Genomic DNA, 56,342 nt, shown 5'->3' on the forward strand with positions numbered 1-56,342 from the left:
TGCAGTAAGCCGGGGTGACAACCGGTGGTAATAAAGCGAAAAAATTCGGTGGAGCGGTAGTTCAGTCGGTTAGAATACCTGCCTGTCACGCAGGGGGTCGCGGGTTCGAGTCCCGTCCGTTCCGCCACTTAATAAGAGCCCTGAGCATCTGCTCAGGGCTTTTTTGTTTGATCTGTTTCCGATTATTGCTAAATCAGCAAAAATCCTCTGCATTAATCGCTCTTTTTCCCCTCCATACCATCAGCCATAATTTCACTCGTTAACCGAAATGAACAAATAACGAGGAAAAACATGGCAATCCCTGCATTTGGTCTTGGCACCTTCCGTCTGAAAGATGATGTTGTTATCGCATCCGTAAAAACCGCGCTGGAGCTGGGCTATCGTACTATCGACACCGCGCAAATCTACGACAACGAAGCCGCGGTGGGTCAGGCTCTCGCTGAGAGCGGCGTGCCGCGTGATGAGCTGTTCATCACAACCAAAATCTGGATCGAAAACCTGAGCAAAGACAAGCTGATCGCCAGCCTGCAAGAGAGCCTGCAGAAGCTACGCACTGACTATGTTGATCTGACGCTGATCCACTGGCCGTCACCGAACGATGCGGTGGCTGTTGAAGAGTTTATGGCTGCTCTGATGGAAGCGAAGGCGCTCGGCCTGACCCGTCAGATCGGTATCTCCAACTTCACTATTCCACTGATGGAGCGTGCGATTGCCGCCGTTGGCGCTGAAAACATTGCTACCAATCAGATTGAGCTTTCGCCGTATCTGCAAAACCGTAAAGTCGTCGATTGGGCGCGTGAGCACGGTATCCATATCACCTCCTACATGACCCTGGCCTACGGTAAGGCGCTGAAAGATGAGGTGATTGCCCGTATCGCGGCGAAACATAATGCGACTCCGGCGCAGGTTATCCTGGCATGGGCGATGGGCGAGGGGTACGCGGTGATCCCATCCTCGACGAAGCGTGAGAACCTGGCCAGCAACCTGAAAGCGCTGGATCTGAAGCTGGATGATGATGATCGCCAGGCGATCGCCGCACTGGATTGCAACGATCGGCTGGTGAGCCCGGAAGGTCTGGCGCCGCAGTGGGATTAATCTCCTGCTTCCGGTATGCCCATCAGAGGGTACTACGACAGCTCCTTCGGGAGCTGTTTTACGTATTCGCTCAGAAAATCAATAAACGCCCTGATACGTGTGCTGACGGCTCTATCGCTGTAGTACACCGCGCTGAAGGGCATCTCCACCGGCAAACGTTTGTCGGCCAGTAGTTCAACAAACTCCCCACTGGCTATCTCTTTATCCACCATATAATCCGACAGGCAGGCAATACCGTTCCCGGTCAGACACAGTTGCTTGAGCGTTTCCCCACTGTTCGATGATACCGCCGCCTCAATCTCTAACAACTGACCATCGCAACAGGATACCGGCCAGGTGTTCAGAGAGACGGGTTCAGTGAAGCCCAGACATTGATGTTGTTTCAGATCTGACGGATGCTGCGGCACGCCGTAGCGCGAAACATACTCTGGCGAGGCGACGATCTTCCGATAGCTGGTGAACAGCGGTCGGGCGCGCAGGCTGGAATCGGTTAAGGTTCCGGCCCGAATAGCCACATCCACTTTTCGTTCAATCAGATTAATAAATGTTTCTGACGACACGAGCGACAGCGTCATTTCCGGGTAACGCTCGCGAAATGGCTTCACCAGCGGCATGAGAAAATGCAGCATCACCGGCGTCGCGGCATCCACCCGCAGCAGGCCTCGCGGCGTCGTGCGCGTTTCCAGCAGGTCGTTTTCTGCCGCCGCCATCTCCTGCAATACCACCTGCATCCGGCGAAAATAGCGCTCGCCTTCCTCTGTCAGACTGAGCTGACGGGTGGTCCGATTGAGCAGGCTAACACCAAGCTTGGACTCGAGCTTTTTGACTGCCCGGCTGACGGCAGAGTTGGCCTGACCCAGCTGTTCGGCCGCCCGGCTGAAACTCCCGCTTTCCACTACCGCCACAAAGATGGCGATCTCCTCGGATGTAGCTCTCATTATTGCACCTGTAGCAAAATTCTATTGATACTTTGATGGTTTTTGTTATTTATACAACCCTTCATACTACGTGTCATCTTAATCCTGATGCTACGGAGTAAATTATGCCACTGGCGCTATTTGCCTTAACCATCGGTGCCTTCGCAATTGGCACCACTGAATTCGTGATTGTCGGCCTGGTCCCGACGATTGCCCAACAACTCTCTATTTCGCTGCCGTCGGCAGGCCTGCTGGTTTCTATCTACGCGCTGGGCGTGGCGATCGGCGCCCCGGTGCTGACGGCGTTAACGGGGCGTATGCCGCGTAAACAGCTGCTGCTGGCGTTGATGGTCCTGTTTACGGCGGGTAATGTGCTGGCCTGGCAGGCCCCGGGATATGAAACGCTGATCCTGGCGCGCCTGCTGACCGGTCTGGCACACGGCGTGTTCTTCTCTATTGGCTCGACAATCGCCACCAGCCTGGTGGCAAAAGAGAAAGCAGCCTCGGCTATCGCCATCATGTTCGGCGGCCTGACGGTCGCGCTGGTAACCGGGGTGCCATTCGGGACTTTCATCGGTCAGCATTTTGGCTGGCGGGAAACGTTCCTCGCGGTATCGATTCTGGGGGTGATTGCGCTTATCAGCAGTCTGATTCTGGTGCCGAATAATATCCCGGGCCGCGCCAGCGCCAGCCTGCGCGATCAGCTGAAAGTCTTAACCCATCCGCGCCTGCTGATGATCTATGCCATTACCGCGCTGGGCTATGGCGGCGTTTTTACCGCCTTTACCTTCCTTGCGCCGATGATGCAGGAGCTGGCCGGCTTCAGCCCGTCAGCCGTGAGCTGGATCCTGCTGGGCTATGGCGTCTCGGTGGCTATTGGCAACGTATGGGGCGGCAAACTGGCCGATAGGCATGGCGCCGTCTCCGCGCTGAAGTTTATCTTCGCCGCGCTGGTTGTGCTGCTGCTGGTGTTCCAGCTGACCGCCAGCATTCACTATGCCGCGCTGGCAACGGTGCTGGTGATGGGCGTTTTCGCCTTCGGCAACGTGCCGGGCCTGCAGGTGTACGTGGTGCAAAAAGCAGAGCAGTACACCCCCGGGGCTGTCGACATCGCATCCGGCCTGAATATTGCCGCCTTCAACGTCGGCATCGCGCTGGGGTCGATCGTCGGTGGACAGACGGTCGAGCGGTACGGTCTGGCGCAGACGCCGTGGATTGGCGCGGTGATTGTGCTGGTCGCTTTGCTGTTGGTGGTCCTGAGCGGACGTTTAGATAAATTGCCACGCCGTTCGGCAGCGCTTTCTCTCGAAGGCTAAGGGTTTCTCGCAATTTGCATTGAAAGTGTATGGGAAAATCCCTATAACAGAATAACCAGTCGTCGTCGGGCTGGTTTCTGTTATCGAGGATTAATGCCCAAATTGCGAAAGAACACCTACGCCATGCGCTATGTCGCCGGACAACCTGCGGAGAGAATATTGCCTCCGGGGGCGTTTGCGGGCGTGAGTCCGGTTTATCCCGCCGGCACGCCGTTAAGCAGCGATGAGAAAATCCGCGTGCTGGTGTGGAATATCTTCAAGCAGCAGCGCGCAGAGTGGCAGTCGGTCCTTAAGAATTTTGGCAAAGACGCGCACTTAGTCCTGTTGCAGGAGGCGCAGACGACGCCGGAGCTGGTCAGGTTCGCGACCACCAACTATCTGGCCGCCGATCAGGTGCCTGCGCTGGTGCTGCCGCAGCATCCTTCCGGCGTGATGACGCTGGCTTCCGCCCATCCTATCTATTGCTGCCCATTGCGCGAACGTGAACCTATTTTGCGTCTGCCTAAATCAGCATTAGTGACTGTCTATCCGCTGCCCGATGCGCGGCTGTTAATGGTGGTCAATATCCATGCCGTTAACTTCAGCCTTGGCGTCGACGTCTACAGCAAACAGCTGCTGCCGATTGGCGATCAGATCGCCCATCACAGCGGGCCGGTGATCATGGCTGGCGACTTCAATGCCTGGAGCCGCCCGCGGATGAACGCCCTGTACCGCTTTGCACGCGAGATGTCGCTGCGTGAAGTTCGTTTCCCGGACGATCAGCGCCGCCGCGCGTTTGGTCGCCCGCTCGATTTTGTTTTCTACCGTGGGTTAAGCGTGCACGATGCTTCCGTGCTGGTAACCCGCGCCTCCGACCACAACCCGCTACTAGTCGAATTCAGTCCCGGCAAGCCTGATTAATTTAAGGTTGGTCAGGCCTGCCATGGGGCAGGCCTGCGCATGCATGGTGCTGCCTTTTATTACTCAAAAAACCGTAAGGACAAGACAACATGACAACACGCTCTCACCATGACAACGTCGAAAAGCAGTTCGGCTCCCAGGCCAGCGCCTATCTGACCAGCGCCGTGCACGCCTCTGGTCGCGATCTGCAGCGGCTGGCGGAACGACTGGCTGATTTTCCTCAGGCGAAAGTGCTGGATATGGGCTGCGGGGCAGGGCACGCCAGCTTTACCGCGGCGGGACAGGTTGCCGAGGTGACCGCCTATGATTTATCGAGCCAGATGCTGGAGGTCGTTGCCGCCGCGGCAAAGGAGAAAGGTTTTAGCAATATCGTGACCCAGCAGGGGTATGCCGAAACGCTGCCGTTCGCTGATGCCAGCTTTGATATCGTTATCAGCCGCTATTCTGCTCATCACTGGCATGACGTTGGCCAGGCGCTGCGCGAGGTGAAACGTGTCCTCAAGCCGGGTGGGGTGATGATCGTGATGGACGTGATGTCGCCGGGCCATGTGGTGCGTGATGTCTGGCTGCAGACGGTGGAAGCCCTGCGCGATACCTCGCACGTGCGTAATTATTCCAGCGGCGAGTGGCTGGCGCTGGCGACGGAGGCGGGGCTGGTGATTAATCAGCTGTTGACCGATCGCCTGCCGCTGGAGTTCAGTTCGTGGGTGGCGCGGATGCGTACCCCTGAGCCGCTGGTGGAGGCGATTCGTTTATACCAGCAGAGCGCCTCGGCGGAGGTGAAAGCCTACTTTGAGTTACAGCAGGATGGTTCCTTTACCAGCGATACCATCATGTTTGAAGCGCATAAAGCGGTTTAATACGGACAACAAAAAAGGCACCGGGGGAAGTCGGTGCCTTTTTATCGAACCCTGACGTATCAGGACTCTGGTCGATCGCTGTTTTTCACAAACAGCGTTAGCTGATCGCCAGGCCGAAGATTGTCGGTATCGCTGTTCCAGCGCATGACGTCGCGAATATTAACGCCATGACGTTTGGCGATGCTCGACAGCGAATCACCTTTGCGAACGCGATAGGTGATGCTATCGCTGTTATTCGCCAGACGCTGCGCGCTGCTGCCGGCGCCGATAACCAGGTTCTGTCCAACCTTCAATCCAGAGCCGCGCAGGTTATTCCACTGCTGCAGATCGCGGGTCGTGACGCCGAGACGGGAAGCAATCCCGGAAATGGTATCGCCGGAACGCACCTTATAGCTTCGGCTGGTCAGCAGCGTATTATCCGCGAGCTGCGTCGGCTGTACGGCGGCAATGTCGCCAGAGGCCAGCGATTCACGCAGCTGGGCTGCGTGTTTCTGCGGCACCATGACGTACTTTGGCCCGCTAGCGCCCAGCGTTGACCCCTTTACGCCGGCGTTGAAGGTCTTCAGCTTGCTGACCGGCATACCGGCCATATCCGCGAGCTGAGAAATATCAACCGGACTGTCGAGGCGAACGCGCGCCAGCGCACGGCTTTCATCAGCCGTAGGCAACTTTACGCCGTAACGTTTGCTGTTTTTGAGGATGTCGCTCAATGCCAGCATTTTCGGTACGTAGACTTTCGTTTCATGCGGCAGAGACAGCGACCAGAAATCGGTGGGTTTGCCACGCGAACGGTTCGCTTTCACTGCCTTCATGACCCGACCTTCGCCGCTGTTATATGCCGCGACCGTTAACAACCAGTCGCCGTCGAACATTTTGTTCAGACGTTGCATCATATCCAGCGCCGCGGTAGTCGATGCGACAACGTCACGACGCGCATCGTAACTGCGGGTCTGTTTTAAACCATAATTGCGCCCTGTGCTCGGAATGATCTGCCAGATGCCTGCGGCATTGGCGCCAGACGTCGCGTGTGGGTCAAAAGCGCTCTCCACTATGGGTAGTAATACCAGTTCCATTGGCATGTTACGTTTCTTAACCTGCCCGGCTATCCAGTACATATACGGCTCTGCCCGTAAAGTTACATCGTGGAGATAGCTCTTATTTCTTAAGTACTTCTGTTTTTGCTCGCGAATCCGGGGGTTATCCGGTATTCCCATCTTTAGCTCGTCGCCTATGGAAGTCCACAGATCCTGGTCTTGCGCGTAGAAGGTTCCATCATCTAACCAGCGCGCTTGACTTGTGAACTTGCCTGCTTCCCCTTGACCAGCCGCAGAAAGGCTCTGTGCTCGCTGTTCGACGGTGCCATCGTGCTTAGACGCCTGGCACCCCACCAGCAGGACAGAGGCGAATAATATCGCTCGTGCCTTCATGTGTGTGTCAATAGTTGCTTAAAAGACGACCAAGGATAACGGCGAAGTTAGCCGATGACAAGAATTAAATATCAGAATTCGTCTTTCTTTGACCTTAACCACGCAAATCGCGCCACAGAGTGTTGCAATTTTGTTTCTTTGTTAATTTTGTCAATTAAATCAACATCATTTACCCGTAAAAATAAATTTATACGCCGCTCGTTTTTCAGAATTACTGGTAGTGTCTTTTGTTTTTTTGCACGTAACTCATTAACTTTATGATAGTAATCGTTTATGTCCCTATCATCAGGCAGGATACTCAACGCAAACTTCATATTCGCTAACGTATATTCATGTGCGCAACATATAAGGGTTTCTTCAGGAAGGGCGTTAATCTTCATAAATGATTGATACATCTGCTCTGCAGTGCCTTCGAACAGCCTTCCGCAGCCGCCGGAGAACATCGTGTCGCCGCAAAACAGATAAGGTTCGCTGTAGTAACAGATATGTCCTAATGTGTGACCTGGCGTGGAGAAAATGGAAAAATCGACCCCGAGAATTGACAGCCGATCGCCATCGTCTACTACCTGAGTAACCCCCTTATCCTGGGTTTCTGCCGGCCCGTAAACCACCAGAGAGGGGAATTTTTCACGTAATTGTTTTACGCCGCCGACGTGATCCTGATGGTGATGGGTCAGTAAAATGGCCTCGGGCTGCCACTGGTTTTCTTCGATTGCCGCCAGAACCGGCGCGGCCTCGCCCGGGTCAACGATGATGCAGCGGCCGTGATTCTCAGTGAGAACCCAGATGTAGTTGTCCTGAAACGCGGGAATACTGATAAGATTCATAAATTACCTCTAAAGCGTAGCGGAAGGTGGCAATGAAGCCGGCAAGGATACCTCATACAGTGACAGCGCCTGAGCATTGGTCCAGTATGCCGTGGGGCGAATACTATCGCGAAACGCTGGAGCAGCAGATGAAGCCGTGGCTGGCTAAATTATATGGCTTTCATCTGCTTAAGATTGGCAATCTGAGCGCGGAAATCAATACCGAAGCTTGCGCCATCTCGCACCAGGTGAATGTCTCGCTGGCGGGAAACCCAATGCAGGTCCGGGCCGACCCGCTGCATTTGCCCTTTGCCGAAAAGTCCGTCGACGCCTGCCTGCTGGCGCATACCCTGCCGTGGTGCAGCGATCCGCATCGCCTGCTACGGGAGGCCGATCGCGTCCTGATCGATGATGGCTGGATGATCCTGACCGGGTTTAATCCGGTGAGCCTGATGGGATTGCGTAAACTGGTGCCGGTGCTGCGCAAAGGCACGCCGTACAACAGCCGTATGTTTACGTTGATGCGCCAGCTGGACTGGCTGTCGCTGCTCAACTTTGAAGTGCTGCATTATGGGCGTTATCAGGTTTTACCCTGGTCGCGGCATGGCGGCAAACTGCTGAGCACCCATCTGCCAGCGCTGGGCTGTTTGCAATTGATTGTCGCCCGCAAACGGACTATTCCGCTCACCCTTAATCCGATGAAGTCAGGGAAAGCGAAAACCCAGCTACGGCCGGCAGTCGGCGCCACCCGGCAGTGGCGCAAGGGGCAGAATTAGCTCTCCGGCTGGTAGCCGATGTCGTCCTGAGTGGGATGGGAGGCCGCCGCGCGGGCCAGCTCGTCGCAGCGTTCGTTTTCTGGATGGCCGGCGTGGCCCTTCACCCACTCCCATTTGATCTTATGCTGGCCAAGCGCGGCGTCCAGCCTCTGCCAGAGGTCGACATTCTTTACCGGTTTTTTCTCTGCCGTTTTCCAGCCGCGCTTTTTCCAGTTGTGGATCCACTGGGTGATCCCCTGGCGGACATACTGGCTGTCGGTGCTGAGCACCACCTCGCAATGCTCTTTTAACGCTTCGAGGGCGACGATCGCCGCCATCAGTTCCATGCGGTTATTGGTGGTCAGACGGTAGCCGGCGCTAAAGGTTTTTTCGTGCTGGCGGTAGCGCATGATGGCGCCGTAACCGCCGGGTCCTGGATTTCCCAGGCAAGAGCCGTCGGTGAAAATTTCTACCTGTTTGAGCATCTCTGGTAGACTTCCTGTAATTGAAATCGATTTGTAAACGATAAGTCTGACATAAATGACCGCGATGAGCACTGCAATTACGCGCCAGATTGTTCTCGATACCGAAACCACCGGTATGAACCAGATCGGGGCGCACTACGAAGGACACAAGATCATTGAGATCGGCGCCGTGGAGGTGATTAACCGTCGCCTGACCGGTAACAATTTCCACGTCTATCTCAAGCCCGATCGGCTGGTGGATCCGGAGGCGTTCGGCGTGCACGGGATCGCCGACGAATTCCTGCTGGATAAACCCACCTTTGCCGACGTTGCCGATGAATTTATGGATTACATCCGCGGCGCGGAGCTGGTGATCCATAACGCCTCGTTCGATATCGGTTTTATGGATTATGAGTTCGGTAAGCTGAACCGCGGGATCGGGAAAACCGAGACCTTCTGTAAAATCACCGACAGTCTGGCGCTGGCGCGGAAAATGTTTCCCGGCAAGCGCAACAGTCTGGATGCGCTATGTTCGCGCTACGAAATAGACAACAGCAAGCGTACGCTGCACGGGGCACTGCTCGATGCCCAGATCCTTGCCGATGTCTATCTGATGATGACCGGCGGCCAGACGTCGATGGCGTTCTCTATGGAAGGCGAAAGCCAGCAGCAGGCAGGCGAGATGGGGATTCAGCGCGTCGTTCGCGCCGCCAGTCAGTTACGGGTGGTTTATGCCTCTGATGAAGAGCTGGTGAACCATGAATCCCGCCTCGATCTGGTACAAAAGAAAGGCGGAAGCTGCCTGTGGCGTGCCTGATAACCACTAAAATGGATTAAAAGTAGGCGGTTGGGCGATTTTTGCAGCAAACGATTCAAAACGGTAGAAAAAGCGTTGACGGGGTAGAGGGGAATCCGTAATATTCGCCTCGTTCCCAACGGAACAACAACGCGGAGCGGTAGTTCAGTCGGTTAGAATACCTGCCTGTCACGCAGGGGGTCGCGGGTTCGAGTCCCGTCCGTTCCGCCACTATTCAGAAAGCCTGAATCAGCAATGATTCAGGCTTTCGTCGTTTTCGTCGCCGAATTTCAGCGCGCCTCTTGTTCCTCCTGCATACACTGCATGAATACCCGCATCGCCGGACTGATTGCTTTCCCGGTGTGATGGGCGCAGAGCGCATGGATCGTCAGCGGCGTCTCGCTGAACGGCAGCTCGACCAGCGTCCCGCGTTTGAGTTCCTCCTCTACCGCAAAGCGCGGCAGAAAACTCACCCCCAGATTGCCCGCCACGCACTGCTTGATGCTTTCAATACTCCACAGTTCGATGGTGTTCTCCATGGTAATGCCGCGCTGGCGCAGGGTACTTTCAAAAATCTGCCGGAACACGCACTGGGGTTCGTTGATGATAAAGCTCAATGGGATATGCTGCCGCGGGCGCAGGAAGTCGACCGGCGCCTGATCGACTGACGCGACCAGCGCCAGCGGCTGCGGGCCAAGTTCCATCATGGTGAGCGCATCATCGTTGCCAACCCGGTAAAACACCCCCAGGTCGACTTCGTCAGCGAGCAGCGCATCACGGATGCTGTAGCAATTGAGCGACTGCAGTGACAGGCGGACCTTCGGGGCGCGTTGCTTAAAACGCTGCAGCACCGGCGGCATTTTGTACGCCAGCAGGGTTTCACCAGTGGCGACGCGAAGTTCGCCGCCGGGTTCATCGTCCTGGCGCGCCGCCTGGCGAATCGACGCCATCACTTTGGTCAGATCGTAGACGTGCGGCAGGACATTTTTACCCGCGGCGGTGAGACACATTCGTCGGCCAATTTTCTCAAACAGCGGGATGGCAAGCTCCTGCTCAAGCTGCTGGATATGAAAGGTTACGGTGGACTGGGTGCAGCACAGTTTCTGCGAGGCGCGCAGAAAGGATCCTTCTTCGACAACCGTTTTGAAGGTGATAAAGCGTCGCAGATCCATATTTCCTCTTTATATCGATATTCTCGAATTCAGAATGAAAAAACATTCATTTTTTTAAATTATCAGCTTCGGGTACTGTCTGCCAGTCAAGAGGAGAAAACACGTGACACCTACCCTGATTAGCGCCTTTTTAACTTACACCCTGATCACCGCTCTGACGCCCGGGCCGAATAATATTCTGGCGCTGAGCAGCGTCACCGCGCACGGCTTTCGACGGAGCATGCGGGTTCTGGCCGGCATGAGCCTGGGGTTTGTGATCATCATGCTGATTTGTGCCGGGCTGACGTTCACTCTCGTTACCCTGGATGAGGGGATAACCTCCCTGCTACGCTGGGTCGGCGCGGGGTATATCCTGTGGCTGGCCTGGCATATTGCCCGCAGCGACCCGGCCAGCGGTGGGCAGGAGGAGCGGCCTGTCAGCTTCTGGGCCAGCCTGGGGCTGCAGTTTGTGAATGTAAAAATTATCCTGTACGGCATCACGGCCCTGTCGACCTTTGTTCTGCCGGTGACTCGCGAGCCATTCTGGCTGGTGATGATAAGCCTGTTGCTATCAGTAATAGGCGTTGCCGGCAATCTTTGCTGGGCGCTGGCCGGTCAGCTGTTTCAGCCGGTGTTCGAACGCCATGGAAGAGGGTTAAATCTGCTGCTGGCGCTGCTGTTGGTCTGGTGCGCGGTACGAATGTTTATGGAATGAATTAAGGGAGCGTAACGCTCCCTTGAGGTTATTTATCCTGCGCCAGGGCGGGTTGCCCTTCATTTACCCAGGTCATGAAGATCCGATAACCGATGGCCAGCAGGGTGGCGCCGAGAAACATACCGAGAATGCCGTTAGAGGCCATTCCGCCGAGGGCGCCCAGCAGCACTACCGGCATTGGCGCATCGACTCCGCGCCCCAGCAGCAGTGGTTTGAGGACGTTATCGGCCATACCGGCGACGATCAGCAGGACAGTGTAGAAGATATCCATTCCGGTACTGTGGGTGCCGAGACTCCACATCAGCGCGATGGCCGGGGCCGTCACCAGGATCACCGGCACCTGTGCAATGCCGAGGATCAGGGCAAGTATAAAGAAGATCCCGACGGCGGGGATGCTGGCCATCAGCATGATCACCCCGACCAGCAGCGCCTGGATCAGTGCCACCCCGATGACGCCCTGGGCGACCGCGCGGATGGTGCTGGTGCACAGGCGGGTGAGGGTCACGCCTTTATTTTCATCGGTAATACGGATGGCAATACGCTGGGCGCTGATGGCGCCCGCTGCGCCCCAGGCCATCATAATTCCCGAGACGATAAACGAAATAATAAAGCCAATCAGCCCGCCGCCCATGCTGGCCAAAATACTGAGAAACTGTTTGGCAATGTCGCCGATTTGCGAGCGGTAATTACTGAGCAATCCTGGCAGATCGACGGAAGCTCTCATCCACAGGGCGCTAAGCCGTTCGCCAATGATCGGTAACGCGGCAATGCGCGAGGAGGGCGGGGGAATGGTAAAGCTCTGGCTGCCCATCTTGTCTATCATGGCGCTGGCGCTTTCCGCCAGCGAGGTGATCATCAGCACCGTGGGGATGACGATCAGTAAAATACCTAACAGCACCAGCACCACCGACGCCAGCCCCTGTTTACCGGCGAAAAGCCCGGCAAAATATTGATGTAAAGGATAGAGCGCCACGGCCAGAATCAACGCCCAGAGCATCATATTGACGAAGGGAGAAAAGACGGTAAAACAGAATGAGGCCAGCGCCAGAATAAGACTGAACCGAATAAACATATCGAGAAAGCGGGTGACCAGCCGTTTTTCTATTAACTGAAGATTATTATTATCCATTTACCATTACGCTCATAAAATATGTATACGCCAACGCTCAGCCGGGTTCACCAAAACAAGCTGGCAACAGAAAGGTCATGATTTACAACGCAGAAGTTAATTGAAAATAATCTCCGCCCGTTTGGTTGTGGGCCTTTTAATGAGTGTAGAACAGAAATGAAGGGCGCCCTGTAAATATTCTGTTGGGCGCGGCAAGAGGAAATTCCGCTTTCTTTTCCTGCAGAAGGGGGAAGAAAGCGGAGGGGGATTAATCCAGAGTAAAAGGATCGGCATCGCGCCAGGCGGGGAATTTTTCACGATATTCCTGGAGGGCGCTCAGCGACAGTTCGGCGTCAAGACGAGTGGCCTGATGCGGATCGGCGGTGGCGACAATCTCCCCCTGGGGACTGATAATCCGGCTATCACCGCGGTAATGATGACCGTTGCCGTCGGTGCCGACCCGGTTACAGCCGGCGACGTAGGCCTGGTTCTCAATCGCGCGGGCGACCAGCAGCGACTGCCAGTGCAGCGAGCGCGGCGCCGGCCAGTTCGCCACATACAGCGCCAAATCATAGTCGTTAAGGTTACGCGACCATACCGGAAAGCGCAGGTCGTAACAGACCAGCGGCAGGATCCGCCATCCTTGCCATTCAAAGACCACGCGCTTGTCTCCGGCCTCATAGTGATGGTGTTCATCCGCCATACGAAACAGGTGACGTTTATCATAATGATGGACCGTGCCGTCAGGCTCGACCAGCAGGAAGCGGTTAACGGCCCCGCGCTCAGTTTGCAGCGCCGCGCTGCCAGCGATCAGCGCCTGGGTTTGCGCCGCCCTGGCATGCATCCACGCCACCACCTCGGCCTCGGGTAAAGACTGTTTTGCCGCTTCCATCGCAAAGCCGGTGGTAAACATCTCAGGTAAAACAATGATATCGCGCCCGACAATCCCTTCCAGTTGGCGATCAAAATGGCGCAGGTTAGCAGGGCCGTCCATCCAGACCAGCGGTTGTTGCAACAGCGTAATTTTCAGGCCAGGCACAATGGTCAACTCCATTCTCATGAGGGGGTTAGGTTAACTGTAACACCTTATCAGCCTCGCGGCGGTCCGCGGAATATTTTGTTAAAAAAATGCTACTAACAGGAACGGCGGGGGAAGGAGAGACGAAAAAAAGGCGGGGAAAATTCCCCGCCCGGCGTGTGATGTGGTTGTTGTTTTATTATGCGGCTTCAACGTTGCGAACTTTTTCCGGCAGCTTTACCGGCTGGGTTGCCAGCTCCTCTGGCGCAAAGTCGTCAACGTTAATGCTGCGCAAGCGACTGTGCTCTGCTCGGGTCAAAATGGCGGCTTCATCCTGACTGATTAAGCCTTTCGCCAGGGCATGGGCGGCCAGTTCGTCGAGACGGGTGAACGGCAGATTTTTACCCAACTCTTTGCAGATACGCTGGTGGATAGGATCGGCCGCCATCACTTCCAGCAGCGCCTCTTCCAGCAGGCCGACCGGGTTATGCTCGCTCGGCGTCAGGTACTGACCGCGACCGATGCGGGAGCGGGTGGCGCTGGGCACCTGCAGAATTTTAGCGACTTTATGGTCCAGCTTATCCGACGGCGCATGATGATGACGACCGGTCGGGAAGATGACCAGGCGCATTGCGCCAGCCACCAGACGGTTGGGGAAGTTTTTCAGCAGATCGTCGATGGCCTGCTCGGCCTGATGCAGCGCATCCTGCACCCCCCAGTGAACCAGCGGCAGATCGGCTTCATTGCGTCCTTCATCGTCATAGCGTTTCAGCACCGCCGAGGCCAGGTACAGCTGGCTTAACACATCCCCCAGACGCGCGGAGATACGTTCGCGACGCTTAAGACTGCCCCCCAGCACCGCCATCGAGACGTCTGACAGCAGCGCCAGGTTAGCGCTCAGACGGTTCATTTGCTGATAGTAGCGGCGGGTGACGTCGCGGGTCGGCGCGCTGCTGGTGCGTCCGCCGGTCAGGCCCAACCAGAAACTCCGTACTTTGTTACTGCCGACATGGCCGATATGTTTGAACAGCAGCTTGTCATAGGCGTTCAGGTCGTTGTTCTGCGCGGCAGCCATCTCCTCCAGCACGTACGGATGACAGCGAATCGCACCCTGACCGAAGATCATCATGCTACGGGTCAGAATGTTCGCACCTTCCACGGTGATGGCGATAGGCGCGCCCTGATATGCCCGGGCGAGGAAGTTGCCTTCGCCCAGCATAATGCCTTTCCCGCCGGTAATATCCATTGCGTCGATAATGGAGCGCTGGCCGCGGTGGGTGCAGTGATATTTCACGATCGCGGAGAGCACCGCCGGTTTCTCGCCGAGCATAATGCCGTAGGTAATCAGCGAGGCCGCAGCATCCATCACATAAGCATTACCGGCAATGCGCGCCAGCGCCTCTTCAATGCCTTCCATTTTACCGATCGAGATTTTGAACTGGCGGCGAATATGGGCGTAAGCCCCGGTCGCCATAGCCACCGATTTCAGGCCGCCGGTGGAGTTGGACGGCAGTGTAATACCGCGGCCCACCGACAGACATTCAACCAGCATGCGCCAGCCCTGACCGGCCATCCCCGGCCCACCGATGATGTAATCGATCGGCACGAAGATATCTTTGCCGCGGGTTGGGCCGTTCTGGAACGGGACGTTAAGCGGGAAGTGGCGACGGCCAATTTCCACGCCCGGGGTGGAGGTCGGGATCAGCGCGCAGGTGATGCCCAGCTCTTCTTCCCCGCCCAGCAGACGATCCGGGTCAGAAAGTTTAAAGGCCAGTCCCAGCACGGTGGCGATAGGCGCCAGCGTAATGTAGCGTTTGTTCCATGTCAGGCGCATACCCAGCACCTGCTGGCCCTGCCAGTCGCCCATGCAGACCACGCCGGTATCCGGGATGGCGCCGGCGTCGGAGCCCGCTTCCGGACTGGTGAGTGCGAAGCAGGGGATCTCCAGCCCGCGCGCCAGACGCGGCAGGTAATGGTTTTTCTGCTCTTCAGTACCGTAATGCTGCAGCAGCTCGCCCGGCCCCAGTGAGTTCGGGACGCCGACGGTGATCGCCAGAATGCCGGAAACGCCAGAGAGCTTCTGCAGCACCCGCGACTGGGCATAAGCGGAGAATTCAAGCCCGCCATACTCTTTCTTGATGATCATCGCGAAGAAGCGATGTTCTTTCAGATACGCCCACAGCTCCGGCGGCAGATCGGCCATTTCGTGGGTGATGGCGAAGTCGTTAGCCATCCGGCAGGCTTCTTCCACCGGGCCGTCGAGGAAGGCTTGCTCTTCGGCGGTCAGGCGCGGCTGCGGATAGTTATGCAGCTTATGCCAGTCAGGATTACCGCGAAACAGATCCCCCTCCCACCAGGTGGTCCCGGCGTCGATGGCTTCCTTTTCAGTACGCGACATCGGCGGCATGACCTTGCGGAAGGCGCGAAACGCCGGTGCGGAAATCATGGATTTACGCATAGGCGCAAAGTTAAACGGCAACAGAATGATCGCCAGCGGCAGCAGCAGCCAGATATTCCACAGACCGGCCGCGCCAAGCGCTGCGGTCCAGGCGAGCAAGATCACGCTGCTGAGCAGCAGGCTGACCCGGTGATAGAAGAGCGCACCGAGTAAAACAACGGTTGCAACAATACTCAAAATCATCATAGAGAAATGCTCCCTGTGCTTGTAGGAGGTCTGACCACTTGTGATGTATTGGTTGTAGTGCATGCCTTTTTATTTAGCAATGTGTTTACAAAATAATTACAACCTTGCTCACATTGTTGTATGCAAAAGCGGCACATAAAATCAAAAGGGCGGGGGATAACGCAGCCTGCTGCTTCTCGCTTCGGCGGCTATCCGGTACACTGCCAGGGTTATTCCACTCATACTGAAGGATTATCCTCATGTACCAGGATCTTATTCGTAACGAACTGAACGAAGCCGCGGAAACGCTGGCTAACTTTCTGCAGGACGAAGCCAATATCCATGCTATCCAGCGTGCCGCTGTCCTGCTGGCGGATAGCTTTAAGGCGGGTGGTAAAGTGCTGTCCTGCGGCAACGGCGGTTCCCATTGCGATGCGATGCATTTTGCGGAAGAACTGACCGGACGTTATCGCGAAAACCGCCCGGGATATCCGGCCATTGCGATCTCCGACGTCAGCCATCTCTCCTGCGTGAGCAATGATTTTGGCTATGAGTATGTCTTCTCCCGCTACGTTGAATCCGTCGGCCGCGCGGGCGACGTGCTGCTCGGCATCTCCACCTCCGGCAACTCTGGCAACGTAATCAAGGCCATTGAGGCCGCGCGGGCGCAGGGGATGAAAGTGATCACCCTGACCGGTAAGGACGGCGGTAAAATGGCCGGTAGCGCCGATGTGGAAATTCGCGTGCCGCACTTTGGCTACGCCGACCGCGTTCAGGAGATCCACATCAAAGTGATCCATATCCTGATTATGCTGATCGAAAAAGAGATGGCGAAAGGCTAACAGGCAGGTGAGTGTGTACTGTTGACGGCGGCCTCGCTTCGGCGCCGTCGTGATTTGTGATGGTGAGGTGATCTATGTGCGAACTGCTCGGGATGAGCGCCAATGTGCCAACAGATATCTGTTTTAGCTTTACCGGGCTGGTACAGCGCGGAGGCGGGACGGGGCCGCATAAAGACGGCTGGGGCATCACCTTCTATGAAGGCAAAGGCTGTCGCACATTCAAAGATCCGCAGCCGAGCTTTCAGTCGCCGATCGCGAAACTGGTCCAGGATTACCCCATTAAGTCCTGTTCCGTCGTCGCGCATATCCGCCAGGCCAATCGCGGGATGGTGGCCCTGGAGAATACGCATCCGTTCACCCGCGAGCTGTGGGGGCGTAACTGGACCTACGCGCACAACGGGCAGCTCAAAGGCTATAAATCGCTGAAAACCGGCAATTTCCACCCGGTCGGTGAAACCGACAGTGAAAAGGCCTTCTGCTGGCTGCTGCACCGCTTAACCGAGCGCTACCCGCGTACGCCGGGCAATATGCTGGGAGTATTTAAGTATATCGCCACCCTTGCGGGGGAACTGCGTGAGAAAGGGGTGTTCAACATGCTGCTGTCGGACGGACGCTATGTGATGGCGTTCTGCTCGACCAACCTGCACTGGATCACCCGGCGGGCGCCGTTCGGCGTGGCAAAACTGCTGGACCAGGATGTGGAGATCGACTTTCAACGCGAGACCACACCCAACGATGTGGTCACGGTTATCGCCACGCAGCCGCTGACGGCCAATGAGACCTGGCATAAGATTATGCCAGGCGAGTGGGCGTTATTTTGTCTCGGGGAGCGTATAGTTTGAGGCCAGCTGCGGCTGGACAACCTCGTGGCTGAGCGGCTTGCTCACCACATAGCGGCCGTCGGTCACTGATACGACCGGCGGTTTGTGGGTTTGCTGGAAATAATCATAGCCAGGCTTCAGCTGTTTCCAGAAATCCGCATAGTAGGAGTATTTGTGGCGTTCCATATTGGCGTTGGTCATGCGGAACGGATAGATACTCACCTGCACGCTTGGCTGACCGAAGACTAAGGCGCCGGTCACGAACTGGAAGATCTCATCGATCCCGCTGTCGGTCATGGCGTAGCAGCCGACAGAGACGCAGTCGCCGTGGATCATCAGGTATTTCCCTTCATAACCATGGGCGCGATCGTAGGCGTTCGGGAAGCCGATATTGATCGCTTTATAGAAGCGGCTGTCGGGTTTGAGCTGGCTGCGGGTGACGTTATAGAACCCTTCCGGACTCTTGAAATCGCCCTGGCGCTGTTTCGGGCCCAGGCCTCCGGAGTAGTTGCAGATCCGATAGCTGTCGAGGAGCTGGTAGGTCTCACCCATTTTGACGTAAAGGTCGAGCATGCGCTCTTCTTTAAAGATCTCAATGTAAACCGGTGAACCCATTAATTGCTGCTTATATTCTTTGCTAACCGGCGTCGTCGGGCTGTTGCTGCTGAGCAGCCCGGCAAATGACATGCACGGCAGCAGAAGCATCGCAATAAATAATGCGATTTTGCGCATACTGCTTGTTCCTTGATAAAACAAAATAGCCACATTGCCAGGACGGCAAGAGAGACCCGAAATCAGAGTTTTCTGGATTTAGAGCGCTCACATTAGCATCACGGCATTTTTTCGCAAGGGCGACGTGGCGGCGTTTACAATTCCGCCTCACTTTATACCCCGCCAGCGACGAAAACACAGTGAGAACTTTGCGCAATAGCTCGCATTTTAGAAGCACTTATTGCCTCTCGCGCTACAGCCGACGCTCACGAAATGTTACACTTGCGCCGGTTCATCACCAGAGTAAGAAAGGATGCTTCTCTTCCGTCCTGAGCGCATCTGGCGCCGTTTTGCCCTTTCTTCTCTGCCATTCTGTCAATAAGCTGGCCCCGGCCTGCGTCGGGGTTGAGGTTACGGATACCTGCTAACGATATGATTAAAATCACAAAAGGGCTGGATTTGCCCATAGCTGGCATGCCATTACAGCAGATTTCTCCCGCGCCAGCGGTGAAGCGCGTCGCGCTACTCGGCGAAGAGTACGTCGGCATGCGTCCCGCCATGGCGGTCAAAGAAGGCGATCGGGTCAAAAAAGGTCAGATCCTGTTCGAAGATAAAAAGAATCCCGGCGTCTGCTTTACCGCCCCGGCGAGCGGGGTCGTCAGCGCGATCCACCGCGGTGAACGGCGCGTGTTGCAGTCGGTGGTGATTGATATCGAGGGCAATGACGCGGTGGCGTTTACGCGTTACGCCGCGGACGCGCTGGCTGAACTGCCGCGCGACACCGTGCAGCAGCAGCTGCTGGCGTCGGGCCAGTGGACCGCGCTGCGCACACGGCCATTCAGTAAAACGCCGCTCCCGGGCAGCGTGCCGGCCGCCATCTTTGTCAACGCCATGGATACCAATCCGCTGGCGGCGGAGCCGCAGCCGATTATTCTGGCCGAACGGGCCGCTTTCGACGCTGGCCTTACCGTGCTTACGCGTCTGACCGACGGGAAAGTCCACGTCTGCCAGCCCAGCGGCGGCAAGCTCGGCGGTCATCCTGTCGGCCAGGTCAGTTTTAACCAGTTCAGCGGGCCGCACCCGGCGGGGCTGCCGGGAACGCATATTCATTTCCTCGAGCCGGTGAGCCTGAATAAGCAGGTCTGGCACCTCAATTATCAGGACGCGATCGCCATTGGTAAGCTTTTCCTCGACGGGGAGCTCTACTGCGAACGGGTGATCGCGCTCGGCGGCCCGCAGATGATATCGCCGCGACTGGTCAAGACGACGCTGGGCGCCAGCCTGGACGATCTGCTGGCAGGCGAGTTGCAGGAGGGGGAAAACCGGGTCATTTCCGGCTCGGTGCTCAGCGGCACCCGCGCCCATGGCCCTCACGCCTTCCTCGGGCGCTTCCATCTGCAGGTGAGCGTGGTTAAAGAAGGGCGGGAAAAAGAGCTCTTCGGCTGGGTGATGCCGGGCAAAGAGAAGTTCTCGATTACCCGCACCACGCTGGGCCATTTCTTCAGGCGCAAGCGCTTTCATTTCTCTACCGATACCCACGGCGGCGAGCGGGCGATGGTGCCGATCGGCAACTACGAGCGGGTGATGCCGCTGGATATCCTGCCGACCATACTGCTGCGCGATCTGCTGGCCGGGGATACCGACAGCGCTCAGGCGCTGGGCTGTCTGGAGCTGGATGAAGAAGATCTGGCGCTGTGCACCTACGTCTGCCCCGGTAAGTATGAATATGGCCCTGCGCTGCGCAGCGTATTAACCCGGATTGAGCAGGAAGGATAAGAGATGGGCTTAAAGCATCTGATTGAAAAAATTGAGCCGCATTTCACGCACGGCGGCAAGCTGGAAAAATATTACCCGCTGTATGAAGCGGCGGCGACCATCTTCTACACACCAGGCCAGGTCACCCGCGGCGCAGCGCACGTGCGCGACGCCATCGACCTCAAGCGGTTGATGATCCTCGTGTGGTTTGCCGTCTTTCCGGCGATGTTCTGGGGGATGTATAACGTCGGGCTGCAGACCATACCGGCGCTGCATAAGCTTTACGGCGCCGAACAATTGCAGCAGGCGATCGCCAACAACTGGCACTATAGCGTCGCCCAGTGGTTAGGGGTGAGCTTCAGCGCCGACGCCGGCTGGCTGAGCATGATGACCCTGGGGGCGGTCTTTTTCCTGCCGATCTATATCACCGTCTTTATCGTCGGCGGCTTCTGGGAAGTGCTGTTCGCTATCGTGCGCAAGCATGAAATCAACGAAGGCTTCTTTGTCACCTCGATTCTGTTCGCGCTGATCGTCCCGCCCACGCTGCCGCTGTGGCAGGCGGCGCTGGGGATCTCCTTCGGGGTGGTGATCGCTAAAGAGATTTTCGGCGGTACCGGGCGCAACTTCCTCAACCCGGCGCTGGCGGGGCGCGCGTTCCTGTTCTTTGCCTATCCGGCGCAAATCTCCGGCGACCTGGTGTGGACGGCGGCGGACGGTTTTTCCGGCGCTACGCCGCTCTCCCAGTGGGCCAGCGGTGGCGGTGAAGCGCTGGTTAACGTCGCTACCGGCATCCCGGTGAGCTGGATGGACGCCTTCCTCGGCAATATTCCGGGCTCGATTGGCGAAGTCTCCACGCTAATGATCCTGATCGGCGGCGCGATCATCCTCTTTGGCCGCGTCGCGTCCTGGCGCATCGTCGCCGGGGTGATGATCGGCATGGTCGCCACCGCGACCCTGTTTAACGTTATCGGCTCCGACACCAACCCGATGTTCGCTATGCCATGGTACTGGCATCTGGTACTCGGCGGCTTCGCCTTCGGCATGATGTTTATGGCGACGGACCCGGTATCCGCCTCGTTTACCGATAAAGGAAAATGGAGTTACGGCGTGCTGATCGGCGTGATGTGCGTGCTGATCCGCGTGGTGAACCCGGCTTATCCGGAAGGGATGATGCTGGCGATCCTCTTCGCCAACCTCTTCGCACCGCTGTTCGATTACCTGGTGGTGCAGGCCAATATTAAGCGGAGGAAGTCGCGTGGCTGAGAAGAAAAGTAACGATAGCATCGGCAAAACGCTGCTGGTGGTGCTGGTGCTTTGTCTGGTCTGCTCCATCGTGGTAGCGGGCTCGGCCGTGGGGCTGAAATCCCGCCAGCAGGCGCAGCGGGCGTTGGATAAGCAGCGTAATATCCTGGCGGTGTCCGGCCTGATGCAGCCCGGCATGGATGCTGATGCGGTCGCCGACACCTTCGCGGCGCGCATTTCGCCGCGACTGGTGAATCTGGCGACAGGCGAGCTTCTGGAGAAAGACCCGGCAAAATTCAATCAGGCCCAGGCGCTGAAGGATCCGCAGCAGAGTATGGCGCTGGATGCCAGCCAGGATCCGGCGGGGATTAAACGCCGCAGCAATCTGGCGGAAATCTACCTGGTGCGCGACGCGCAGCAGAAGATTGAGCAGGTGGTGTTGCCCATTTATGGCAATGGCCTGTGGTCGATGATGTACGCCTTCGTGGCGCTGGACGTCGATGGCCGCACGGTGAAAGGCATTACCTACTATGACCAGGGGGAGACCCCGGGGCTGGGCGGCGAAGTGGAGAACCCGAACTGGCGCCAGCAGTTTGTTGGCAAGCAGGTGCTGGATGACAACGGCATGCCGGCGCTGAGAGTGGTCAAAGGCGGCGCGCGCGCTGGTGACCTGCATGCGGTTGATGGCTTATCGGGCGCCACGCTGACGTCAAATGGCGTACAGCACAGCTTTGATTTCTGGATGGGTGAACTGGGCTTTGGTCCGTTCCTGAAAAAGGTGCGTGAAGGAGGGCTGAACAATGGCTGAACAGAGCGAGATGAAAGAGGTGAAGCGCGTGCTGGTGGGGCCGCTCATCGCCAATAACCCCATCGCCCTGCAGGTGCTGGGCGTCTGCTCCGCGCTGGCGGTCACCACTAAACTGGAAACCGCCTTCGTGATGACCATTGCGGTGACCCTGGTGACGGCGTTCTCCAGCATGTTTATCTCGATGATCCGCCACCACATTCCCAACAGCGTGCGCATCATCGTGCAGATGGCGATCATCGCCTCGCTGGTTATCGTGGTGGATCAGCTACTGCGGGCTTTCGCCTATGAGACTTCCAAGCAGCTGTCGGTATTCGTCGGGCTTATCATCACCAACTGCATCGTGATGGGGCGCGCTGAAGCTTACGCCATGAAGTCGCCGCCGCTGGCCAGCTTTATGGACGGTATAGGCAACGGTCTCGGCTACGGCGCGATCCTGATTATCGTCGGCTTCCTGCGCGAGCTTATCGGCAGCGGCAAGCTGTTCGGTATCACGGTGCTGGAGACGGTGCAGAACGGCGGCTGGTATCAGCCGAACGGCCTGTTCCTGCTGGCGCCGAGCGCGTTCTTCATTATCGGTTTACTGATTTGGGCCCTGCGTAGCTGGAAGCCTGAACAGCAGGAAAAGGAGTAATCGATGATGGCTCATTACATTAGCCTGTTTGTCCGCGCGGTGTTTGTTGAGAACATGGCGCTGGCCTTTTTCCTCGGGATGTGTACCTTCCTCGCGGTGTCGAAAAAGGTCTCCACCGCCTTCGGCCTCGGCGTTGCGGTGACGGTGGTGCTGGGTCTTGCCGTACCGATCAACAACCTGGTGTATAACCTGGTGCTGCGCGACGGCGCGCTGGTGGAGGGGGTAGACCTCAGCTTCCTGAACTTCATCACCTTTATCGGGGTGATCGCCGCGCTGGTGCAGATCCTCGAGATGATCCTCGATAAGTACTTCCCGGCGCTATACAACGCGCTGGGGATCTTCCTGCCGCTGATTGCGGTTAACTGCGCGATTTTCGGCGGTGTGTCGTTCATGGTGCAGCGTGATTACAACTTCCCGGAATCCATCGTTTACGGCTTTGGCTCCGGCATCGGCTGGATGCTGGCGATCGTGGCGATGGCGGGGATCCGCGAAAAGATGAAGTACGCCAACGTGCCTGCCGGTTTGCGCGGGTTAGGGATCACCTTTATCACTACCGGGTTGATGGCGCTGGGCTTTATGTCCTTCTCCGGCGTGCAGCTATAAGGGCGAATAAGTATGGAAATTATTCTTGGCGTCGTGATGTTCACGCTGATTGTGCTGGTGCTGTCGGGGCTTATCCTGGCAGCGCGCTCAAAGCTGGTGAACGCGGGCGACGTGGTTATTGAGATCAATAACGAAGCGGATAAGCAGATCCGTACCCCGGCGGGGGATAAGCTGCTGAACACGCTGTCCAGCAACGGGATTTTTGTCTCCTCCGCCTGCGGCGGCGGCGGCTCCTGCGGCCAGTGTCGGGTGACTATCAAAGAGGGTGGCGGCGATATCCTGCCGACCGAGCTTTCGCATATTACCAAACGCGAAGCCAAAGCCGGCTGCCGTCTGGCCTGCCAGGTCGCGGTGAAGCAAAACATGAAGATTGAGCTACCGGAAGAAATCTTCGGCGTCAAAAAATGGGAATGCGAAGTTATCTCCAATGATAACAAAGCTACTTTCATTAAAGAGCTCAAGCTGCGGATCCCCGAGGGGGAGGTGGTGCCGTTCCGCGCCGGGGGCTATATTCAGATCGAATGCCCACCGCATAAAGTGGCCTATGCTGACTTCGATGTCCCGGATGAATACCGCTCGGACTGGGACAAGTTCAACCTGTTCCGCTACGTCTCTGAGGTGAAAGAGCCGACCCTGCGTGCCTACTCGATGGCTAACTATCCGGAAGAGAAGGGCATCATTATGCTCAACGTGCGCATTGCGACGCCGCCGCCGAAGGTGCGGGATGCCCCGCCGGGGATCATGTCGTCCTATATCTGGTCGCTGAAGCCGGGCGATAAGGTGACGATTTCGGGGCCGTTCGGCGAGTTCTTTGCCAAAGAGACCGACGCGGAGATGGTGTTTATCGGCGGCGGCGCCGGGATGGCGCCGATGCGTTCGCATATTTTCGACCAGCTCAAGCGCCTGCACAGCACACGCAAAATCAGCTTCTGGTACGGAGCGCGCTCGCTGCGCGAGATGTTCTACGATGATGAGTTTGAACAGCTGGCGCGGGATAACCCGAACTTTACCTTCCACGTTGCGCTCTCCGATCCGCTGCCGGAAGATAACTGGACGGGGCATACCGGCTTTATCCATAACGTTCTGTACGAGAACTATCTGCGCGATCATCCGGCGCCGGAAGACTGCGAGTTCTACATGTGCGGGCCGCCGGTAATGAATGCCGCGGTGATTAAGATGCTGAAGGATCTGGGCGTCGAGGACGAGAATATTCTGCTCGACGACTTTGGAGGCTGACGATGCTGACGGTGTTTGTCGCAACCTTTGTGATTTTTGCGCTGGTGATCCTCGGGATGTCGCTGGGCTACCTGGTGAAGCGCAAGAGCATTCAGGGCAGCTGCGGCGGGATCTCCTCGCTGGGACTGGAGAAAGTCTGCGACTGTCCTGAGCCTTGCGACGCGCGTAAGAAACGTCTCGCCCGCGAGGCGCAGCGCCACCAGCGGCGCATTTTGTAATCTTTGGCCATTTAGGCCTGATGGCGCTGCGCTTGCCGGACCTGCTGCTTCAGTTTTGTAGGCCGGGTAAGGCGCAGCCGCCACCCGGCATAAAGCGGCTCCGTGCCCGGTGGCGCTGCGCTTGCCGGGTCTGCTGCTTCGGTTTTGTAGGCCGGGTAAGGCGTAGCCGCCACCCGGCAACAACATGCCAGCAACGTGAGGCCGCTTTCGCGGCCTTTTTTAGCCATTGACTCCCTTACTGCCAGCTTTTCGCCTGCGCCGGGGAATCGACCATCACGCCGTCAGCGCCCAGCTCTTTCGCCGTGCGGTAATCTTCCGCACTGTTGATGCCGAAGAAGATAATGTGCGCTTTACCCTGCGAGCGGAAGCAATCCATCGCCTCTTTATCCCAGGTGAGCGTCGCCGGGGAGACCCCTTCCCCAAGGGTGAATTTCTCCACCACCTCTACCTTGCGCTTCAGCTCCAGCCCATACCACTGCTCGCCTTCGCGCTGGCTGGCAGGCTGGCACTGATGGCTGAGCGAAATGCTGGCAAGTCTGGTGCGGGTTTCGCTGCGGGTGACGAAGCGGGGAATAGCCGGCGGCAGCGCGGCGATATAGCGGTCTTCGGTGGAATAGACCCGCACGCGATCGAGGCTGTGCGTAGCTTTTAACACCGCAAGCAGGCGCTCGCCCATCACGGTCGGGTCGGCATCCGGAGATTTAATGTCGATGTAGAAGAACGTGTGCGGCCATTGCTGCAAAACGGCTTGCAGCGTGGGAATGGTGGCCTGCCTGCCGCGCCAGGGGTGGCTGTCATCACCCCATTTCCAGCCGGCATCGACTTTCGCCAGCTCGGCGGCGGTCAAACTGGAAACGTTGCCCTCGCTATTGGTCAATGCGGAAAGATCGCTTGACCGGTAGAGCACCGGCACGCCGTCGTGGCTTAACTGCACCGTGACCCAGATGGCCTCGGCGTTATTCTCCAGCGCCAGCTTAATGGCCGGCAGGGTATTTTCTGGCGCATCGCCGGTGCCGCCGCGATGGGCAATCAGCTGCGGGGCGGCCCAGGCGCCGGCGGAGGCCAGCAGGCAAAGTGCGGTAAGTATTTTCTTCATGATTATATCTTCCAGATTTATCGGTTAACATTATGAAAATAAACATAATTTATTGCAGTTTTATGTTTTAACCGCTTTTCTGGGCGATGAAATAAAAAAAGCATAAAATTCGCAGCGAGTTTTGCTATGCTGTATGGGTATACAGTGTTGAGTCTGACGATGCGTAAAATTATCCATGTCGATATGGACTGTTTCTTTGCGGCGGTGGAGATGCGCGACAACCCGGCGTTGCGCGATATACCTCTCGCGATAGGCGGCAGTCGGGTACAGCGTGGCGTGATTAGTACCGCGAACTATCCTGCGCGTAAGTTTGGCGTGCGTAGCGCCATGCCGACGGCGACGGCGCTCAAGCTGTGCCCGCATCTCACGCTGCTTCCCGGCCGCTTTGATGCCTACAAAGAAGCCTCGAACCATATCCGCGAAATTTTCTCCCGCTATACCTCGCGCATTGAGCCGCTGTCGCTGGATGAAGCCTATCTTGATGTCAGCGACAGCGTGCATTGTCACGGGTCGGCCACCCTGATCGCCCAGGAGATCCGCGAAACCATCGAACGGGAGCTGCGCCTCACCGCCTCGGCGGGGGTAGCGCCGGTAAAGTTTCTTGCCAAAATCGCCTCCGACATGAATAAACCCAACGGCCAGTTCGTTATCGCTCCCCATGAGGTGGCTGAGTTTGTACGGGCGCTGCCGCTGGCGAAAATACCCGGCGTCGGGAAGGTATCGGCGGCGAAGCTGGAAAATATGGGCCTGCGTACCTGCGGCGATGTGCAGAACAGCGATCTGGCCATGCTGCTTAAGCGCTTCGGTAAATTCGGCCGTATTTTGTGGGAGCGCAGCCACGGGATTGATGAGCGGGAAATCCATAACGACCGGCAGCGCAAGTCGGTGGGAGTGGAGCGGACGTTAGCGGAAGATATCCATGAATGGTCAGAGTGCGAAGCGATTATCGAAAATCTCTATCCCGAACTGGAGCGCCGGCTGGCGAAGGTCAAACCGGACCTGCTGATCGCCCGTCAGGGTATTAAACTGAAATTCAATGACTTCCAGCTGACCACCCAGGAGCACGTCTGGCCGCAGCTGAACAAAGCGGATCTGATTGCCACCGCGCGCAAGGCCTGGGATGAGCGCCGCGGCGGACGTGGCGTGCGCCTGGTTGGGCTCCACGTGACGCTCCTCGATCCGCAGCTGGAAAGGCAGCTTTTATTAGGGATTTAACCATGCACATTCGTCCTTACCGCGACAACGATTTACCACTGCTCTGTCGGATATTCCTGCGCGCGGTGCGGGAAACGGCCTGCCGGAACTATACTCCGGCGCAGATTGCGGCCTGGGCGCAGGTGGATGAGACACGCTGGCGGCAAAAGCTGGCTGATGCAAACGGGCTGGTGGCGGAGATAGAGAGTCAACCGGTTGGCTTTATCACCGCCATTGGGACGCATATCGATTTGCTCTTTGTCTCGCCGGATCACGGCCGGCAGGGTATCGGCGGCGCGCTTATCGAGGCGCTCTGCGCTCAGTATCCTGCGCAAATCCTGACGGTGGACGCCAGCATTACCGCGAGACCCTGTTTTACGGCCCATGGCTTTAAGGTGGTGGCTGAGCAGCGGGTGGCGGCGCGCGGGGAGTGGTTTATTAACTACCGGATGGAAAGCGCGGGACGCTAAGGTGAGGGGGAGAAACCGGCGGCGGGCTGCCGCCGGTGGTGGTGCTTATTTAGCCGGAATGGCTTTCAGCAGCTCGGTCAGCAGCGTCCAGTACTGGCCGACGCTCTCGATATGGACCTGCTCATCCGGGGAGTGCGGACCGGTAATGGTTGGCCCGATGGAGACCATGTCCATCTCCGGATACGGTTTTTTGAACAGGCCGCATTCCAGGCCGGCGTGGATGATCTGGATGTTCGGCGTCTTGTTGAACAGACGCTGGTAAGTCTCGCGCACCAGGTGCATCACCGGCGAGTTGGCGTCCGGCTGCCAGCCAGGGTAAGCGCCTTTGGCTTCGGTTTTCGCCCCCGCCAGTTTACCCAGAGATTCCAGCATGCTGACCACATAGTCTTTGCCGCTGTCGATCAGCGAGCGGATCAGGCAGTGGATCTGCACGTTGTCATCGGTCATGGTGACGACGCCGACGTTCAGCGAGGTTTCTACTACGCCTTTCGCCACGTCAGAGTTGCGGATAACCCCGTTCGGCGTGGCGTTCAGCAGGCGGATGAAACCGTCGCGGGAGGCCTGAGTCAGCGCCGCTTTGTCGTTCTCTACCGCTTCCAGGAGCACCGCCAGGTTCTTCTCTTTGGCCGCCAGCTCGTTTTGCAGCAGCGCCTGGTAAGTATTCACCAGCGCTTTCAGCGCATCGGCTTTATCCGCGGCGACGGCGACAGTAGCGTACGCTTCACGCGGGATGGCGTTGCGCAACGTACCGCCGTTGAAATCGACCAGACGCAGATCCAGCTCATCGGCATGACCGGCAAGGAAGCGCGACAGCAGCTTGTTGGCGTTACCCAGACCGAGATGGATGTCACCGCCGGAGTGGCCGCCCTTTAGCCCTTTTAAAGTCACTTTAAAGCTCTGGAAACCGGCCGGAATCGCTTCGCGGGTCAGCGCCAGGTTAGAGGTGAAATCGATCCCGCCGGCGCAACCCATATAGATTTCGCCTTCTTCTTCGGAGTCGGTGTTGATCAGGATATCGGCCTGCAGCCAGTTGGCCTGCAGACCGAAGGCACCGTCCATACCGGCTTCTTCGGTCATGGTCAGCAGCACTTCCAGCGGGCCGTGAGCGACGCTGTCGTCGGCCAGTACCGCCAGTGCGGACGCCATCCCGATACCGTTGTCCGCGCCCAGCGTGGTGCCGCGCGCTTTCACCCATTCGCCGTCAATGTACGGCTGGATCGGATCTTTGGCGAAGTCGTGGACGGTGTCGTTATTTTTCTGCGGCACCATATCGAGGTGCGCCTGCAGCGCTACCGGCTTACGGTTTTCCATACCGGCAGTCGCGCCTTTACGAATCAGAATGTTGCCAACCTGGTCGCGTTCCGCGTGTAAGCCTTTTTCTTTTGCCCAACCCATAATGTGCTCGGCGAGCTGTTCTTCGTGATAGGACGGGTGCGGGATGGAGCAAATCTTGGCGAAAATATCCCAAAGCGGCTGCGGGGATAGTTGAGACAGTTCAGACACGGTAAGTCTCCTTACAGACTCCTGCATACAGCGGTTGCAGGACGAGGGTTAGCGTTAAAATACACAACAAGCCCGGGCTTGCGCGATGGGGGTGAGAATACCACTTTCCACCGCCGCAGGTAGTGTAAACAACGCAAAAAGCGTTGCGCAAACCGCTTAACACTGGTTTTTAGTGCGTCAGATCTCTATAATCTCGCGCAACCATTTTCCCCCTCGAACATTATTTAAGCCGTATTACACAGGCTGGGACACTTCACATGAGCGAAAAATACGTCGTCACCTGGGACATGTTGCAGATTCACGCCCGCAAACTGGCCAGCCGTCTGCTGCCGGTTGAGCAATGGAAAGGCATTATTGCCGTTAGCCGCGGTGGACTGGTACCGGGAGCCTTACTGGCGCGTGAACTGGGCATTCGTCATGTTGATACCGTATGCATCTCCAGCTACGACCATGATAACCAGCGCGAGCTGAAAGTACTGAAACGTGCGGAAGGCGATGGCGAAGGCTTTATCGTTATCGACGATCTGGTGGATACCGGCGGGACCGCCGTGGCGATCCGCGAAATGTATCCCAAAGCGCACTTCGTCACCATTTTCGCCAAACCGGCAGGCCGTCCGCTGGTGGATGATTACGTGGTTGATATTCCGCAGGATACCTGGATTGAACAGCCGTGGGATATGGGCGTGGTGTTTGTACCGCCTATCGCAGGTCGTTAATTCTTCAGGACAGTGCTATTTACCACGCCCGGCTTGCCGGGCGTGGTTTTTTTTATCCTATAGCAGGTTACAATATCCGGAGTGGCACTACGACGGAGACTGCACATGTCACAGGCTAACCTCAGCGAAACGCTGTTTAAACCTCGCTTCAAACATCCCGAAACCTCTACGCTGGTGCGCCGGTTTTCTGCTGGAAAACCCCAGGCGATGCAGTCAGCGCTGAGCGGCAATCACGTCGAACACTGGTACCGTCTGATCAATCGCTTAATGTGGATCTGGCGCGGCGTAACCCCGCAAGAGATCCTTGATGTGCAAGCGCGCATTGTGATGAGCGAGGCCGAACGAACGGATCCCGAGCTGTTCGATACCGTCATCGGCTATCGCGGCGGCAACTGGATCTTTGAGTGGGCGAAAGAGGCGATGCAGTGGCAGCAAAAGGCCGGGCAGGAAGCCGATCCTTTGCTGAGCGGCCGCCACTGGCTGCATGCTTCGAACCTGTACAGCATTGCCGCTTATCCGCATATTAAAGGCGATGAGCTGGCGGAACAGGCGCAGGCTTTAGCCAACCGGGCGTATGAAGAGGCCGCCCAGCGGCTGCCTGGCGCCCTGCGCGAGCTGGAGTTCACCATCCCTGGCGGTTCGCCGATCACTGGCTTTTTGCATATGCCGAAAGGCGAGGGGCCGTTTCCGACGGTGCTGATGTGTGGGGGGCTGGACTCGCTGCAGACGGATTATTACAACCTGTATGAGAACTACTTCTCACCGCTCGGCATTGCCATGCTGACCATTGATATGCCCTCCATTGGCTTCTCGTCAAAATGGACGCTGAATCAGGACACCAGCCTGCTGCATCAGCACGCGCTGCGCCATCTGGAAAATGTGCCATGGATCGACCATACCCGGGTCGCCGCCTTCGGCTTCCGTTTTGGCGCCAATATCGCGGTGCGTCTCGGTTACCTGGAGCCGCAGCGGCTGAAGGCCGTAGCCTGTCTGGGGCCGGTGGTCCACGGTCTGCTGGTGGATCCTCTGCATCAGGGGCGCGTGCCGGAAATGTACCTCGACGTGCTGGCCTCGCGGCTGGGCATGCATGACGCGTCCGATGAAGCGCTGCGCGTGGAGCTCAACCGCTACTCGTTAAAAACCCAGGGACTGCTGGGACGCCGTTGCCCGACGCCGATGCTCTCCGGCTTCTGGAAGGACGATCCGTTCAGCCCCGAAGAGGAGTCGCGGTTAATCACCTCGTCATCTGCCGATGGCAAACTGCTGGAGATCCCGTTTAACCCGGTGTATCGCAATTTTGATCACGCATTGCGACAGATCGCCCGCTGGATCAACCATAGATTTGGTTAATTTATTGCTAAATTCTATTGGTTTGGTAAAACAGTTGCATCACTAAAGGAGATCGCAATGACGTTACCGAGTGGACACCTGAAAAGTAAGTTGATCAAGAAATTCACGGCGCTAGGGCCTTACATTCGCGAAGAGCAGTGCCATGACAACCGTTTCTTTTTCGATTGCCTGGCAGTTTGCGTCAACGTTAAGCCCGCACCGGAGAAGCGTGAATTCTGGGGCTGGTGGATGGAAATGGAAGCACAAGAGTCACGTTTCACCTATAGCTACCAGTTTGGCCTGTTCAATAAAGAAGGGGCATGGCAGGCGGTCGACATTGACGACCCGGAAGTGAGCGACAGACTGGAAAAAACGCTGCGCGAGTTTCACGAGCGCGCCGCAGCGCTGCTGACCACCTTTAATCTGAAGCTGGAACCGGCCGACGATTTCAGCGAGCCGGTTCGCCTGCGCGCCTGATTGATCTACAGATACGATTTCTCCACGCCCGTGCGGCGTGGAGGAGCGTGACGAAGACTTTGCCGCCCCACCCGCACTCTCCACCCCGCCACCTGACTCACACTGCCTGCGGCTGCAGTTTGCCGGCCATCGCCTGCTGAATAATCGGGATCGGCGTCAGTAAGTGCTCGCGCATCAGCGCGCTGGCCTGCTCGGCGTCGCGCGCCAGAATAGCGTCCACCAGGGTCTGATGCTGGACATGCTTATCTTCCAGCATCTCCACCGACAGGACGGTGGTGCGCAGCCAGATAAAACGGTAGCGGGCTGCCAGATCGAAGAGCCGCTCGCGCATTTGCAGCAGATACTGCGAACCGCAGCCGGCTACGATGGCGGTGTGAAACGCCTGGTGGCGCTGGTCCCACTCATCGAGTAAGCGCTCACTTGCCTCGCACGACTCCAGCTTGTTGAGCAGATGGGCGCGGGCCAGCAGCTCCGCCTCCCACTCATCGCCGCCGCGCTCGATGGCGAGGCGCACCAGCATGGCTTCCATGTTGGCGCGCGCGTCGAAGATATCGAGAAGCTCCTGTTCCGACATGGGCGCCACCCGATAGCCTTTCTGATTGACCACCGTCACCAGCCGCTCGGCCACCAGCTGCGAAAGCGCCTCGCGCAGCGGACCGACCCCCAGGGCATAGCGCGAGGTCAACAGGCTCATCCGTAGCTTCTCATCGGGTTGGTAGACCCCGCGGATGATGTCGTTTTTTAACCAACGGTACCCGTCAATGGCCGTCGCCTGGGAAATGGCGGTCATGATCTTACTCCTGAATACTCTTCCCGGCGGGGGCCGGGAACAGGGTTAACGCGTATTTTGCAGCGGCAGTTTTTGCCACAATACCAGCTTTTTCCAGCGCGACATAATCGGTACCGTACAAATAATTCCCAATGCTAACAGGCCGGTAGAGATCACCTCCAGCTGCTGCGCCGGACGGAACAGCATCACCACCAGCACGAAGGTGATAAAGGCGATCACCAGCCAGGTCAGGTACGGATAGAGCCACATTCTGAGACGGATCTCGCCGCCTTGCGCCTGAAGGATTTTACGCATCCGCAGTTGCGAAACGGCGATCACCAGATAGACCAGCAGGGCGATGGCGCCGGAGCTGTCGATGAGGAATTTAAACACCTTGGCAGGCGCGTAGTAGTTCACCACCACGGTGAGGAACGCCGCGCCGGTGGAGAGGAGCACCGCCACGTACGGCGTTTTGCTGCGGTTGGTCCGCCCCATGAAGGCCGGCGCATCGCCGCGGCGGCTCAGGGAGTAGAGCATCCGCGAGGCGGTATACAGCGCCGAGTTCAGACAGCTGGTGACCGACAGGAGGATCACGCCGTCCATAATCAGCTTGGCATAGGGAATATGCAGCAGCTCGAGCACCGAGCGGTAGGAGCCGATGCTCTTCAGCCCCGGCATATTCCATGGGATGAGGGCGACGACGATAAAGATCGAGCACAGATAAAAAATAGAGATACGCCAGATCACCGAGTTGGTGGCGCGCACGATATGTTTATCCGGGGTATCCGATTCGGCGGCGGCAATAGTGACAATCTCCGCGCCCATAAACGAGAACATGGTGATCAGCATCGCGCTCAGCACCGCGCCGAAGCCGTTGGGCATAAAGCCGCCGTGATCCCACAGGCGCGAAATGCCGCTCACTTCGGCATACGGATAAAAGCCGGTAATGGCGACCGCGCCCAGTATGATAAACGCCAGAATAGCGACCACTTTGCACAGCGCCAGCCAGAACTCGAATTCGCCGTAGTTTTTGACGCTCAGCAGGTTACTGCCGGTGAGGGCGAGGGTGATGACCAGAGAGAACAACCACACCGGGACGCCCGGCACCCATGAATGCAAAATAATCGCCGCGATATTGGCTTCCAGCGGAATAACCAATACCCAAAACCACCAGTACAGCCAGCCGATGGTATACCCCGCCCAGCGGCCGATGGCTTTATCGGCGTAGGTGGAAAAGGAGCCGGTATCCGGCGTGGCGACCGCCATTTCGGCCAGCATACGCATAATCATCACCACCAGTAGTCCGGCAAACAGATAGGCCAGCAGCACCGCCGGGCCCGCCTCGGCAATGGCGACGCTGGATCCGACAAATAAACTCGCGCCGATCACCCCGGCGATAGATAACATCGTGACGTGGCGCGACTTCAGCCCCGCCCCTAAATCCTGTGATTGCGACAGTTGCCCCATCATTTACCCTCTCGAAGTGTGTCACCTGGGAGAGCGCCCCGACATTCCCGCGCCGGGGCACGCGTATTATTGTTGTTTTGCAGGTCTCGTCTTTATTCCCTTACTAACGTACTTCGTGTCCGCATGTCTGGTGTGCTATGCCTGTTTCGCCTCGGTAAAGCAGTCGGCGATGATCTTCAGCCCCTGCTTGATCTGCGCCTCTTCGATGGTCAGCGGCACCAGGATGCGCAGCACGTTGTAGTACGGTCCGCAGGAGAGCAGAATCAGACCTTTGTCGCGCGCCCGGGCGACAATATCCGCCGTCAGCCTGGCGTTCGGCCTGCTGTGGTCGCCCTCTTCAAACAGCTCAATGGCGATCATCGCTCCCAGACCGCGCACGTCGCCGATCTCCGGATGATCTTCTGCGATCGCCAGCAGGCCCTGGCGCAGGGTATCGCCGAGCTGGTTGGCTTTTTCCAGCAGATTCTCCTGCTCGAAAATCTGCAATACCGCCAGGGCGGCGGCGCAGGCGATGGGGTTGCCGGCGTAGGTGCCGCCCAGTCCGCCCGGGGCGATGGCGTCCATCACCTCCGCGCGGCCGGTGACGCCCGCCAGCGGGAAACCGCCGGCGATGGATTTGGCGAAGGTGGTGATATCCGCCGCGACGCCCATCTGCTCCATGGCGAACAGGGTACCGGTGCGGCCCGCGCCGCTCTGTACTTCATCGGCGATGAGCATAATGCCGTGCTCGTCGCACAGGGCGCGCAGGCGCTGCATAAAGGCCGGGGAGGCGGCATAGAATCCGCCTTCACCCTGCACCGGCTCGATAATGATGGCGGCGATATCTTCCGGCGCGGCATCGTTTTTGAAGATACGATGGATGCTGGCGATCGCCTCTTCATCGCTGACGCCGTGCAGCGCGCACGGATAGAGGGCGCGATAGACGTGACCCGGCATTAATCCCATACCGGCGGAGTATGGATTCACTTTACCGGTCAGCGACAGGGTGTAGTGAGTGCGGCCGTGATAGGCGCCGGTGAAGGCGATCGCGCCGCTGCGCCCGGTTGCCGCGCGGGCGATCTTCACTGCGTTCTCCACCGCTTCCGACCCGGTGGTCACCAGCAGGGTTTTCTTGGCGAAATCACCAGGCACCTTCTGGTTCATCTTTTCGCACAGCGCCAGGTAGGGCTCGTAGGCCAGCACCTGGAAGCAGGTATGGGACAGCTTTTTCAGCTGGTCCTCCACGGCGGCGACAATCTGCGGATGCAGGTGGCCGGTATTGAGCACCGCGATACCGCCGGCAAAATCGAGATATTCCCGCCCTTCGACGTCCCACACCCGGCAGTTCTCCGCGCGCTCGGCGAAGACAGGATGGATCTGGCCGACGCCGCGCGGGACCGCGTCGTTGCGACGCGCCATCATTGCTTTATTGCTGTTCATCCGTCACTCCTGTTAAAGGCCAATACACATGTATTTGATTTCTAAGTAGTCTTCTATGCCGTACTTCGACCCTTCGCGGCCGAGGCCGGAGGCCTTAACGCCGCCGAACGGGGCGACTTCGGTGGAGATAATTCCGGTATTGATGCCGATGATGCCGTACTCCAGCGCTTCGCCGACGCGGAACACACGGCTCAGATCGCGGGCGTAGAAATAGGCGGCGAGACCGAACTCGGTATCGTTGGCCTGGGCAATGACGTCGGCTTCATCTTTAAAGCGGAACAGCGGGGCCAGCGGGCCGAAGGTCTCCTCTTTCGCCACTTTGGCGCTGTCGGGCACGTTGACCAGGATGGTGGGCTGGAAGAAGTTGCCGCCCAGGGCGTGCGGTTTGCCGCCGGTGACCACCTTTGCGCCTTTGGCGATGGCGTCGGCAATGTGTTCTTCAACTTTGGCGACGGCTTTCTCGTCGATCAGCGGGCCGGTCGTGACGCCCTCCTGCAGGCCGTCGCCGATGCGCAGTTTTTCCACCGCCTGCTGCAGCTTCTCGGCGAAACGGTCATACACCCCGTCCTGGACGTACAGGCGGTTGGCGCAGACGCAGGTTTGCCCGGCGTTGCGGAACTTCGACGCCAGCGCCCCCTCGACGGCTTTATCGAGATCGGCATCGTCGAAGACGATAAACGGCGCGTTGCCGCCCAGCTCCAGGGAGACTTTTTTGATGTCTTTCGCGCACTGCTCCATCAGCTGGCGGCCAATCTCGGTCGAGCCGGTAAAGGAGAGCTTGCGTACCAGCGGGTTGCTGGTCAGTTCGCCGCCGACCGCGCCGGCTGAGCCGGTGACGACGTTGAACACCCCGGCGGGGATCCCGGCGCGATTCGCCAGTTCGGCCAGCGCCAGCGCGGAAAACGGCGTCTGGCTGGCCGGTTTCAGGACCATGGTGCAGCCCGCGGCCAGCGCCGGGCCCGCTTTGCGGGTGATCATCGCCGCCGGGAAGTTCCACGGGGTGATGGCGGCGGTGACGCCGATGGGCTGCTTAATCACCAGCAGGCGCTTGTCGGCCTGGTGGCCCGGAATGGTGTCGCCGTAAATGCGTTTACCTTCTTCGGCGAACCATTCAATAAAGGAGGCGGCGTAACTGATTTCGCCTTTGGCTTCCGCCAGCGGTTTCCCCTGCTCGAGGGTCATCAGACGGGCGAGATCGTCCTGGTTCTCCAGCATGAGATCGAACCAGCGGCGCAGAATATTCGCCCGCTCTTTGGCGGTGAGGGCGCGCCAGGCGGGAAGGGCGCGGTTAGCGGCTTCGATCGCTTGTCGGGTTTCGTCAGCGCCCATTTTCGGCACGCTGCCGAGCTGCTCGCCGTTGGCCGGGTTGGTCACCGCAATCACGTCGCCGTTGGGCGCATCGCGCCACTGACCATCAATCAGCGCCTGCTGGCGAAACAGAGTCATATCGTTGAGTTGCATAATCGCTTCCTGTCTTCAGGGGGTTAACGGGTAAAAGCGGCGTGTAGTGTCTCCACGCTACGTGCCGCACGCAGCGTGCGTCCGGGATTGCTCTGGCTGGCCAGCAGGGTCTGCACCTTGCTGACGATATGCGCGCCGATCGGGATAGCCGACGTCGCCGCGGGTGACGGCGCGTTACAGGTGTGAATGGAACGCGCGGTGGTGACGAAGAGAAAATCGTCGATCAGTTTGCCCTGCGGCGATACCGCCTGCGCCCGCACGCCGGCCGGCCACGGGCGCAAATCGCGCAATGTCAGGCTCGGGCAGTATTTCTGCACCAGCCGCAGATAGCCGCTTCGGCACAGCGAATTTTTCATTTCGCCCAGCCCGGAGCGCAGGTTGTTTTGCAGTACCCGGCGAATGCCGGGCGAGGTGAGGATCTCCAGGGTATCGGCCAGCGAAATATCGCGCTTGCGATAGCCTTCGCGCTTCAGGGCCAGCACGGCGTTGGGGCCGACGGTGACGCTGCCGTCGATCATGCGGGTCAGGTGGACGCCGAGGAACGGCATCGCCGGATCGGGGATCGGATAGATCAGATGGTTGACGATCTGATTGTGCTGCGGAGCGAGCTGGAAATACTCCCCGCGGAACGGGCAGATGATAAACCCGGGATCGACGCCGAGCATTTTCACCAGTCGATCGGCCATCAGCCCGGAACAGGTAATCAGCGTCGAGGCTTCATACTCGCCGCCCTGGCGGGTGTGGACGACCACGCCGCTGGCGTGTTCTTTCAGGGCGCTGACTTCGGCGTTGTAGACGATGGCGCCGCCTTTCGATTCGAAGTTCTTCGCCATCGCCGCCGCCACGTCGCGATAGCTGACGATGCCGCTGGAAGGGACGAAGATCCCGCCGAGTCCGCTGATGTTCGGTTCGCGCTCGCGCAGCTCCCCGGCGCTCAGCCATTCCCGCTGCAGGCCGTTGGCGGCGGTGCGATCCCACAGGGCGCGCATCCGCTCCATCTCCAGCGGCGAGGTGGCGACCAGCATCTTGCCGCAGACGTCGTAGCGGATGCCGTTCTGCTCGCAAAAGGCTTTGGTGGCGCGGTTGCCGGCGAGGCAAAACTGCGCCTTGAGGCTGCCGGGCGTGTAGTACACCCCGGCGTGGATCACGCCGCTGTTATGGCCGGTCTGATGGCAGGCCGGGCCGGCCTCTTTTTCCAGCAGCGCAATGCGGGCGTCCGGGTAAATCTCAATTAACTGCATGGCGGTCGACATGCCGATGATGCCGCCGCCGATAATCACGAAATCATACATCCGCTCAATTCCTTCGCCTGAAAACCCTTATTGATGAGTCTGGTAATGATTCGTGGAATACGCAAAGTAGCCGCGCTGGCGCATCAGCTCGCGGCGCAGGTCCGGGTGCGGCGTAAAGCGGTCGCGGCCGTGCAGCCAGAACAGGTTGTTTATCAACAGAAATTTGCCTACCGGAACCGGTACAGAAAGAATGTTTTTGCTGGTCTCCAGCGCGTCGGAGAGGCGGCTCAGCCAGGTGCCTTCTTCGAAATCTTTCGGCTGGACGAACTGGTCGATATAGCGCATCACCGGGCGACCCAACTGGTCGACGTCGAATACCGGGTGGAAGACATCTTTGCTGACGTTTTTGCTCGGCGGCGCGGCCCAGCGCATCGGGCGGCGGGCGAGCGGGTCGCGGAAGAATTCGTCGAGGTGCTCCCAGTCGTCGAGATGCAGCAGCAGGGAATTGCCGCCCTGCATGTTCTGCTCGTCGATCTTCATCATCAGCACATAGTCGGTTTGCTCTTCGACGTAGGTGCCGTCGTTGTGCAGCTCCATCACCCGGTGCGGCTGGCGCAGATAGCTGTCGGAGTTATCGACGTTTTTCACCACGAAACGGGCGTAATACTGGCCGCTCATGGCGTCGAAATTGGAACGGCCAATCAGGTGCGCCACGGCGGTGGCCAGCTTGACCATCTCCTCGGCCTGGCTAACGTTATCGATCCCTTCGCCGTTGATCAGCAGCGCGCCTTCCGCGCGGTCGAGCAGCGTTTTGATCAGCAGCGGCTGCAGCTGGTTGCCGCACAGATCGTCGAGGATCTTGCCCACCTGGAAGCGTAAGAAAGATTTGTACTCCAGCGCCTGCACCGGCCACTGCGCGACCTGCTGCAGAAACTGGGCGGTGGTGTCGGCGGAAAAGGTGAGCTCCAGCAGGCGCGGCGACTGGGCGGAAGGGGCGACGGTAAAGCCAGGGAAGTGTTGAGCTAACGGCGCGGATGTCGGTTTTACTGCGGTCAGGGCGTTCATCAGGATCGTTCCTCGCAATGGAATGGAAGGTCAGGGTGATGTTCATTTCGTAGCCATAAATTAAAAATATCTACATTTTTATAAAATGCGTACGGAATGGCCTTTTTGTTTCTATTTTGTGATCTACCAACAATTATTTAACAATGCGAGGGAGATAAGGCGGTGGTTAACGTTGTGGAACAAAGCGGGTGGCGGAAAAGGCAAAATGCCGGGGGAGGGTGAAGGTAAATCATAACGCCGATCACAGTTTTTAATCTGTGCAATACCCTTACCAGATGAAGGTGTTAACATTCAGCCGGTAAATACCTTTCAATGCTCACCGAGGCTTCGATGCTGGAGAATGTCATTATCAGATAATCAGCTTCCCGACCTGCCCAGGCCGGACTGATTATCGCTGCGCTTAAACCTTACGCACACACCTGCGGGTGTAGGCATGTTTTCGCACATGATAATGAACAGGTTTCAGTATGAATTTATCCCGTCAGGAACAACGGACCTTACACGTACTCGCCAAAGGTGGCCGTATTGCGCACGTCCGCGATACCTCCGGCCGCATTACCGCCGTCGAATGCTACACCCGGGAAGGGCTGTTGCTGAGCGACTGCACCCTCGCGGTCTTCAAAAAGCTCAAAACCAAGAAGCTGATTAAGTCGGTGAATGGCCAGCCGTACCGGATCAACACCACCGGTTTGACCAACGTTCGCGCGCAGGCGGACAACCGCTGATACAGCGACCCGGGCAGGGTCGCTGCCCGGGCGTATGGCTCTCAAGGAGAAAAAACCATGATCGATATCCCTCGCATTTTTACTATCAGTGAAAGCGAACACCGTATTCATAACCCTTTTACCCCGGAAAAGTACGCCATGCTGGGGCGGGCGCTGCGAATGGCGCCGGGCGCTTCCATTCTTGACCTCGGCAGCGGCTCCGGAGAGATGCTCTGTAGCTGGGCGCGCGATCATCAGATCGTCGGCACCGGGGTGGACATGAGCCTGCTGTTCAGCCAGCAGGCGGCCGCCCGGGCAGAGGCGCTTGGGGTGAGCGACCGGGTGACCTTTGTGCACCAGGATGCCAGCGGGTATGTCGCCAGTCGGCCGTGCGATATTGCCGCCTGCGTGGGGGCAACGTGGATCGGCGGCGGCGTGGCAGGCACGATTGCGCTGCTGAAGCAGAGCCTTAACCCAGGCGGTATGCTGCTGATCGGCGAGCCATGGTGGCGCAAACGCCCCGCCACGGCGGAAGAGGCGGTTGCCTGCGGCGCGCACTCTCCCGACGACTTCCTGACGCTGCCGGCGCTGGTCGCCCACTTCGGCGAACTGGGCTATGACGTAGTGGAGATGGTGCTGGCGGACCAGGAGGGCTGGGATCGTTATGAAGCGGCGAAATGGCTGACGATGCGCCGCTGGCTGGAGGCCAATCCGCACGATGACTTCGCGCCGGAGGTTCGCCAGCAGTTGACCACCGCGCCGCTGCACCATGTCACCTGGACCCGGGAATATCTCGGCTGGGGCGTGTTTGTCCTGATGGCGCGTTAACCAGCGTGTCGGTAGCGTCGGGAGGCGCGACCGACCATCTTCAGACCTTCAGCTCGTCGTAGCTGACCATGACGTGTTGGCGAAAGGCGGGCCGTGCGGTTAGCCGTGCATAATAGGCCGCAAGATGGGGGAGGGGACGACGGGGGATATCGATTGCAAAGTAGCGGTACAGCACATGACCAAACTGGATGTCGGCCAGGGTGAGCGTATCGCCCGCCAGATAGCGACTGCCGGCGAGACGTTCCTCGGCAATCGTCAGCTTTTGCTCCAGGGCCGTCACCGCCGCGGCGATGGCCTGCGGATCCCGCTCGGCGGCGGGCGTGCGCACCACGCGCCAGAACACCGGCGCCGTAAAGCCGAGGGCAATATTCTGCTTTGACCACTCGGCCCAGCGATCAATCTCAGTACGAGCCAGCAGGTCGCCCGGCCAGAAGGCGTCGTCGGCGTAGCGACTGGCTAAATAGCGAAGGATCGCGCCGGTTTCCCACAGCGGCGGATTATCGCCATCCTGCAGCACTGGCACCGTACGATTGGGATTGAGCTGATAAAACGCCTCGCTGTCGGTACCGCCATAGCGATGGCCCACGTCGAAGCGGAGATAGTCCAGCCCAAGCTCGCCAACACACCACATCAGCGCCTGCACGTTAGAGGAAGTTTTTCGGCCCCAGATAGTCAGCATCGGGATCTCCTGTGAACAGGGAAAGAAGGAGCATAGCAGGTAGGGTTGAAAACGGGAGGGATCATAAAAGAAATAAGCCACCTCGCCGCGCAGGGGGCGGATGCGCTGGTCAGATGTTCAAACCAGGAGCGTCGCTGAGCCAGCTATTCAGCGCACAGAATGAGAGGAAGAAACAGAGGGCAACAGTTTGCCCTCTGTTTACTTAAGTGGTCTTGTACTAAGGTGTGGCGCTAAAAAACTCGCCAAATTTGACGGCCAGCCAGCCGACAGGCGTCGTGGCGCCGCCGACGATATTGGTGATCTCGGCCATCCCTTCCGGTACCGGAATATGTGAGTTCACCGCCGCCTGAGTATATTCTTGCGAAATGTCCGTCCCGACATACAGGATGCAGGTCACGATCAGGGTTCCGGTTATGAACATGCGGAACATATTTCGTTTACAGAACGGCGTGACCATTGCCAGCAAGAACATTAACGAAGCCAGATCGACAAAGGGCAGTACGCGGTTGCCGGGCAGAATGATAGACAGCACCACAGCCATAGGGATTAACAGCAGACCGGTCGCCAGTACCGAAGGTTCACCGATCAATAACGCCGTATCCATCCCGATGTAAAAATCGCGCCCCGGAAATTTAGCCTTCAGTTTTGCTTCAGCGGCATCACGGACAATCAACAATCCCTGCACCAGAATTTCAATCATTTTCGGCAGCAGCAGCATGGCGGCTGAAACCTTAATGGCCAGTGAAACGGCAGCGGAAATGTCATATCCAGCCAGGAAAGCCAACAGCAGTCCCAGCACAAACCCCAGGGTAAGAGGCTCGCCAAAAACGCCGAATTTTTTATTAATACTTTCCGGATCGAAATTGATTTTATTGATGAGCGGGATCTTATCAATGATGTAATTACAGGCAATGCCAAACGGCACGTAAGCTATACAGGTAAGATGTGGGAATGATATCCCTTTAAGATTATAGTTTTTTTGTAAATACGGCGCCGTTAAATCTGCGGCCAATAGCGTCAACACAAAAATAGCGAAAGTAATACCGACAGAAAGCCAGTAATTTCCCGTTCCGGCATAGACCACAGACCCCATGATCAGGAAAATCCAGTAATTAAAAATATCGATATTCACCGTTTTGGTTAATTTCAACAGAAGCATGGCCAGGTTGATGACGATAAAGCCCACCATGACGGGCAGCATCAGCGGCGAACCCCAGCCAATAGTCGATGCGGTAGGCCAACCGGTATCAACGACCGTTAACTGCAGGCCGATACGCTCAACCATCGCCTGCGATGCCGGGCCCAGGTTTGTCAGCAGCAGGCCAATCACCAGCCCCACCCCTTCAAAACCAATGCCGACCAGCATCCCTGCTTTAAATGCCGTACCGATTTTAACGCCAAAGCAAAGCGCGATAATAAAGAATATTACTGGCATCATTACTGATGCCCCCAGACTAATAATGCTGTTGATAATATCCATAATGATTCCTTAAAAGGCGGGCGAATTGGGCACGAGTTAACCCGTGCCCATTGGGCCCTGTTAATACCTTTAATGGTTCTTTTAGTATTTAACTGAGTTTCTTTAAAAGGATCTCAGCGAAGCGTTTGGGCGAATTACTGAATGCGTCAATGGTACTCCCGGCAATATGCGGCGTAATGGTCACGTTATTCAGTGTATAGAATGCACTGTCGTCAGGGAGTGGCTCGTCATCAAAGGTATCAAGCGCGGCGCCCATGATTTGCCCGGATCTGAGCGCATCAATCATCTCTTTTTCATTGATTAACCCGGAGCGTGCCGTGTTAACAATGATGGCACTGCGCTTCATTAGCGCGAAATGGTGTGCGTTAATCAGATTTTCGGTTTCCGGCGTCAGGCGAGCATGTAACGAGATAACGTCGGCGCGTTGTACCAGTTCGTCCAGAGAATCGACTTTCTCATAACGTTCATGGTCTGCAACGTACTTATCGTAAAAGATAATCTCCGTGCCAAAGCCACTGAGAAATCCCGCGACCAGTTGGGCAATATGACCGAGGCCAACCAGCCCCACGACTTTTCCGCCAAGCTCCGGGATCGCCTGATGGTTCGGGCTGTCTTTACGCCAGTATTTGTCACGCAGGGCATCGTGTGAACGGGCGATATTGCGCATTTCCGCCAGGATCATGCCGACCGTGAATTCGGCGACGCTGCGAGCGTTACGCCCCGGTGTGTTTATCACCTCAACGCCCCGGGCGTTCGCCACCTGAAGATTCACGTTTTCCACGCCACCGCGGAGCACGCCTACATATTTCAGCTTTGGTAGTTTATCGAACACCGCAGTATTGACGGGGGCAAACTGAGTGATCAGGATGTCAATATCATCCATTCCCTGAAGCAGCGCTTCCGGTAAGGCCACCGCTTCTGCTCCTTCCTGTTCAACCCGCAGATTATCTTCCTGAAGTTTCTCAACGGAGTCATGTGACCACTCGCGTATTTCTACTTCAATTCCCTTATCCCTGAGCGCTTTCAGTCCTGATTCCATCATCGCTGCATTGATAAACAGATCGGCAATTGCCAGACATTTCATAATGATTCTCCCTAGATTAACGCATCAACATACCGCCGGTAACGTCCAGAGTTGCTCCCGTCATATAGCTGGTCTTAGGAGAAACCATGAAGACTCCGATGTCGGCAATTTCTTGCGGCTGGGCCACGCGGCCCACCGGAATACGACTGACGTAATAGTCAGGGTTTTGCTCAATGTTCTTACGGATCATCGCAGTATCCATGATCCCGACGGCGATATTGTTCACATTGATTTTTTGTTTGGCGACTTCCCGTGCCAGAGAGATAGCAAAGGCGACCAGGCCGGCCTTACTTGCCGCGTAGTGCGCATGTCCCGTCGTGGAGCCGTGGAACGCGGCCTGCGAGGTAATATTCAGAATGCTGCCCATCTGGTCATGCTGCAGGCAGTGATTTACAAACAGCTGGCTGAGATGGAAGATGGCTTTCAGATTGACATTCATCACCAGATCCCAGTCCTGCGGGCTGATCTCGGTGACGTAGCCGCTCAGCCAGATCCCGGCGTTATTTACCAGAATGTCGGCTTTGCCCAGTCTGTCGATACAGGTGGCAAACAGATTTTCCCGGCTCTGTTCGTCAGAGAGATCGGTTTTAACCGCGATGATCTCTACGTTCGCGCTGGCCTTCACCGTTTCGATCAGCCGTTCGGGATGCTCTTCTTCCCGCATATAGGTAAAGCAGATATTGACGCCTTCTTTGGCGAGCGAAAGAACAAACTCTTTCCCCAGGCCGGTTGCGCCGCCTGTCACGATGGCCGTACGATTCGTTAAATTCAGATCCATTTTTTCCTCACTTAGTGCGCGATGTAGTTGCTGCAGCTTTTCCACGGCGACTGCATTTCTGATAACAGGTTTTTATAAAGCTGATATTTGGTCTGGTAGACCCGGTGATTTTCCGGATTAGGGGAGACGGTGCGTGAGACATGGACCATTTCGTTTGAGGCAGCAAATACCTCTGCAAACCAGCCCACCATGACGGCTGCGGTCATCGCGGTACCCAGGGTCCCGTGCTCTTTGACGTCAACGATTTCCAGCGTGGCCTGGAAGATATCGGCGAATATCTGCAGCCAGACCGGGGAGTTCGTGACACCGCCAGCAATACGAATTGTGCGGCTTAACTTCGGGTTAATATTGCGCAAACGCTCGGTGTGGTAGAGATGGCTAAAGGCCACTCCCTCATAAATCGCCCGCAGAAAATGGGCTTTTTTATGAAAGCTGTTTACACCGATAAAGCCGGCCGAGGCGTCGGGAATGGTGTTAGAGCCAAACACGAACGGAAAGAACAGCAGGTGGCTTTCATCCGGCGTCGTTGACGAAACCAGCTTATTGCACAGGTCATAGACCGACGATCCTTGTTCGGCGGAGGTTTCCCGATCGCTCTCCATAAAGTTGTTAATAAACCACTCCAGGTTGCTCGCGGAGGTGGGGCTGGCCTCGGTGATGAGCCATTTACCCTCAATGGGATAAATGGAGGTCATAAACAGATCTTTATCAATAACCGGGTGGTCGGTAACGTATTCGTTTATGCTCCAGGTGCCGGTGACGATCGCCATCTTATTGAGACTGTTGATCCCCGAGGCGATGGAAGAGGCCGAGATATCAAACACCCCGCCAGAAACCGGCGTACCTGCGCATAAACCGGTCAGACGGGCCACGTCGTCAGTGATTTTTCCGCAGCATTCCGTTGAGCGTTTGATGGGGGGCAATTTGTCCCGCAGTTCATCAAGTCCCCACCATGCCAGTAGTTCATCGTCATACTTGCAGTCACGTACGTTGATCAGGTTGGTGCCTGAGATATCGGTCAGCTCAAGAAAAGCCTCTCCGGTCAGGTAAAAACGGATCAGGTCCTTGACCATAAAAATATAACGCGCTTTTTGCAGCGTCTCGGGCTCGAAGTCCTTCAGCCATGCCAGCAAGGCGACAGGTTGTCCGGCCCAGATGGACTGCATTGTTTTTGGCAAAATGTCGGTAAGGAATTCTGGCGAGCGTTGCCATCTCTCAACGTACTCTTTTGCCCGGCTGTCGGTGGATATAATGCCGTTACGCACCGGGTGACCTTCATCGTCAACCAGATACAGACCGTTACCATGACCGGTGACGGCCACTCCTTTTATCTGGCTGGCATCGATACCTGATTGCTCAATCGCTTTTTTAATCACTTCGACATTAGCGGCCCACAGCTCATCGATACTGCGCTCTGTGTGGAATTCCCGGGGTGTCAGCATCTGCGTGGATTTTGAGGCGATCGCGAGCACCTGTCCTTTACGGTCATAGATGGCTGCCTTGGTGAAGGTTCCACCATTGTCGATGCCCATGACGTATTCATCTTTCATTCGCGTGGACTCCTTATTGGTTACCATAAGCCGGGCTCGCTGGTGGTTATCCCTTTAAATCCGGCATGGAATATTTTATCTACAAGGTATTTGCGCTTAACAAAGCCTCCGGCGATGAATACCACATCAAAGCCTTTCAAATTTCGGCTAATCAACTCCAGACACTGGCAGGCATATTCAGCAGGTAAGATTTCAATTGCGTCCGGTGGACTGTGTTTAACAATATCGAGCGACTGATCAAGCGATCGCGAATCGATAAGTAAAACCCGATATACGGTCAGCAATCCCTCTTTTTTGGCGTAGCGTAGCGCGGAGAGATTGGAAGAAATAACACCATCAACCTTGTAATAATTTTTCAGTAGATTGATCCCCGCCTGATCCGGTTTGAAACCACCCAGTAATTCAAGGTGAACGAGGGCTTTCTTACCGCTTTGATGGCATTTGCCAATCAGCGACTGCAGATTGCCGATATTCGCTTCGGATAGCAGCACATATTCTGACTGGCAGGTTAATGCTTTCTCAAAGTATTTATACTTCCTGATGGAAGGGATGATGGTGTTATTTAAAATCATATTAATTTCCGATGTTATTTAGCCATGTAGAGGCTGTATGCATCTTCCGCTGTTGCGTTTTCATGGATGATGGCATTCAGACCTGCTACCACTTTCGCCGGCTGCGGATCCTGGGTAATGTTTCGTCCCACAGCCACGCCTTTCGCACCCATCTGCATACAGTGCTGAACAAATTTGAAGTAACCATCGATGCCGGTTTTTGGCCCCCCTAAGGCAAGCACCGGCACGCCAGCAGCTTCAACGATCAGTCGGTCCTCTGGTGAACCGGTAAAACGCGTTTTGATGACGTCCGCGCCCAGCTCCACCGCTGCGCGGGCCGATGCAGCGATGATCGCCGGGTTGTTAGAGTCATCGCTGGTGACGGGATAACCATACGGGAGCGATTCGACAATCAGCGGTACGTTCCAGCGATCCGCTGCCTGCGCGAGTTGCATCGCCATAATGTGGGTTTTTTCTTCATTGAAGGCGCCGGGGAAGGTCATGCAGACCACTCCCTCGGCAGCGACTTTAAGCGCATCTTCGACGGAAAAAACGGGGGTAGTATCGGGAACGGTATTGTCAAAGATACTGACCGTGCTGTCGACGCGTAACACAACGGGAACGCTGTTCAGCGCTTCACGATAATTCTTCAACATGCCGTACGTGACGAGCGCGCAATCCAGGCCGTGTTCCACCAGAGCAGGGAGCTGATTTATCGTATTATCAATACCATTTGTTTTCGTGGAAAAATAGTAGCCATCCAGCGCTAAGGTCACGGATTTACCATCTTTTGCGAATATTCTTGAGAGACGACGTTCTTTAGACATTTATTTACTCCTGAGATAAAAAACAAAAAAAAGCCCTCAGAGACTCGCGTCTCTGAGGGCTTTCTGTTCACATACCCTTTTGATAATGGTTCGGGAATCCAAAGCATTATCAATGCAATTTTTTAGCAAAGTGAGAAAGGTTTAACTTTTGTTTAAATTAAATCTGTTCTCTTGCGTGATTAAATAACTAACACACGCGATAACTTACTGTCCAGTTGGTGTCGTTGAAATGAGAGATTCATCACATCAATATGTTGTATAACGTGAAAAGTGCCGGGTTAAATACAGAAACCGAACCCTTAAAAAACCAGGCAATAACGCATCCTGACAAGGAGGAGAACGCCAGGCGTTTATTTCATCCGCATGAAGAACCCATCCATGCATGCTCCTGCCTGCAGGTCGTCATCCACAAACGCGCATTTATTCCCGTCCGGATGGCGTACAAAAACGTTATAGCATCGTTGTCGGCATGGCGGTCTGTCCCCCGGAATGATTTTTTCCCGCCGCCCGGGCAAATTACTCGTCCGCTTTGTGCGCCCAGGCAGGCATCGCCGTCAGGTAACGTTTTGCCCGTTTCCGTGATTCCGCTACGCCCACCTTTTGCCAGGAGTCGAGAAAAGCCGCCAGACCGGATACGGCCTCTTCCCAGGATTTCAGATTACCGTCGCTGTCGCTGCAATACGCGCAATATTTATCGCTGGCCCCTTGCGCATCGGGTGCGGACATCGGCATTCCGCAGGCCTGGCAAAATCGTTCGTGCTGTGTCATAGAGCGCTCCTCCTGTCGTTGAGTTGTCTACTAAACATACAGAATTTACGCCTGGCGTTTAGCGTTTCAGATCAATAGATCCTGCCGTAACCGTTCTGGTGGAGCTTCTGCCGGGGCGGGCGGGAGGGATAACGGGCAACGTACTCCGTATCGCGCAGCTATCGCCTCCCTTATTTCTTATTGATGCAATGGTTGATCGCAGGCCGCGAGGATGGATTCATGCATCGCTTCGGAAAGTGTTGGATGCGCGAAGATCATCGACAGGAGACTTTCATCTGTGGCCTCCAGGTGACGGGCGATGCCAAACCCCTGGATCAGTTCCGTGACCTGTGCGCCAACCATATGCGCGCCCAGCAACTCGCCGGTTTCAGCATCGAAAATCGTCTTCACAAAACCCTCTGTCTCGCCGCTGGCCAGCGCCTTACCATTATTCTGCCAGGAGAACTTACCGATCCTGACGGGCCGTCCCCTGGCCAGGGCCGTCGATTCCGTCAGGCCCAGACTGGCAACCTGGGGCCGGGCATACGTGCAACCGGGCACATAGTCGCGATCAAGCGGGCGGGCGCCTTCGACACCAGCCAGTGTCTCAACGCAGATCACGCCTTCGTGGCTGGCCTTGTGCGCCAGGCACGGCGGGCCGGCTACATCGCCGATGGCATAAAGCCCGAATACGTTAGTGCGACAAGCGGTGTCCGTCTTGATAAAACCGCGGTCTAACTCGACGCCCAGCGTTTCCAGCCCCAGATCTTCAATATTCGGCTGTACGCCAACCGCCAGCAGTACACGTTCGACGTCCTGAGAATATTCGGCGCCGGTGTTTTCCATGGTGCAGCGCACCCCGCTCCCGGTGAGCTGTACTTGCGTCACCAGGGTCTGGGTATGGACCTGAATACCGCGTTTTTCGAATGACTTACGCACTGCTGCAGACACCTCGGCATCTTCCACTGGCAAAATCTGCGACGCCAGCTCGACCAGCGTCACTTTACAGCCCAGATCGTTATAAAGGCTGGCGAACTCGACGCCAATCGCCCCTGAACCGATGATTAATAGCGACCTGGGCAATAGCTTAGGCCGCAGCGCCTCGAAATAGGTCCAGATATATTCGCCATCTGGCGCGATGCCTGGTAATGCGCGTGGTCGGGCGCCCGTGGCCAGGATCACGTGATCGGCCCGGTAATCGCGCATCTCCCCCCGGGCATCCTCGACCGTTATTTGCCCCTTGCCGCGCAGCCGCGCGGTGCCATCAATGACCTGCACGCCATTTTTCTTCAACAGGTACGCCACCCCGCCGGTGAGCTGTTGCGATACGGTACGGCTAAACTGCACCAGTTTCTGCAGATCGATGTTCACCTCACCCACGCTGATGCCCAGCTGACTGGCATGGGTGATACTGTGCGCGACCTCAGCGCCATGCAACAGCGCCTTGGTTGGAATGCATCCCCAGTTCAGGCAGATGCCGCCCAGATGTTGTTTCTCCACTAATGCGGTACGAAGCCCTAGCTGGCCGGCACGGATGGCGGCCACATATCCCCCAGGACCACCGCCGATGATCAGCACATCGTATTTATCGTGCATAGCTCGTCTCCTGGATAAACATCAAGGTTGGGGTTTCAGCCAGTCGCCTGAGTTCCCGGAGAAAAGCCGCACCTGCCGCGCCATCGATAACCCGGTGATCGCAGGATAGCGATACCGTCATTTGCTGGCGCGCGACGATTTGCCCGTCGCGTACTACCGCCCGCATTTCGCCGGCGCCAATGGCGAGGATTGCGCTTTGCGGTGGATTGATGATGGCGTCAAACTGCCGGACGCCAAGCATCCCCAGATTTGACACGCTAAAGGTCCCCCCCTGGAACTCTTCCGGCTTCAGCGTGCCCGCTTTGGCCCTGGTCACCAGCGAGTGAATTTCGTTCGATATGTCGCTAATTGATTTCCGGTTCGCCGAGCGAACAATAGGGGTAATTAGCCCGGCAGGCAGCGCAACGGCCACCGAAATGTCGGCATCCGCAAAGCGGCGGATACTTTGTGTCGCTTCATCAAACTGGATGTTGACGTCAGGCACGGCCACCAGCGCCAGGGCGCAGGCCTTCACCAGCAGGTCATTAACCGAAATCTTGACGCCGGGTACTTCGCGGTTAATTTCCTGACGTAGCGCTAACAGTCGTTCCAGATCGAGATCGACGCTCAAACGGAAATGTGGAGACTGTTGCTTGGACGTTTGCAGGCGAGAGGCGATAGCCCGCCGCATACCGGACATGGGGATGCTTTCATAGGGTACCGGGGTACTCTCCTGTACCGGGCTGGTCTGCGGGTGCTCGTCGAGTAACAACGCCGCGGCCAGCACATCATCGCGACTCACCCGGCCGCGTGAACCGCTGCTTCGGCAGTCATGCAAATTGATACCCAGCTTGCCGGCCAGACGGCGCGCCAGCGGGGTGGCCGATACCTGGCTGTCATCGGCATGCGAGCGGGGCGCTTTGCTGCGACGAACGGGGGGCGTCGGGGAGGCCAGGCGACCGCCGGCGGCAAGGATCGCGCTTTCCAGATCAGAAACAGAGATACGATCCCCGCGCCCGCTGCCGCGGACTTTTTTCAGGTCGACACCCCAGCGGGCAGAGAGTCGTAAAGCATGGGGCGTGGCATTAACCTGAGTCACATCGGTCACGCCTTGCAGACTGACGGGGATGTCGGTCTGCCCAACGGGGGGCTCGGGGCTGTTGGATGGCGGCGAAACAACGGAAGGTGGCTTAGCGCCTGCCTGTGCCGCTACGTCCGGCGCGGCAGCCTCCGTGCCAGGGGCTGCGGATTTCGCCGTAGCCAGAGTGGCAGCGAATTCGTCCAGGTCAGCATCGCTGACCGAAGCGTCAGCCACCAGGGCCAGCACGGCGCCTACCTGAAGCGTCTCACCCTCTCGGGCGAGTATCCGACGTAACGTACCGGCAAAGGGGGCCTCCAGCACATTGACGATTTTACTGGTTTCAATCTCACAGATTTCCTGCCCTGGGGTGAAGCTGTCACCCTCCTGGATTGCCCACCGAGCGAGCAAGCCTTCCTCCATGGAAAGCCCCCACTTTGGCATTTCAAGCGTCTTGATTTCGCTCATAGGTTAATCCTCCAGCACTTGACGGACGGCGGCTTCGATACGTTCTACGCCAGGGATCCAGAGTTTTTCGAGAGCAGGGGAGAACGGGACCGGCGTGTGTGGCGGCGTCACCAGCAGAACGGGCGCTTTGAGGAAATGGAATGCCTGGGACGCGATCAGCGCCGCGACATCATGCGCAAAACCGAAGCGTGCCGCGGATTCGTCGACAATCACTACCCGCCCCGTGGACGCCACCGATTCCAGAATCCCTTCCTCATCCAGCGGCGAAATGGTCCGCGGGTCGACCACCTCGACCGAGATCCCCTCTCTGGCCAGTTTGTCCGCCACCTGATTGGCTTTATGCACCATTGCCGACAACGCAATGATGGTGACGTCTTCTCCTTCGCGGGTATAGTTGGCTACACCTAGCGGGATGGTATAGCTCTCGTCCGGTACCTCGCCCTTGAGGTCGTACAGCATTTTATGCTCGCAGAAAACCACCGGGTCGTCGTCGCGAATTGACTGGATTAACAGACCTTTGACGTCATAAGGCGTCGAGGGCACCACCACCTTCAGCCCTGGCGTGGTGGCAAAGATATTATAGGGTGACTGTGAATGCTGGGCCGCGGCGGAAAACCCCGCGCCGATCATACCTCGCATCACCAGCGGGGCTCTGGCTTTGCCACCAAACATGTAGCGGAACTTAGCCGCCTGGTTGTACAGCGCATCGTGACTCACGCCAAAAAAATCCATGAACATCAATTCCGCGACCGGCCGCAGACCCGTCGCTGCGGCGCCGGCCGCCATTCCGATGATGGCCGACTCGGTAATGGGCGTGTCGATCACCCGATCGGAGCCGAACTGCGTCCACAGCCCTTTAGTGACGCCGAGCACACCGCCAAAGGCTTCTATCTTCGCCTCTTCGGGCGCATTTCCGCCATGACCGCCACGCAAATCTTCACCGATGAGCACCACGCGTTCATCGCGTTCCATTTCCTGAGCCAGGGCTTCCTTGACCGCTTCACGATAGGTTTTAATCGCCATAGTTATCACCCTCAGTATGAGACATAAACGTCTGTCAGCAGGTCTTCCGGAGCCGGATAGGCGGCGGCGCGGGCCTTCAATACCGCATCGTTGACAAGGGCTTCTACTTCCTCGTCAATCGCCGCCAGTTCTTCCTGGGTGATATGCTGTTTGACCTTAGCGGTGAAAATCTTCAGCGGATCATGTTGTTCACGCAGGCGTTGCACTTCACCTTCCGCGCGGTATAGCGCGGGATCCCCCTCAAAATGACCGTGCCAGCGGAAGGCTTTGGCCTCAATGACGCTTGGGCCACCGCCTTCTCGCGCACGTTTGACCGCCTCTGAAGTGGCCTCATAAACGGCAAAGAAATCGGTGCCATCAACGGTCACTGCCGGCAGGCCGAAGCCAGCGGCGCGTCGGGCGATATCACGCCCACCCACGGCGTAGTCATGACCGGTCCCTTCGCCGTAACCGTTGTTTTCGAAAATAAAGACGGCCGGAAGCTGGAGCACGACGGCCATATTGATGGCTTCAAAGACCAGGCCCTGATTAGAACCCCCATCGCCCGTAAAAGAGACACCGACGTTGCCGGTTTTTAGCGTCTTTGCCGTTAGCGCGGCGCCGATGGCCAGGGGAGGGGCTCCCCCAACGATAGCGTTCGCTCCCAGCATTCCTTTCGACAGATCGGCAATGTGCATCGACCCACCCTTACCGCGACATAACCCGCTGTCCTTACCGAATATTTCGGCCATCATGCCGTGAATGTCGCACCCTTTAGCAATACAGTGGCCATGTCCACGGTGTGTTGAACCAATAAAATCTGCGCTCGTTAAATTTTCGCAGACCCCCACCGCGATGGCCTCCTCACCGGTGTAAAGGTGAATGAAGCCGGGAATATCACCGCTGGTATTTTCCTGATGCAACCGCTCTTCAAAGGTCCTGATCTCCCGCATCTTGCGGTAAGCCTGCAATAACGCCTGTTTGCTGAGCATGATTTAATTCTCCTCAATAAAGGTCACCCAGGCGGGGCCAACAGACAGGGCGGATAACCCTGGCCACACCCATGCAATGAATCTACGAGCGGTTAAAGGGAGTGCGAAGCCACCTTCATGGGGGGGTAGGTGGGGGTTTTCATGCTTGAGGTCAAACTTTCTAAATTTTGTGTAGCTATAAAGTTTGGCGGCCCCATGTCATCCCGGGGGCTGGCGTACAATTGAAAAAAACAAAGCGAGTAGATAACCACGGATGAAGCCATTGGATTTAGAAGGTCGCCAATCACCATCACTGGTCTCCGGGCCATTGCGGCTGACGCGAGGCTTGCCGCTAATCCTGACCAAATTCGTCCCGCCTCGCTCCTCGATACAATTGCTGGAGCGCCCCCGGCTTCTTCAGCTTCTCAATCCCGTTCAGCAGTGCCGGCTGGGCGTCGTTTGCGCCGGCGCTGGATTTGGCAAAACCACGCTGTTGGCGCAATGGCATCAGCAGATGGTCGCCCAGGGGGAACGTATCGCCTGGCTGAGCCTCGATGAGGATGATGATGACGTATGGCAGTTTATTCCTTACCTGCTGCAAGCATTGCGTCCACTCTATGCTGACTGGGACGCCGATTTCTGGCGTGATATGGAAGAACAGAAGCTCTCCAGCTCCGAGCAGCTGCTGGCCGGGCTCATTAACCAGCTACACTACTGCCCGCATGACATATACCTGATTATCGACGACTTCCACGTGATTAACGATCGTGGGGTCTATGAAGCGCTGGGGTATTTACTCAAGCATGCGCCTGCCGCCTTGCATCTGATCATTGGCAGCCGTTTCCACCCGAATCTTGCGCTGAGCCAGCTGCAGGCCCAGGACCAACTGGTGGAGATCTATGATCGAGACCTGCAATTCACGCTCGAAGAAACGAAACACTATTTTAGCCGCACGGTTGCGCTACCCCTCAGCAACCACCATGCACAGCGGCTGCAGTCCGCGACAGAGGGCTGGATCGCAGGGATGAAGATCGCTTCATTGTCCGCAGAATTACAGCATGATCCCGAGCATCTGTTGCGCAATATGCATGGAGGAACACGGTCCATTGCCCGCTATCTTAAAGAGGTGGTCCTGGACCCGCTGCCGGAAGAGGTGCTTGATTTCCTGGTGAAAACGTCCTTCCTCAGTCGGTTAAATGCCGAACTATGCAATGCAGTGACAGGACGAGATGACAGTCAAGCAATGCTGGCTTGGATTGAGCGACACAACCTTTTTTTGTCAGCCCTTGACGAACAAGGCTACTGGTTCCGCTACCATCCTCTGTTGCAGGAAAATCTTCGGACCATGCTGCAGCAGAACAACGCTATTGATCGCAAACAGCTACATGAATTAGCCAGTCATTGGTTCGTCGAACAGAAGCTGTGGTCTGAGGCGGTACGCCATGCGCTCAGCGCAGGCAAGCCGGTGCATAGCCCCGGGCAGGACGGCGCAAGCGCTCAGTCACTGGCGGAAGAAGGGGATATCGATACCCTGATCTCATGGATGCATCATTTACCGCCCAGCACCGATCCTGCGCGCATTGACCTGCAAATTAACCTGGCCTGGGCACTGGCGCATTATTTCCACTTTGATGAGTCGAGGCAGCTGCTTGATAACCTCGATCAGATGGTGCTTCATCACCGTGATGATTTAACCCGCAGCACCTGGTGTAAATTGCGCGTTGTGCGGGCAATTTGCGAAGCCTTTGCTGAAAACATCCCGGAGAGTCTGGCTATTGTTCAGCCTTTGCTGGCCGAAGTGCCCTGCGGCGACACCTGGGTTGATGGTCTGATATGCAATATTCTCAGCTATTGCCATGTTGTTAACCAGCGCTATCACGACGCGCTGGAGGTTCAACAGCATATGCCCTCTCCGGAAAGTCCTTTAGATAATCTGTTTGTCTCGGTATATCGCGCTTTTATCATTGCCCAGTGTCATCTTTGTCAGGGCGATCTGGGAAAAGCCGGGTGGTACGCAGAGAAAACGTTGCGCCAGGCTGAATGTTATACCGGCACCCAGTCGACCAGTGGCGCGACGCTGGCGCCGCTGCTGGCGGAGATAGCCTATGAATGTCAGAGGGGTGACTCGCCCGAGCATCTGTTAGCCGACCGGCTCGAATTCATCGACCGATTCAGTCCACCCGACGCGCTGAGTCGTTGCTATACCTATCTCGCGCGTCAGGCCTTAGATAGCGATATGCCCTATGAGGCCGAGCGATTGCTGGAGCATGCGCAGCGCCTTGCGGTGTCTCGCGGCTGGCAACGGCTCCAGGCCATGATGTTAGCCGAGCAGGTGAGGGTGCGACTGCAGCGCGGCAATTTCACCGGCGCAGAGCAACTGCAACGGCAGCTTGAACAAATGACCGCCAGCTTCAGAATGGATGCCGAACATCCCTGCCAACGCGCCATCGTTATGTCTGCATCCCTTAGCCGCAGCCGGCTTCTTCTCGCCAGAGGCCAGGCGCCGCAAGCCTGCATTTTACTGGCTGAGATGGTCTCCGATCAGGAAAGCCGGGGGGACAGGTTAACCGCAGCGCGTCTGCGTACGCTCTGGTCATTAGCCTTGTGGAACAGCGGCAAAACTGCCGCTGCGCGCACGACATTTCAACCAGTGCTGCAGCTGGCTGAACACCAGCATCTCAAGGGCCTCTTTCTTGACGCTGGCGATACCTTGCAACCTTTGCTTGCCGGTATGAATGAATCTTCTTCGGCTTGTACAGAGGAAGGGGGAGTGCAAGGTCCCTGGGCAGACAAGCGCGCGCCTGCAGACAGAACACCGCTAAATAGTGGAAGCCCCGATATTCATGGGGAACTCAGCGAGCGAGAATTTCAGATATTACAGCTGATCGCTGAAGGTCAGATGAACAAAGAAATCGCCCGCTCCCTCGCTATTTCTGCCGAGACGGTCAAATGGCACATCAAAAACATCTACGCGAAGCTTAAAGTGAATAGCCGCACTCAAGCG

The 56,342-nt window shown here is 57.0% G+C and carries 54 protein-coding genes and 2 tRNA genes (1 of these 56 running past the window's edge); 26 read left to right on the forward strand and 30 right to left on the reverse strand.

Going from position 1 to position 56,342, the window contains the following annotated elements; all coding sequences use genetic code 11:
- Positions 1-50 precede the first annotated feature (50 nt).
- Together ACOI6Z_RS24980 and dkgB are read left to right on the forward strand one after the other, a co-directional pair.
- Positions 51-127 (forward strand) — tRNA-Asp (locus ACOI6Z_RS24980).
- A gap of 164 nt (positions 128-291) precedes the next feature.
- Positions 292-1,095, forward strand: a complete 804-nt coding sequence (gene dkgB, locus ACOI6Z_RS24985) for a 2,5-didehydrogluconate reductase DkgB (RefSeq protein ID WP_060591669.1) — start codon at positions 292-294, stop codon at positions 1,093-1,095.
- A gap of 32 nt (positions 1,096-1,127) precedes the next feature.
- Here dkgB and yafC read toward each other — a convergent pair whose 3' ends face one another.
- Entirely contained in the window at positions 1,128-2,033 is a 906-nt protein-coding gene (yafC, locus tag ACOI6Z_RS24990) for a DNA-binding transcriptional regulator YafC (RefSeq protein ID WP_032453031.1), read from the reverse strand.
- 104 nt (positions 2,034-2,137) lie between these two features.
- Between yafC and ACOI6Z_RS24995 the strand changes: the two genes are divergently transcribed.
- The 3 genes from ACOI6Z_RS24995 to ACOI6Z_RS25005 all read left to right on the forward strand — a co-directional run bounded on the left by ACOI6Z_RS24995 (position 2,138) and on the right by ACOI6Z_RS25005 (position 5,088).
- Positions 2,138-3,328: an MFS transporter gene (locus ACOI6Z_RS24995; RefSeq protein WP_065813145.1), complete on the forward strand. Its 1,191-nt coding sequence runs from the start codon at positions 2,138-2,140 to the stop codon at positions 3,326-3,328.
- A gap of 102 nt (positions 3,329-3,430) precedes the next feature.
- The gene (locus ACOI6Z_RS25000; RefSeq protein WP_072096514.1) at positions 3,431-4,228 is read left to right on the forward strand and encodes an endonuclease/exonuclease/phosphatase family protein; all 798 of its coding nucleotides are present in this window, start codon (positions 3,431-3,433) and stop codon (positions 4,226-4,228) included.
- Positions 4,229-4,317: 89 nt separating this feature from the next.
- A complete protein-coding gene (locus ACOI6Z_RS25005; RefSeq protein WP_049014291.1) occupies positions 4,318-5,088 on the forward strand; it encodes a class I SAM-dependent methyltransferase in 771 nt (256 codons plus the stop codon).
- Positions 5,089-5,147: 59 nt separating this feature from the next.
- Here ACOI6Z_RS25005 and mltD read toward each other — a convergent pair whose 3' ends face one another.
- Together mltD and gloB are read right to left on the reverse strand one after the other, a co-directional pair.
- Entirely contained in the window at positions 5,148-6,515 is a 1,368-nt protein-coding gene (mltD, locus tag ACOI6Z_RS25010; protein WP_032428585.1) for a murein transglycosylase D, read from the reverse strand.
- 71 nt (positions 6,516-6,586) lie between these two features.
- Positions 6,587-7,342, reverse strand: coding sequence for a hydroxyacylglutathione hydrolase (gene gloB / locus ACOI6Z_RS25015; protein WP_048296755.1), 756 nt, complete (start codon positions 7,340-7,342; stop codon positions 6,587-6,589).
- A gap of 32 nt (positions 7,343-7,374) precedes the next feature.
- Between gloB and ACOI6Z_RS25020 the strand changes: the two genes are divergently transcribed.
- The gene (locus ACOI6Z_RS25020; RefSeq protein ID WP_004204619.1) at positions 7,375-8,097 is read left to right on the forward strand and encodes a class I SAM-dependent methyltransferase; all 723 of its coding nucleotides are present in this window, start codon (positions 7,375-7,377) and stop codon (positions 8,095-8,097) included.
- On the opposite strand, the gene rnhA is transcribed toward ACOI6Z_RS25020, so the two are convergent.
- Positions 8,094-8,561 carry a ribonuclease HI gene (rnhA, locus tag ACOI6Z_RS25025; protein WP_004204620.1) on the reverse strand — a complete coding sequence of 156 codons (468 nt, stop codon included), beginning with the start codon at positions 8,559-8,561 and terminating at the stop codon, positions 8,094-8,096. The genes ACOI6Z_RS25020 and rnhA overlap by 4 nt on opposite strands.
- A 64-nt stretch (positions 8,562-8,625) precedes the next feature.
- Between rnhA and dnaQ the strand changes: the two genes are divergently transcribed.
- Together dnaQ and ACOI6Z_RS25035 are read left to right on the forward strand one after the other, a co-directional pair.
- A complete protein-coding gene (gene dnaQ, locus ACOI6Z_RS25030; RefSeq protein WP_004204621.1) occupies positions 8,626-9,357 on the forward strand; it encodes a DNA polymerase III subunit epsilon in 732 nt (243 codons plus the stop codon).
- Positions 9,358-9,490: 133 nt separating this feature from the next.
- Positions 9,491-9,567, forward strand: a tRNA-Asp gene (locus tag ACOI6Z_RS25035).
- 59 nt (positions 9,568-9,626) lie between these two features.
- On the opposite strand, the gene ACOI6Z_RS25040 is transcribed toward ACOI6Z_RS25035, so the two are convergent.
- Positions 9,627-10,508, reverse strand: coding sequence for a LysR family transcriptional regulator (locus ACOI6Z_RS25040; RefSeq protein WP_065813146.1), 882 nt, complete (start codon positions 10,506-10,508; stop codon positions 9,627-9,629).
- A gap of 103 nt (positions 10,509-10,611) precedes the next feature.
- Here ACOI6Z_RS25040 and eamB point away from each other — a divergent pair, with 103 nt between their 5' ends.
- Positions 10,612-11,202, forward strand: a complete 591-nt coding sequence (eamB, locus tag ACOI6Z_RS25045; protein WP_012968889.1) for a cysteine/O-acetylserine transporter — start codon at positions 10,612-10,614, stop codon at positions 11,200-11,202.
- A 28-nt stretch (positions 11,203-11,230) separates the two neighbouring features.
- Here the strand turns inward: eamB and ACOI6Z_RS25050 are convergent, their stop codons facing one another.
- The 3 genes from ACOI6Z_RS25050 to fadE all read right to left on the reverse strand — a co-directional run bounded on the left by ACOI6Z_RS25050 (position 11,231) and on the right by fadE (position 15,972).
- Positions 11,231-12,331, reverse strand: coding sequence for an AI-2E family transporter (locus tag ACOI6Z_RS25050; protein WP_065813147.1), 1,101 nt, complete (start codon positions 12,329-12,331; stop codon positions 11,231-11,233).
- Between the two features lie 247 nt (positions 12,332-12,578).
- Positions 12,579-13,349: an amidohydrolase gene (locus tag ACOI6Z_RS25055; protein WP_065813161.1), complete on the reverse strand. Its 771-nt coding sequence runs from the start codon at positions 13,347-13,349 to the stop codon at positions 12,579-12,581.
- Between the two features lie 178 nt (positions 13,350-13,527).
- Positions 13,528-15,972 (reverse strand): acyl-CoA dehydrogenase FadE, encoded by a 2,445-nt coding sequence (fadE, locus tag ACOI6Z_RS25060; RefSeq protein WP_032453035.1) that lies wholly within the window; start codon positions 15,970-15,972, stop codon positions 13,528-13,530.
- Between the two features lie 239 nt (positions 15,973-16,211).
- Between fadE and lpcA the strand changes: the two genes are divergently transcribed.
- Positions 16,212-16,793, forward strand: a complete 582-nt coding sequence (lpcA, locus tag ACOI6Z_RS25065; protein ID WP_065813148.1) for a D-sedoheptulose 7-phosphate isomerase — start codon at positions 16,212-16,214, stop codon at positions 16,791-16,793.
- A 74-nt stretch (positions 16,794-16,867) separates the two neighbouring features.
- Positions 16,868-17,635, forward strand: coding sequence for a class II glutamine amidotransferase (locus ACOI6Z_RS25070; protein ID WP_004204630.1), 768 nt, complete (start codon positions 16,868-16,870; stop codon positions 17,633-17,635).
- On the opposite strand, the gene dpaA is transcribed toward ACOI6Z_RS25070, so the two are convergent.
- The gene (dpaA, locus tag ACOI6Z_RS25075; protein ID WP_023288503.1) at positions 17,606-18,346 is read right to left on the reverse strand and encodes a peptidoglycan meso-diaminopimelic acid protein amidase; all 741 of its coding nucleotides are present in this window, start codon (positions 18,344-18,346) and stop codon (positions 17,606-17,608) included. The genes ACOI6Z_RS25070 and dpaA overlap by 30 nt on opposite strands.
- Before the next feature lie 411 nt (positions 18,347-18,757).
- Here dpaA and ACOI6Z_RS25080 point away from each other — a divergent pair, with 411 nt between their 5' ends.
- The 7 genes from ACOI6Z_RS25080 to nqrM are packed head-to-tail and all read left to right on the forward strand — an operon-like array spanning position 18,758 to position 24,818.
- Positions 18,758-20,101 carry a Na(+)-translocating NADH-quinone reductase subunit A gene (locus ACOI6Z_RS25080; RefSeq protein ID WP_064155237.1) on the forward strand — a complete coding sequence of 448 codons (1,344 nt, stop codon included), beginning with the start codon at positions 18,758-18,760 and terminating at the stop codon, positions 20,099-20,101.
- A 3-nt stretch (positions 20,102-20,104) separates the two neighbouring features.
- Positions 20,105-21,343, forward strand: a complete 1,239-nt coding sequence (locus tag ACOI6Z_RS25085) for an NADH:ubiquinone reductase (Na(+)-transporting) subunit B (protein WP_023288505.1) — start codon at positions 20,105-20,107, stop codon at positions 21,341-21,343.
- On the forward strand, positions 21,336-22,130 hold the full coding sequence (locus ACOI6Z_RS25090) for a Na(+)-translocating NADH-quinone reductase subunit C (RefSeq protein ID WP_032453038.1): 795 nt from the start codon (positions 21,336-21,338) through the stop codon (positions 22,128-22,130). Before ACOI6Z_RS25085 ends, ACOI6Z_RS25090 begins: the two co-directional genes overlap by 8 nt.
- Complete coding sequence (locus ACOI6Z_RS25095) at positions 22,123-22,761, forward strand: NADH:ubiquinone reductase (Na(+)-transporting) subunit D (protein ID WP_023288507.1); 639 nt, start codon at positions 22,123-22,125, stop codon at positions 22,759-22,761. Before ACOI6Z_RS25090 ends, ACOI6Z_RS25095 begins: the two co-directional genes overlap by 8 nt.
- Before the next feature lie 6 nt (positions 22,762-22,767).
- Positions 22,768-23,364: an NADH:ubiquinone reductase (Na(+)-transporting) subunit E gene (nqrE, locus tag ACOI6Z_RS25100; protein ID WP_004177335.1), complete on the forward strand. Its 597-nt coding sequence runs from the start codon at positions 22,768-22,770 to the stop codon at positions 23,362-23,364.
- A 12-nt stretch (positions 23,365-23,376) separates the two neighbouring features.
- A complete protein-coding gene (gene nqrF / locus ACOI6Z_RS25105; protein WP_065813150.1) occupies positions 23,377-24,600 on the forward strand; it encodes an NADH:ubiquinone reductase (Na(+)-transporting) subunit F in 1,224 nt (407 codons plus the stop codon).
- Positions 24,601-24,602: 2 nt separating this feature from the next.
- Positions 24,603-24,818 carry a (Na+)-NQR maturation NqrM gene (gene nqrM, locus ACOI6Z_RS25110; RefSeq protein WP_065813151.1) on the forward strand — a complete coding sequence of 72 codons (216 nt, stop codon included), beginning with the start codon at positions 24,603-24,605 and terminating at the stop codon, positions 24,816-24,818.
- An 11-nt stretch (positions 24,819-24,829) separates the two neighbouring features.
- On the opposite strand, the gene ACOI6Z_RS25115 is transcribed toward nqrM, so the two are convergent.
- A complete protein-coding gene (locus ACOI6Z_RS25115; protein WP_131096065.1) occupies positions 24,830-25,045 on the reverse strand; it encodes a hypothetical protein in 216 nt (71 codons plus the stop codon).
- An 8-nt stretch (positions 25,046-25,053) separates the two neighbouring features.
- A complete protein-coding gene (locus ACOI6Z_RS25120) occupies positions 25,054-25,914 on the reverse strand; it encodes a glycerophosphodiester phosphodiesterase family protein (protein WP_032453039.1) in 861 nt (286 codons plus the stop codon).
- A 159-nt stretch (positions 25,915-26,073) separates the two neighbouring features.
- Between ACOI6Z_RS25120 and dinB the strand changes: the two genes are divergently transcribed.
- Together dinB and ACOI6Z_RS25130 are read left to right on the forward strand one after the other, a co-directional pair.
- Complete coding sequence (gene dinB, locus ACOI6Z_RS25125) at positions 26,074-27,129, forward strand: DNA polymerase IV (RefSeq protein WP_065813152.1); 1,056 nt, start codon at positions 26,074-26,076, stop codon at positions 27,127-27,129.
- Positions 27,130-27,131: 2 nt separating this feature from the next.
- The gene (locus tag ACOI6Z_RS25130) at positions 27,132-27,578 is read left to right on the forward strand and encodes a GNAT family N-acetyltransferase (RefSeq protein WP_065813153.1); all 447 of its coding nucleotides are present in this window, start codon (positions 27,132-27,134) and stop codon (positions 27,576-27,578) included.
- 45 nt (positions 27,579-27,623) lie between these two features.
- Here the strand turns inward: ACOI6Z_RS25130 and pepD are convergent, their stop codons facing one another.
- Positions 27,624-29,081 carry a cytosol nonspecific dipeptidase gene (gene pepD / locus ACOI6Z_RS25135; protein WP_023288511.1) on the reverse strand — a complete coding sequence of 486 codons (1,458 nt, stop codon included), beginning with the start codon at positions 29,079-29,081 and terminating at the stop codon, positions 27,624-27,626.
- Between the two features lie 257 nt (positions 29,082-29,338).
- Between pepD and gpt the strand changes: the two genes are divergently transcribed.
- From gpt to crl, 3 genes are all read left to right on the forward strand, one after another.
- On the forward strand, positions 29,339-29,797 hold the full coding sequence (gene gpt / locus ACOI6Z_RS25140) for a xanthine phosphoribosyltransferase (protein ID WP_002889733.1): 459 nt from the start codon (positions 29,339-29,341) through the stop codon (positions 29,795-29,797).
- Between the two features lie 105 nt (positions 29,798-29,902).
- Positions 29,903-31,147 carry an esterase FrsA gene (frsA, locus tag ACOI6Z_RS25145; protein WP_023288512.1) on the forward strand — a complete coding sequence of 415 codons (1,245 nt, stop codon included), beginning with the start codon at positions 29,903-29,905 and terminating at the stop codon, positions 31,145-31,147.
- A 57-nt stretch (positions 31,148-31,204) separates the two neighbouring features.
- Positions 31,205-31,603 carry a sigma factor-binding protein Crl gene (gene crl / locus ACOI6Z_RS25150; protein ID WP_060591687.1) on the forward strand — a complete coding sequence of 133 codons (399 nt, stop codon included), beginning with the start codon at positions 31,205-31,207 and terminating at the stop codon, positions 31,601-31,603.
- 97 nt (positions 31,604-31,700) lie between these two features.
- Here crl and csiR read toward each other — a convergent pair whose 3' ends face one another.
- The 6 genes from csiR to glaH form a co-directional block, all read right to left on the reverse strand.
- Complete coding sequence (gene csiR / locus ACOI6Z_RS25155; protein ID WP_023288513.1) at positions 31,701-32,393, reverse strand: DNA-binding transcriptional regulator CsiR; 693 nt, start codon at positions 32,391-32,393, stop codon at positions 31,701-31,703.
- Positions 32,394-32,438: 45 nt separating this feature from the next.
- Positions 32,439-33,839, reverse strand: coding sequence for a GABA permease (gabP, locus tag ACOI6Z_RS25160; protein WP_032453065.1), 1,401 nt, complete (start codon positions 33,837-33,839; stop codon positions 32,439-32,441).
- Between the two features lie 135 nt (positions 33,840-33,974).
- Complete coding sequence (gene gabT / locus ACOI6Z_RS25165) at positions 33,975-35,258, reverse strand: 4-aminobutyrate--2-oxoglutarate transaminase (RefSeq protein ID WP_065813155.1); 1,284 nt, start codon at positions 35,256-35,258, stop codon at positions 33,975-33,977.
- Positions 35,259-35,270: 12 nt separating this feature from the next.
- Entirely contained in the window at positions 35,271-36,719 is a 1,449-nt protein-coding gene (gene gabD, locus ACOI6Z_RS25170) for an NADP-dependent succinate-semialdehyde dehydrogenase (protein ID WP_023288516.1), read from the reverse strand.
- 23 nt (positions 36,720-36,742) lie between these two features.
- Positions 36,743-38,011, reverse strand: a complete 1,269-nt coding sequence (lhgO, locus tag ACOI6Z_RS25175; RefSeq protein ID WP_032453044.1) for an L-2-hydroxyglutarate oxidase — start codon at positions 38,009-38,011, stop codon at positions 36,743-36,745.
- 27 nt (positions 38,012-38,038) lie between these two features.
- Positions 38,039-39,016 (reverse strand): glutarate dioxygenase GlaH, encoded by a 978-nt coding sequence (gene glaH / locus ACOI6Z_RS25180; RefSeq protein ID WP_044521136.1) that lies wholly within the window; start codon positions 39,014-39,016, stop codon positions 38,039-38,041.
- Between the two features lie 467 nt (positions 39,017-39,483).
- Between glaH and ACOI6Z_RS25185 the strand changes: the two genes are divergently transcribed.
- The gene (locus tag ACOI6Z_RS25185) at positions 39,484-39,741 is read left to right on the forward strand and encodes a YjhX family toxin (protein ID WP_032453046.1); all 258 of its coding nucleotides are present in this window, start codon (positions 39,484-39,486) and stop codon (positions 39,739-39,741) included.
- A 57-nt stretch (positions 39,742-39,798) separates the two neighbouring features.
- Positions 39,799-40,548 carry an SAM-dependent methyltransferase gene (locus ACOI6Z_RS25190; protein ID WP_065813156.1) on the forward strand — a complete coding sequence of 250 codons (750 nt, stop codon included), beginning with the start codon at positions 39,799-39,801 and terminating at the stop codon, positions 40,546-40,548.
- Between the two features lie 40 nt (positions 40,549-40,588).
- On the opposite strand, the gene ACOI6Z_RS25195 is transcribed toward ACOI6Z_RS25190, so the two are convergent.
- From ACOI6Z_RS25195 to ACOI6Z_RS25250, 12 genes are all read right to left on the reverse strand, one after another.
- On the reverse strand, positions 40,589-41,227 hold the full coding sequence (locus ACOI6Z_RS25195) for a glutathione S-transferase family protein (protein WP_064158508.1): 639 nt from the start codon (positions 41,225-41,227) through the stop codon (positions 40,589-40,591).
- 217 nt (positions 41,228-41,444) lie between these two features.
- A complete protein-coding gene (locus ACOI6Z_RS25200) occupies positions 41,445-42,707 on the reverse strand; it encodes a PTS galactitol transporter subunit IIC (protein WP_064158509.1) in 1,263 nt (420 codons plus the stop codon).
- 88 nt (positions 42,708-42,795) lie between these two features.
- Positions 42,796-43,791 (reverse strand): 2-hydroxyacid dehydrogenase, encoded by a 996-nt coding sequence (locus ACOI6Z_RS25205; protein ID WP_064158510.1) that lies wholly within the window; start codon positions 43,789-43,791, stop codon positions 42,796-42,798.
- A 16-nt stretch (positions 43,792-43,807) separates the two neighbouring features.
- Positions 43,808-44,569 (reverse strand): SDR family NAD(P)-dependent oxidoreductase, encoded by a 762-nt coding sequence (locus tag ACOI6Z_RS25210; RefSeq protein WP_004204674.1) that lies wholly within the window; start codon positions 44,567-44,569, stop codon positions 43,808-43,810.
- An 11-nt stretch (positions 44,570-44,580) separates the two neighbouring features.
- Positions 44,581-46,119: an FGGY-family carbohydrate kinase gene (locus tag ACOI6Z_RS25215; RefSeq protein WP_065813157.1), complete on the reverse strand. Its 1,539-nt coding sequence runs from the start codon at positions 46,117-46,119 to the stop codon at positions 44,581-44,583.
- Between the two features lie 20 nt (positions 46,120-46,139).
- Positions 46,140-46,691, reverse strand: coding sequence for a glycerol-3-phosphate responsive antiterminator (locus tag ACOI6Z_RS25220; protein WP_064158511.1), 552 nt, complete (start codon positions 46,689-46,691; stop codon positions 46,140-46,142).
- 14 nt (positions 46,692-46,705) lie between these two features.
- Positions 46,706-47,497 carry a class I fructose-bisphosphate aldolase gene (locus ACOI6Z_RS25225; protein ID WP_002889868.1) on the reverse strand — a complete coding sequence of 264 codons (792 nt, stop codon included), beginning with the start codon at positions 47,495-47,497 and terminating at the stop codon, positions 46,706-46,708.
- 516 nt (positions 47,498-48,013) lie between these two features.
- Positions 48,014-48,265, reverse strand: coding sequence for a zinc ribbon domain-containing protein (locus tag ACOI6Z_RS25230; RefSeq protein ID WP_023288528.1), 252 nt, complete (start codon positions 48,263-48,265; stop codon positions 48,014-48,016).
- Positions 48,266-48,442: 177 nt separating this feature from the next.
- Positions 48,443-49,840, reverse strand: a complete 1,398-nt coding sequence (gene lpdA / locus ACOI6Z_RS25235) for a dihydrolipoyl dehydrogenase (protein ID WP_065813158.1) — start codon at positions 49,838-49,840, stop codon at positions 48,443-48,445.
- Positions 49,830-51,365: a 2-oxo acid dehydrogenase subunit E2 gene (locus ACOI6Z_RS25240; protein ID WP_023288530.1), complete on the reverse strand. Its 1,536-nt coding sequence runs from the start codon at positions 51,363-51,365 to the stop codon at positions 49,830-49,832. Before ACOI6Z_RS25240 ends, lpdA begins: the two co-directional genes overlap by 11 nt.
- 3 nt (positions 51,366-51,368) lie before the next feature.
- On the reverse strand, positions 51,369-52,388 hold the full coding sequence (locus ACOI6Z_RS25245; protein ID WP_044521157.1) for an alpha-ketoacid dehydrogenase subunit beta: 1,020 nt from the start codon (positions 52,386-52,388) through the stop codon (positions 51,369-51,371).
- An 11-nt stretch (positions 52,389-52,399) separates the two neighbouring features.
- The gene (locus ACOI6Z_RS25250; RefSeq protein WP_002889884.1) at positions 52,400-53,359 is read right to left on the reverse strand and encodes a thiamine pyrophosphate-dependent dehydrogenase E1 component subunit alpha; all 960 of its coding nucleotides are present in this window, start codon (positions 53,357-53,359) and stop codon (positions 52,400-52,402) included.
- A gap of 253 nt (positions 53,360-53,612) precedes the next feature.
- Here ACOI6Z_RS25250 and ACOI6Z_RS25255 point away from each other — a divergent pair, with 253 nt between their 5' ends.
- A protein-coding gene (locus ACOI6Z_RS25255) for a LuxR C-terminal-related transcriptional regulator (RefSeq protein WP_065813159.1) crosses the window boundary here: on the forward strand, positions 53,613-56,342 show its 5' portion. It continues 36 nt past the right edge of the window; the window shows 2,730 of its 2,766 coding nt (coding positions 1-2,730); the start codon lies at positions 53,613-53,615; the stop codon falls past the right edge of the window.

The sequence above is a fragment of the Klebsiella sp. C239 genome (assembly GCF_048822715.1).
Classification (GTDB): Bacteria; Pseudomonadota; Gammaproteobacteria; order Enterobacterales; family Enterobacteriaceae; genus Klebsiella; species Klebsiella quasipneumoniae.

Excerpts from the sequence above, each read along its gene's own strand:
- ACOI6Z_RS25190 (WP_065813156.1), top strand. The coding sequence starts at position 39,799 with ATGATCGATATCCCTCGCATTTTTACTATCAGTGAAAGCGAACACCGT.
- ACOI6Z_RS25050 (WP_065813147.1), bottom strand. The coding sequence starts at position 12,331 with ATGGATAATAATAATCTTCAGTTAATAGAAAAACGGCTGGTCACCCGC.
- gloB (WP_048296755.1), bottom strand. The coding sequence starts at position 7,342 with ATGAATCTTATCAGTATTCCCGCGTTTCAGGACAACTACATCTGGGTT.
- ACOI6Z_RS25085 (WP_023288505.1), top strand. The coding sequence starts at position 20,105 with ATGGGCTTAAAGCATCTGATTGAAAAAATTGAGCCGCATTTCACGCAC.
- ACOI6Z_RS25205 (WP_064158510.1), bottom strand. The coding sequence starts at position 43,791 with ATGAAATGTCTGGCAATTGCCGATCTGTTTATCAATGCAGCGATGATG.
- ACOI6Z_RS25250 (WP_002889884.1), bottom strand. The coding sequence starts at position 53,359 with ATGCTCAGCAAACAGGCGTTATTGCAGGCTTACCGCAAGATGCGGGAG.
- ACOI6Z_RS25080 (WP_064155237.1), top strand. The coding sequence starts at position 18,758 with ATGATTAAAATCACAAAAGGGCTGGATTTGCCCATAGCTGGCATGCCA.
- ACOI6Z_RS25240 (WP_023288530.1), bottom strand. The coding sequence starts at position 51,365 with ATGAGCGAAATCAAGACGCTTGAAATGCCAAAGTGGGGGCTTTCCATG.
- ACOI6Z_RS25040 (WP_065813146.1), bottom strand. The coding sequence starts at position 10,508 with ATGGATCTGCGACGCTTTATCACCTTCAAAACGGTTGTCGAAGAAGGA.
- ACOI6Z_RS25115 (WP_131096065.1), bottom strand. The coding sequence starts at position 25,045 with ATGGCTAAAAAAGGCCGCGAAAGCGGCCTCACGTTGCTGGCATGTTGT.
- ACOI6Z_RS25210 (WP_004204674.1), bottom strand. The coding sequence starts at position 44,569 with ATGGATCTGAATTTAACGAATCGTACGGCCATCGTGACAGGCGGCGCA.
- nqrE (WP_004177335.1), top strand. The coding sequence starts at position 22,768 with ATGGCTCATTACATTAGCCTGTTTGTCCGCGCGGTGTTTGTTGAGAAC.
- ACOI6Z_RS25070 (WP_004204630.1), top strand. The coding sequence starts at position 16,868 with ATGTGCGAACTGCTCGGGATGAGCGCCAATGTGCCAACAGATATCTGT.
- nqrF (WP_065813150.1), top strand. The coding sequence starts at position 23,377 with ATGGAAATTATTCTTGGCGTCGTGATGTTCACGCTGATTGTGCTGGTG.
- glaH (WP_044521136.1), bottom strand. The coding sequence starts at position 39,016 with ATGAACGCCCTGACCGCAGTAAAACCGACATCCGCGCCGTTAGCTCAA.
- fadE (WP_032453035.1), bottom strand. The coding sequence starts at position 15,972 with ATGATGATTTTGAGTATTGTTGCAACCGTTGTTTTACTCGGTGCGCTC.
- crl (WP_060591687.1), top strand. The coding sequence starts at position 31,205 with ATGACGTTACCGAGTGGACACCTGAAAAGTAAGTTGATCAAGAAATTC.
- ACOI6Z_RS24995 (WP_065813145.1), top strand. The coding sequence starts at position 2,138 with ATGCCACTGGCGCTATTTGCCTTAACCATCGGTGCCTTCGCAATTGGC.
- gabP (WP_032453065.1), bottom strand. The coding sequence starts at position 33,839 with ATGGGGCAACTGTCGCAATCACAGGATTTAGGGGCGGGGCTGAAGTCG.
- gabT (WP_065813155.1), bottom strand. The coding sequence starts at position 35,258 with ATGAACAGCAATAAAGCAATGATGGCGCGTCGCAACGACGCGGTCCCG.
- ACOI6Z_RS25220 (WP_064158511.1), bottom strand. The coding sequence starts at position 46,691 with ATGATTTTAAATAACACCATCATCCCTTCCATCAGGAAGTATAAATAC.
- dpaA (WP_023288503.1), bottom strand. The coding sequence starts at position 18,346 with ATGCGCAAAATCGCATTATTTATTGCGATGCTTCTGCTGCCGTGCATG.
- ACOI6Z_RS25020 (WP_004204619.1), top strand. The coding sequence starts at position 7,375 with ATGAAGCCGGCAAGGATACCTCATACAGTGACAGCGCCTGAGCATTGG.
- ACOI6Z_RS25230 (WP_023288528.1), bottom strand. The coding sequence starts at position 48,265 with ATGACACAGCACGAACGATTTTGCCAGGCCTGCGGAATGCCGATGTCC.
- lhgO (WP_032453044.1), bottom strand. The coding sequence starts at position 38,011 with ATGTATGATTTCGTGATTATCGGCGGCGGCATCATCGGCATGTCGACC.
- lpcA (WP_065813148.1), top strand. The coding sequence starts at position 16,212 with ATGTACCAGGATCTTATTCGTAACGAACTGAACGAAGCCGCGGAAACG.
- rnhA (WP_004204620.1), bottom strand. The coding sequence starts at position 8,561 with ATGCTCAAACAGGTAGAAATTTTCACCGACGGCTCTTGCCTGGGAAAT.
- mltD (WP_032428585.1), bottom strand. The coding sequence starts at position 6,515 with ATGAAGGCACGAGCGATATTATTCGCCTCTGTCCTGCTGGTGGGGTGC.
- dnaQ (WP_004204621.1), top strand. The coding sequence starts at position 8,626 with ATGAGCACTGCAATTACGCGCCAGATTGTTCTCGATACCGAAACCACC.
- dkgB (WP_060591669.1), top strand. The coding sequence starts at position 292 with ATGGCAATCCCTGCATTTGGTCTTGGCACCTTCCGTCTGAAAGATGAT.
- ACOI6Z_RS25130 (WP_065813153.1), top strand. The coding sequence starts at position 27,132 with ATGCACATTCGTCCTTACCGCGACAACGATTTACCACTGCTCTGTCGG.
- gpt (WP_002889733.1), top strand. The coding sequence starts at position 29,339 with ATGAGCGAAAAATACGTCGTCACCTGGGACATGTTGCAGATTCACGCC.
- ACOI6Z_RS25195 (WP_064158508.1), bottom strand. The coding sequence starts at position 41,227 with ATGCTGACTATCTGGGGCCGAAAAACTTCCTCTAACGTGCAGGCGCTG.
- yafC (WP_032453031.1), bottom strand. The coding sequence starts at position 2,033 with ATGAGAGCTACATCCGAGGAGATCGCCATCTTTGTGGCGGTAGTGGAA.
- csiR (WP_023288513.1), bottom strand. The coding sequence starts at position 32,393 with ATGACCGCCATTTCCCAGGCGACGGCCATTGACGGGTACCGTTGGTTA.
- frsA (WP_023288512.1), top strand. The coding sequence starts at position 29,903 with ATGTCACAGGCTAACCTCAGCGAAACGCTGTTTAAACCTCGCTTCAAA.
- lpdA (WP_065813158.1), bottom strand. The coding sequence starts at position 49,840 with ATGCACGATAAATACGATGTGCTGATCATCGGCGGTGGTCCTGGGGGA.
- ACOI6Z_RS25095 (WP_023288507.1), top strand. The coding sequence starts at position 22,123 with ATGGCTGAACAGAGCGAGATGAAAGAGGTGAAGCGCGTGCTGGTGGGG.
- ACOI6Z_RS25005 (WP_049014291.1), top strand. The coding sequence starts at position 4,318 with ATGACAACACGCTCTCACCATGACAACGTCGAAAAGCAGTTCGGCTCC.
- gabD (WP_023288516.1), bottom strand. The coding sequence starts at position 36,719 with ATGCAACTCAACGATATGACTCTGTTTCGCCAGCAGGCGCTGATTGAT.
- ACOI6Z_RS25225 (WP_002889868.1), bottom strand. The coding sequence starts at position 47,497 with ATGTCTAAAGAACGTCGTCTCTCAAGAATATTCGCAAAAGATGGTAAA.
- dinB (WP_065813152.1), top strand. The coding sequence starts at position 26,074 with ATGCGTAAAATTATCCATGTCGATATGGACTGTTTCTTTGCGGCGGTG.
- nqrM (WP_065813151.1), top strand. The coding sequence starts at position 24,603 with ATGCTGACGGTGTTTGTCGCAACCTTTGTGATTTTTGCGCTGGTGATC.
- ACOI6Z_RS25245 (WP_044521157.1), bottom strand. The coding sequence starts at position 52,388 with ATGGCGATTAAAACCTATCGTGAAGCGGTCAAGGAAGCCCTGGCTCAG.
- ACOI6Z_RS25215 (WP_065813157.1), bottom strand. The coding sequence starts at position 46,119 with ATGAAAGATGAATACGTCATGGGCATCGACAATGGTGGAACCTTCACC.
- ACOI6Z_RS25185 (WP_032453046.1), top strand. The coding sequence starts at position 39,484 with ATGAATTTATCCCGTCAGGAACAACGGACCTTACACGTACTCGCCAAA.
- ACOI6Z_RS25200 (WP_064158509.1), bottom strand. The coding sequence starts at position 42,707 with ATGGATATTATCAACAGCATTATTAGTCTGGGGGCATCAGTAATGATG.
- ACOI6Z_RS25120 (WP_032453039.1), bottom strand. The coding sequence starts at position 25,914 with ATGAAGAAAATACTTACCGCACTTTGCCTGCTGGCCTCCGCCGGCGCC.